Origin of the sequence: Sphingobacterium sp. UBA5996 (assembly GCF_002429765.1) — a bacterium.
GTDB lineage: Bacteria > Bacteroidota > Bacteroidia > Sphingobacteriales > Sphingobacteriaceae > Sphingobacterium.
In genome coordinates, this window is the sequence record NZ_DJAS01000032.1 from 57,672 (window position 1) to 115,342 (window position 57,671).

At 39.7% G+C, this 57,671-nt stretch carries 56 protein-coding genes and 1 tRNA gene (1 of these 57 only partly in view); 34 read left to right on the forward strand and 23 right to left on the reverse strand.

The features are described from left to right. Positions 1 to 148 precede the first annotated feature (148 nt). From B3E00_RS21480 to B3E00_RS21495, 4 genes are all read left to right on the forward strand, one after another. Positions 149 to 1,102 (forward strand): helix-turn-helix transcriptional regulator, encoded by a 954-nt coding sequence (locus B3E00_RS21480; protein ID WP_293940033.1) that lies wholly within the window; start codon positions 149 to 151, stop codon positions 1,100 to 1,102. Between the two features lie 960 nt (positions 1,103 to 2,062). Beyond that, positions 2,063 to 2,251 carry a hypothetical protein gene (locus B3E00_RS21485; RefSeq protein ID WP_293940035.1) on the forward strand — a complete coding sequence of 63 codons (189 nt, stop codon included), beginning with the start codon at positions 2,063 to 2,065 and terminating at the stop codon, positions 2,249 to 2,251. Positions 2,252 to 2,296: 45 nt separating this feature from the next. After that, on the forward strand, positions 2,297 to 4,222 hold the full coding sequence (locus tag B3E00_RS21490) for a hypothetical protein (protein WP_293940037.1): 1,926 nt from the start codon (positions 2,297 to 2,299) through the stop codon (positions 4,220 to 4,222). Positions 4,223 to 4,324: 102 nt separating this feature from the next. Further along, positions 4,325 to 4,834, forward strand: a complete 510-nt coding sequence (locus B3E00_RS21495) for a hypothetical protein (protein ID WP_293940039.1) — start codon at positions 4,325 to 4,327, stop codon at positions 4,832 to 4,834. 245 nt (positions 4,835 to 5,079) lie between these two features. On the opposite strand, the gene B3E00_RS21500 is transcribed toward B3E00_RS21495, so the two are convergent. Then, positions 5,080 to 5,400, reverse strand: coding sequence for an Arm DNA-binding domain-containing protein (locus B3E00_RS21500; RefSeq protein WP_293940041.1), 321 nt, complete (start codon positions 5,398 to 5,400; stop codon positions 5,080 to 5,082). A 321-nt stretch (positions 5,401 to 5,721) separates the two neighbouring features. Beyond that, positions 5,722 to 5,809, reverse strand: a tRNA-Ser gene (locus tag B3E00_RS21505). 144 nt (positions 5,810 to 5,953) lie between these two features. On the opposite strand from B3E00_RS21505, the gene B3E00_RS21510 reads away from it, so the two are divergent. Further along, on the forward strand, positions 5,954 to 6,424 hold the full coding sequence (locus tag B3E00_RS21510; protein WP_293940043.1) for a GreA/GreB family elongation factor: 471 nt from the start codon (positions 5,954 to 5,956) through the stop codon (positions 6,422 to 6,424). A 73-nt stretch (positions 6,425 to 6,497) separates the two neighbouring features. Further along, a complete protein-coding gene (locus B3E00_RS21515; protein WP_293940045.1) occupies positions 6,498 to 7,010 on the forward strand; it encodes a BON domain-containing protein in 513 nt (170 codons plus the stop codon). 73 nt (positions 7,011 to 7,083) lie between these two features. Here B3E00_RS21515 and B3E00_RS21520 read toward each other — a convergent pair whose 3' ends face one another. The 6 genes from B3E00_RS21520 to B3E00_RS21545 form a co-directional block, all read right to left on the reverse strand. Then, positions 7,084 to 7,809, reverse strand: coding sequence for a tRNA threonylcarbamoyladenosine dehydratase (locus B3E00_RS21520; protein WP_293886414.1), 726 nt, complete (start codon positions 7,807 to 7,809; stop codon positions 7,084 to 7,086). Between the two features lie 75 nt (positions 7,810 to 7,884). Then, a complete protein-coding gene (locus B3E00_RS21525) occupies positions 7,885 to 8,550 on the reverse strand; it encodes a TatD family hydrolase (RefSeq protein ID WP_293940047.1) in 666 nt (221 codons plus the stop codon). Between the two features lie 61 nt (positions 8,551 to 8,611). Then, positions 8,612 to 9,898, reverse strand: coding sequence for an anthranilate synthase component I family protein (locus B3E00_RS21530; protein WP_293940049.1), 1,287 nt, complete (start codon positions 9,896 to 9,898; stop codon positions 8,612 to 8,614). Positions 9,899 to 9,901: 3 nt separating this feature from the next. Next, complete coding sequence (locus tag B3E00_RS21535) at positions 9,902 to 11,179, reverse strand: adenylosuccinate synthase (RefSeq protein ID WP_209580692.1); 1,278 nt, start codon at positions 11,177 to 11,179, stop codon at positions 9,902 to 9,904. 127 nt (positions 11,180 to 11,306) lie between these two features. Further along, a complete protein-coding gene (locus tag B3E00_RS21540) occupies positions 11,307 to 11,798 on the reverse strand; it encodes a Fur family transcriptional regulator (protein ID WP_209580691.1) in 492 nt (163 codons plus the stop codon). A gap of 108 nt (positions 11,799 to 11,906) precedes the next feature. Further along, complete coding sequence (locus B3E00_RS21545) at positions 11,907 to 14,126, reverse strand: RelA/SpoT family protein (RefSeq protein ID WP_209580690.1); 2,220 nt, start codon at positions 14,124 to 14,126, stop codon at positions 11,907 to 11,909. Between the two features lie 151 nt (positions 14,127 to 14,277). Between B3E00_RS21545 and B3E00_RS21550 the strand changes: the two genes are divergently transcribed. The 3 genes from B3E00_RS21550 to bshB1 all read left to right on the forward strand — a co-directional run bounded on the left by B3E00_RS21550 (position 14,278) and on the right by bshB1 (position 16,277). Next, complete coding sequence (locus B3E00_RS21550) at positions 14,278 to 14,910, forward strand: DUF4294 domain-containing protein (protein ID WP_209580688.1); 633 nt, start codon at positions 14,278 to 14,280, stop codon at positions 14,908 to 14,910. Positions 14,911 to 14,929: 19 nt separating this feature from the next. Next, positions 14,930 to 15,421 carry a glutathione peroxidase gene (locus B3E00_RS21555; protein ID WP_209580686.1) on the forward strand — a complete coding sequence of 164 codons (492 nt, stop codon included), beginning with the start codon at positions 14,930 to 14,932 and terminating at the stop codon, positions 15,419 to 15,421. 124 nt (positions 15,422 to 15,545) lie between these two features. Next, complete coding sequence (bshB1, locus tag B3E00_RS21560) at positions 15,546 to 16,277, forward strand: bacillithiol biosynthesis deacetylase BshB1 (protein ID WP_209580684.1); 732 nt, start codon at positions 15,546 to 15,548, stop codon at positions 16,275 to 16,277. 105 nt (positions 16,278 to 16,382) lie between these two features. On the opposite strand, the gene B3E00_RS21565 is transcribed toward bshB1, so the two are convergent. Genes B3E00_RS21565 through B3E00_RS21580 form a run of 4 tightly spaced genes read right to left on the reverse strand, consistent with a single transcriptional unit; the run spans position 16,383 to position 19,860 of the window. Further along, positions 16,383 to 17,192, reverse strand: a complete 810-nt coding sequence (locus tag B3E00_RS21565) for a phosphate ABC transporter ATP-binding protein (RefSeq protein WP_209580682.1) — start codon at positions 17,190 to 17,192, stop codon at positions 16,383 to 16,385. Further along, positions 17,150 to 18,001, reverse strand: coding sequence for a PstA family ABC transporter permease (locus tag B3E00_RS21570; RefSeq protein ID WP_209580680.1), 852 nt, complete (start codon positions 17,999 to 18,001; stop codon positions 17,150 to 17,152). Before B3E00_RS21570 ends, B3E00_RS21565 begins: the two co-directional genes overlap by 43 nt. Beyond that, positions 17,994 to 18,890, reverse strand: coding sequence for a phosphate ABC transporter permease subunit PstC (gene pstC / locus B3E00_RS21575; protein WP_293940052.1), 897 nt, complete (start codon positions 18,888 to 18,890; stop codon positions 17,994 to 17,996). The genes B3E00_RS21570 and pstC overlap by 8 nt, the downstream gene beginning before the upstream one ends. Position 18,891: 1 nt before the next feature. Continuing rightward, the gene (locus tag B3E00_RS21580; RefSeq protein ID WP_209580676.1) at positions 18,892 to 19,860 is read right to left on the reverse strand and encodes a PstS family phosphate ABC transporter substrate-binding protein; all 969 of its coding nucleotides are present in this window, start codon (positions 19,858 to 19,860) and stop codon (positions 18,892 to 18,894) included. Positions 19,861 to 20,008: 148 nt separating this feature from the next. On the opposite strand from B3E00_RS21580, the gene B3E00_RS21585 reads away from it, so the two are divergent. The 9 genes from B3E00_RS21585 (at position 20,009) to B3E00_RS21625 (ending at position 28,863) form a co-directional block, all read left to right on the forward strand. After that, positions 20,009 to 22,114, forward strand: a complete 2,106-nt coding sequence (locus B3E00_RS21585) for a HEPN domain-containing protein (RefSeq protein WP_293940056.1) — start codon at positions 20,009 to 20,011, stop codon at positions 22,112 to 22,114. A gap of 12 nt (positions 22,115 to 22,126) precedes the next feature. Next, positions 22,127 to 22,885: a uroporphyrinogen-III C-methyltransferase gene (gene cobA / locus B3E00_RS21590; protein WP_209580673.1), complete on the forward strand. Its 759-nt coding sequence runs from the start codon at positions 22,127 to 22,129 to the stop codon at positions 22,883 to 22,885. Between the two features lie 2 nt (positions 22,886 to 22,887). Next, positions 22,888 to 23,466 (forward strand): precorrin-2 dehydrogenase/sirohydrochlorin ferrochelatase family protein, encoded by a 579-nt coding sequence (locus B3E00_RS21595; protein WP_209580672.1) that lies wholly within the window; start codon positions 22,888 to 22,890, stop codon positions 23,464 to 23,466. Further along, positions 23,456 to 24,157 (forward strand): phosphoadenylyl-sulfate reductase, encoded by a 702-nt coding sequence (locus tag B3E00_RS21600; protein ID WP_209580671.1) that lies wholly within the window; start codon positions 23,456 to 23,458, stop codon positions 24,155 to 24,157. The genes B3E00_RS21595 and B3E00_RS21600 overlap by 11 nt, the downstream gene beginning before the upstream one ends. 54 nt (positions 24,158 to 24,211) lie before the next feature. Beyond that, positions 24,212 to 25,102, forward strand: coding sequence for a sulfate adenylyltransferase subunit CysD (gene cysD / locus B3E00_RS21605; RefSeq protein ID WP_209580670.1), 891 nt, complete (start codon positions 24,212 to 24,214; stop codon positions 25,100 to 25,102). Between the two features lie 35 nt (positions 25,103 to 25,137). Then, entirely contained in the window at positions 25,138 to 26,382 is a 1,245-nt protein-coding gene (locus tag B3E00_RS21610; RefSeq protein WP_293940059.1) for a sulfate adenylyltransferase subunit 1, read from the forward strand. Between the two features lie 456 nt (positions 26,383 to 26,838). Beyond that, positions 26,839 to 28,170, forward strand: a complete 1,332-nt coding sequence (gene gdhA / locus B3E00_RS21615) for an NADP-specific glutamate dehydrogenase (protein WP_293940061.1) — start codon at positions 26,839 to 26,841, stop codon at positions 28,168 to 28,170. Positions 28,171 to 28,271: 101 nt separating this feature from the next. Further along, positions 28,272 to 28,517: a hypothetical protein gene (locus tag B3E00_RS21620; RefSeq protein WP_209580661.1), complete on the forward strand. Its 246-nt coding sequence runs from the start codon at positions 28,272 to 28,274 to the stop codon at positions 28,515 to 28,517. Between the two features lie 10 nt (positions 28,518 to 28,527). Then, positions 28,528 to 28,863 carry a hypothetical protein gene (locus tag B3E00_RS21625; protein WP_293940063.1) on the forward strand — a complete coding sequence of 112 codons (336 nt, stop codon included), beginning with the start codon at positions 28,528 to 28,530 and terminating at the stop codon, positions 28,861 to 28,863. Positions 28,864 to 28,978: 115 nt separating this feature from the next. Here the strand turns inward: B3E00_RS21625 and B3E00_RS21630 are convergent, their stop codons facing one another. Together B3E00_RS21630 and B3E00_RS21635 are read right to left on the reverse strand one after the other, a co-directional pair. Further along, on the reverse strand, positions 28,979 to 31,351 hold the full coding sequence (locus B3E00_RS21630; protein WP_293940112.1) for an endonuclease MutS2: 2,373 nt from the start codon (positions 31,349 to 31,351) through the stop codon (positions 28,979 to 28,981). Between the two features lie 22 nt (positions 31,352 to 31,373). Beyond that, positions 31,374 to 32,120: a DUF4296 domain-containing protein gene (locus B3E00_RS21635; protein WP_293940065.1), complete on the reverse strand. Its 747-nt coding sequence runs from the start codon at positions 32,118 to 32,120 to the stop codon at positions 31,374 to 31,376. A gap of 73 nt (positions 32,121 to 32,193) precedes the next feature. Between B3E00_RS21635 and B3E00_RS21640 the strand changes: the two genes are divergently transcribed. The 10 genes from B3E00_RS21640 (at position 32,194) to B3E00_RS21685 (ending at position 40,133) form a co-directional block, all read left to right on the forward strand. Continuing rightward, positions 32,194 to 32,886 (forward strand): YggS family pyridoxal phosphate-dependent enzyme, encoded by a 693-nt coding sequence (locus B3E00_RS21640; protein ID WP_293940067.1) that lies wholly within the window; start codon positions 32,194 to 32,196, stop codon positions 32,884 to 32,886. Further along, positions 32,879 to 33,331, forward strand: a complete 453-nt coding sequence (locus B3E00_RS21645; protein ID WP_293940069.1) for a GNAT family N-acetyltransferase — start codon at positions 32,879 to 32,881, stop codon at positions 33,329 to 33,331. The genes B3E00_RS21640 and B3E00_RS21645 overlap by 8 nt, the downstream gene beginning before the upstream one ends. A gap of 3 nt (positions 33,332 to 33,334) precedes the next feature. After that, positions 33,335 to 34,144 (forward strand): DUF3298 and DUF4163 domain-containing protein, encoded by an 810-nt coding sequence (locus B3E00_RS21650; protein WP_293940071.1) that lies wholly within the window; start codon positions 33,335 to 33,337, stop codon positions 34,142 to 34,144. 23 nt (positions 34,145 to 34,167) lie between these two features. Next, positions 34,168 to 35,430, forward strand: a complete 1,263-nt coding sequence (locus B3E00_RS21655) for an aspartate kinase (RefSeq protein WP_293940073.1) — start codon at positions 34,168 to 34,170, stop codon at positions 35,428 to 35,430. Continuing rightward, positions 35,431 to 36,618: a THUMP-like domain-containing protein gene (locus tag B3E00_RS21660; protein WP_293940075.1), complete on the forward strand. Its 1,188-nt coding sequence runs from the start codon at positions 35,431 to 35,433 to the stop codon at positions 36,616 to 36,618. A gap of 46 nt (positions 36,619 to 36,664) precedes the next feature. Further along, complete coding sequence (locus B3E00_RS21665; protein ID WP_293940077.1) at positions 36,665 to 37,654, forward strand: LLM class flavin-dependent oxidoreductase; 990 nt, start codon at positions 36,665 to 36,667, stop codon at positions 37,652 to 37,654. Positions 37,655 to 37,711: 57 nt separating this feature from the next. Then, positions 37,712 to 38,524 carry a hypothetical protein gene (locus B3E00_RS21670; RefSeq protein ID WP_293940079.1) on the forward strand — a complete coding sequence of 271 codons (813 nt, stop codon included), beginning with the start codon at positions 37,712 to 37,714 and terminating at the stop codon, positions 38,522 to 38,524. 11 nt (positions 38,525 to 38,535) lie between these two features. Further along, entirely contained in the window at positions 38,536 to 39,192 is a 657-nt protein-coding gene (locus B3E00_RS21675) for a DUF1345 domain-containing protein (RefSeq protein ID WP_293940081.1), read from the forward strand. 43 nt (positions 39,193 to 39,235) lie between these two features. Further along, positions 39,236 to 39,622, forward strand: coding sequence for a hypothetical protein (locus B3E00_RS21680; RefSeq protein WP_293940083.1), 387 nt, complete (start codon positions 39,236 to 39,238; stop codon positions 39,620 to 39,622). Positions 39,623 to 39,713: 91 nt separating this feature from the next. Then, positions 39,714 to 40,133 carry a c-type cytochrome gene (locus B3E00_RS21685; RefSeq protein WP_293940085.1) on the forward strand — a complete coding sequence of 140 codons (420 nt, stop codon included), beginning with the start codon at positions 39,714 to 39,716 and terminating at the stop codon, positions 40,131 to 40,133. Between the two features lie 111 nt (positions 40,134 to 40,244). On the opposite strand, the gene B3E00_RS21690 is transcribed toward B3E00_RS21685, so the two are convergent. The 6 genes from B3E00_RS21690 to B3E00_RS21715 form a co-directional block, all read right to left on the reverse strand. Beyond that, positions 40,245 to 40,421 carry a hypothetical protein gene (locus B3E00_RS21690; RefSeq protein WP_293886393.1) on the reverse strand — a complete coding sequence of 59 codons (177 nt, stop codon included), beginning with the start codon at positions 40,419 to 40,421 and terminating at the stop codon, positions 40,245 to 40,247. Then, positions 40,405 to 40,659 (reverse strand): hypothetical protein, encoded by a 255-nt coding sequence (locus B3E00_RS21695; RefSeq protein ID WP_293940087.1) that lies wholly within the window; start codon positions 40,657 to 40,659, stop codon positions 40,405 to 40,407. The genes B3E00_RS21690 and B3E00_RS21695 overlap by 17 nt, the downstream gene beginning before the upstream one ends. A gap of 214 nt (positions 40,660 to 40,873) precedes the next feature. After that, positions 40,874 to 41,278 carry a DUF5675 family protein gene (locus tag B3E00_RS21700; RefSeq protein ID WP_293940089.1) on the reverse strand — a complete coding sequence of 135 codons (405 nt, stop codon included), beginning with the start codon at positions 41,276 to 41,278 and terminating at the stop codon, positions 40,874 to 40,876. 1 nt (position 41,279) lies between these two features. Further along, a complete protein-coding gene (locus B3E00_RS21705; protein WP_209580633.1) occupies positions 41,280 to 41,924 on the reverse strand; it encodes a DUF6266 family protein in 645 nt (214 codons plus the stop codon). Positions 41,925 to 42,425: 501 nt separating this feature from the next. Continuing rightward, positions 42,426 to 42,734 (reverse strand): helix-turn-helix transcriptional regulator, encoded by a 309-nt coding sequence (locus tag B3E00_RS21710; RefSeq protein ID WP_293940091.1) that lies wholly within the window; start codon positions 42,732 to 42,734, stop codon positions 42,426 to 42,428. Positions 42,735 to 42,834: 100 nt separating this feature from the next. Further along, positions 42,835 to 44,025, reverse strand: a complete 1,191-nt coding sequence (locus B3E00_RS21715; protein ID WP_293940093.1) for a hypothetical protein — start codon at positions 44,023 to 44,025, stop codon at positions 42,835 to 42,837. Between the two features lie 193 nt (positions 44,026 to 44,218). On the opposite strand from B3E00_RS21715, the gene B3E00_RS21720 reads away from it, so the two are divergent. From B3E00_RS21720 to B3E00_RS21730, 3 genes are all read left to right on the forward strand, one after another. After that, positions 44,219 to 44,620 (forward strand): hypothetical protein, encoded by a 402-nt coding sequence (locus B3E00_RS21720; protein WP_293883531.1) that lies wholly within the window; start codon positions 44,219 to 44,221, stop codon positions 44,618 to 44,620. A gap of 51 nt (positions 44,621 to 44,671) precedes the next feature. After that, positions 44,672 to 45,682, forward strand: coding sequence for an AraC family transcriptional regulator (locus B3E00_RS21725; RefSeq protein WP_293940095.1), 1,011 nt, complete (start codon positions 44,672 to 44,674; stop codon positions 45,680 to 45,682). 493 nt (positions 45,683 to 46,175) lie between these two features. Continuing rightward, a complete protein-coding gene (locus B3E00_RS21730; RefSeq protein ID WP_159727089.1) occupies positions 46,176 to 46,400 on the forward strand; it encodes a hypothetical protein in 225 nt (74 codons plus the stop codon). Between the two features lie 69 nt (positions 46,401 to 46,469). Here B3E00_RS21730 and B3E00_RS21735 read toward each other — a convergent pair whose 3' ends face one another. The 3 genes from B3E00_RS21735 to B3E00_RS21745 all read right to left on the reverse strand — a co-directional run bounded on the left by B3E00_RS21735 (position 46,470) and on the right by B3E00_RS21745 (position 52,680). Beyond that, complete coding sequence (locus B3E00_RS21735; protein WP_293940099.1) at positions 46,470 to 47,681, reverse strand: TlpA family protein disulfide reductase; 1,212 nt, start codon at positions 47,679 to 47,681, stop codon at positions 46,470 to 46,472. 68 nt (positions 47,682 to 47,749) lie between these two features. Further along, on the reverse strand, positions 47,750 to 49,099 hold the full coding sequence (locus B3E00_RS21740; protein ID WP_293940100.1) for a RagB/SusD family nutrient uptake outer membrane protein: 1,350 nt from the start codon (positions 49,097 to 49,099) through the stop codon (positions 47,750 to 47,752). A 71-nt stretch (positions 49,100 to 49,170) separates the two neighbouring features. Further along, a complete protein-coding gene (locus B3E00_RS21745; protein ID WP_293940102.1) occupies positions 49,171 to 52,680 on the reverse strand; it encodes a SusC/RagA family TonB-linked outer membrane protein in 3,510 nt (1,169 codons plus the stop codon). A gap of 1,147 nt (positions 52,681 to 53,827) precedes the next feature. Between B3E00_RS21745 and B3E00_RS21750 the strand changes: the two genes are divergently transcribed. From B3E00_RS21750 to B3E00_RS21760, 3 genes are all read left to right on the forward strand, one after another. Beyond that, positions 53,828 to 54,358, forward strand: a complete 531-nt coding sequence (locus B3E00_RS21750; RefSeq protein ID WP_293940104.1) for a helix-turn-helix domain-containing protein — start codon at positions 53,828 to 53,830, stop codon at positions 54,356 to 54,358. 36 nt (positions 54,359 to 54,394) lie between these two features. Next, positions 54,395 to 54,919, forward strand: coding sequence for a YDG/SRA domain-containing protein (locus B3E00_RS21755; protein ID WP_293940114.1), 525 nt, complete (start codon positions 54,395 to 54,397; stop codon positions 54,917 to 54,919). Positions 54,920 to 55,299: 380 nt separating this feature from the next. Further along, positions 55,300 to 57,671, forward strand: partial view of an NACHT domain-containing protein gene (locus B3E00_RS21760; RefSeq protein ID WP_293940106.1) — the 5' portion only. It continues 1,750 nt past the right edge of the window; 2,372 of the gene's 4,122 nt are visible here — the first part of the coding sequence; the start codon lies at positions 55,300 to 55,302; its stop codon lies off the right edge, out of view.

The window sequence follows — 57,671 nt, forward strand, 5'->3', positions numbered from 1 at the left end:
ATTACTGTAATTGCTGACTAAAGTTTTATTGCGTTTTTTGCAAAGAAGTGATTTTTAAAATATGATTATTTTTTCAAATCATTTCGAGATAGAAAATTGAAATAGAACTATTTATTCAAATATTTTGTAACCTATATTTCTACTAATAATGAGCATTAAACAATTTTGGAATTATATTTCCAATAAGCATCTAGTAGGTGATATGGAAATGTCCGATCTTTTGAGGGCAAAGAAATTGAACCAGTATGCCTTCTTGACTCCCATTTTATTTTTTTTCAATGGCATCAGAGATCTATTTTATGGGATTTTGACTAATTTTTATGTTTTTACAATTTCTGGTACAATTCTCTTGATGTTATTCTTTTTTACAAGATTAAGATTTAAAGATTATTTTTTGTTTGCCATATTAATTATATTTTGTGGCATTATATTTTTGTTATCTTCGTCCTTGGGTTTTGATAATGGTATATCTTTATATTATTTAAGTATATTATTGGCTGCAACATTCTTGTTTAATAATCGTAAGAATCATAAATACAGTATCTTTATTTATATATTGGTTTTGATACTGTTTTATATCGAAAATGTTAACGATTTTCAAATTTTTAATTTTCTTCAACAAGACACATTAGTCACATCATCGAAGGAATTGCGAATACACACATTTATTCAAGTATCACTTTTCATCGTTTTTAATGGTTATTTTATTTCGATTGAAAATAATACTATCGCCGAATTATGTGAGCAAAAGCTCTGGTCTGATAAAATCATTGCTAATTTGAATGAATTAGTAAACGAATCAGATCAAGGTGCTGTTATAGAGGATGTTGTTCGGCTTGCTGTTTCGAATGATATTGCTTTTTTGCCACATTTCAAGCAGGTATTCCCTTCATTTTATGACAATCTAATTAGCGTAAATCCTGATTTGACAGTGGACGAATTTAAGTTTTGTGCATTTTTGAAACTTGGATTTACAACAAAGGATATTGCAAATTGTAATAATCTTGCAGTAAGAAGTGTTCAGACTAGAAAAAATCGATTGAGGAAATCTTTTAATTTGTCGTCTCAGGAAGATCTATATAACTGGATCGATAAGTTTTAGCCTTTGTTATTATTTTTTATCATATACATTTCCGACTTAATTTTACTGAAGATTCTTGGTAACTCACTGTCTCGTCCCGATAAAACTTTACAGATGGTCTAATTCGGCTCTTACTTTACAATTTTTGTGGGTGAATTTATATAATGGATTTAATTGTTTTTTTGTAAACTTTTGCATTTTTTTCTACAGTTTGTCCAATACTTGATTACTGGTAGATCTCTGATATGTGTTACCGCGGGTGTTAGAAATTCACAACTCATATGCGGACGGAAAAGATTGTATGAATGACTGTATACTTTTAGTAACCTCCAATAAAGTTTCACTCCATTAAGAAAATACTCTTTTGAGTTTAAATTCTGTTTTTAATATACCATTAATTCGCTCTGGAATAGGATTCTCATAAGCCAGGCCATTCTCGGTCATACTAATCTTTACAACCGCTTTTTCAATCTTAGTCTATAGACGAAGTAACAGTACTGTACTTCCTAATCCGAATGATGGATCAGAGTATTGGGGGCCCGTTTTTCCTTAAGTGTCATTTGCAGAGCTTTAACTGCCCCCTTAACCAGTCAGCTGGGGATGAAGGCAATAGCCCATAATTTTTCTAGAGTAAGCATCACTGATTTGACTTTTCTTTGATCAGAATAAACACAGTAATAGTACTAAGGTATATGTGTAGTTGTTTAGCGACACTTTTTTTTAAGAAAAAAAGTGTCGCTTTATTTTATTTGATCTAGCGCCAAACTAACATCTATTTATTTGCCTTAAACTATTGATAAATAGCGGTTTAATTTTGAGGTATCTATGTTGTATGTTTTAATGGTAGCCTTGTAGTAGATGAATCTTTCTTTCTAATGAGTTTTATTCTGTCTTTTGTCTCAGCAAAATTATTTTTTGATTAATTAGTGTTTTGTTTAGGACGAATAATTTACACGATTGAAAATTTAAAAATTGAAAAGAATGAATGAATTAAAAATTACAAGAGAAAAGTATGAACCGCCCCGTGTCACAAGTATGGCACTTGAAATGGAGTATAGTATCGCTTCTGCGTCTGTTACAGTAACACCAGGAAGTGGATCTAACTCAAATCCATTAATTACGGAAGAAGTGACGGAAACGAATCATCAAGATTGGAACTTTTTAGATTAGAAGATGAAACACGCATATTTAAATATGAAGATAAGGGCATCGAGGATGTTTCAAATTTGTTTAATTATTGGTATCGGAATAATGACTTTCACCTCCTGTTCAAAGGATCAAACTGCTAATGGAGAGGCAATTGGGCCAAGTAAGGTCGTGATTACAATCGGTGGCGTAAGTGATGCGGATGTTATTGCAAATAAAGCAAAAGCATCATTTGCTAGTTTCGGGGGGACAAAAATTAGAAATACTGGTGAAGCTGTTGTAAGTAACAAAAGGCTAAAAATTGGTGAATTTGACATTGAAGTTGTTTCATCAGAGGGCTCTGATATTTCTTTTGGCACAGGGCAACCATCGAATACCGTGCTTTCCAAAAGTTCCACTTATGCTTCAATCAATAAAAAAGCTGCGGATACTCCAATGAATAACGGGATTAAATATTGGTTGATCATGTATAATAGGGAAGCAAAGAAATATGAGTATTCTCTTCAAGGAGTGGCAGGCACGGTTATGACGTTAGATGTGATCAAAAATCAGGATTATGATTGGTGGGCATATTCTTATGACAGTGAGGATAATATTCCAGCATTTAGTACAAGTAATCCAAAAATACCAACAAAATCGAATAGGCCTTTACTGTATGCGAAAGGTACGTTTAAAGCAACATCAGCGGGTAACAACCAGCTGCCTATTATTTTTAAACATCAACTGCAGCAGATCAAAACCGAGGTTAGCACCCGTGGTTTGTTTGGTGATATTACAGTAATGACAGCAAGTTTTGCACAAAATGACTATATCAAAACCGGAATGTTTGATGTTTTTGGTGGCGCCTTGACTGGAAGTTTAACTACTGTTCCAGTTACCACTTTAGATTTTACAAATGTAGATCCTGGTTCAACTCGTTTTAAAAGTGCCCGTTATTATACGGCTGATCTATCGCTGTCAAGTTATAAGATTGACTTTACAGAGCTGCAGATTAAATTAATCAATGGCCAAAGCATCAACTTGACATCTACGATGCCAAACGGAGGGAAAATTCAGTTTGATTTTAATTCCCCAGCTGCAGGAAAAATATTATTGGGAAGTTTGGATATGTGGAAGGTATTTCCAAAGAAGACGATATTGCACGCTGGAGGAAGTTTAGCCTATGGTTATGCCGCTGATGCAAAAGCGTCCTTTAACTTTCTAAATAACCCCGGGAATTTTGGATTAAGCAGTAACTATTTCCGTATTGACGGTTTCGCACACAAATACATCAGCGTCAGTCCAAACTTACTTAGAAATGCTTTGTCTGATCCGGCACAGTATCCTGATGTGGTAATTTGTGCAATGTTTAGTGGATATAACACTGCGGATTATGATGCATTATTGAAATATATAAATAGAGGTGGTGTAGTGTTCTTTATGACTGAAACGTCCACCCCTTATGTTACTGATTTTATGAAAAAATTGTTAGACCCAAATAATGCTGCTTCTGCAATCTCAATTGCTGGATATGATAGTGGGGGCGCGATTTATCCAATTATTAATGCAACGGATGTCGATGTATTAACATGGCCGTTTGGTGATATAAGAAATAAGAATTGGGGACAAGATGCTTCTCAAACTCTTTATATTAAAAATATTCCTAATGGTGTAGTTGAGACATATTCGTCTAATACGAGTAATTATGCAGTTCAGACCGGAACATCCATGTTTCGTCATAAAACTCGAAATGTGTTTTATGTTGGTGATACAGGTTTTTTAGCTAATGAGTTACAGAGGGGAATCTATAATAGTTTCACAATTGAACCATTCGCGACAAATAACAATGACTTTCCAATATTAAAGCCAATATATGGTAGCGCTGCCGCATATAATTCGCCGGCATACCCCAAGACATATGGTAGTTGGGCTGTAGCAAATTCTATTTTATTTGGAAACGCATTTGCTGTTCTCCTAGCCCAATCTCATTATATGGGGGTTGATCGAACTCCTTAAAATCTAAAATAGCAGCTTTATGGGAATCAATTTCTAGTTTTTTGATTCCCATAAAAATTGTTCCCTAATTTTTATGGGAATTGACGTTTAATTTATAAAAAAATGAACAATCTTAATATCAGAAGAGTAACAATACTTTCTCTTTGCCTTCTTGGAAGTTTTAACGCTATCCAGGCTCAGTCGTTGGCTACAAAGCAAGACACTTCAATTACTTTAGATACAGATAAGTACAGAGTTGGTACAAATCGTTTCGGTGATAATTTCTTTATCAATGTAGGAGCGGGAGCTCAAATTTATTTAGGTGACCATGATAAACAAATGAAATTTACGGAGCGTTTGACCCCATTTTATTCATTTAATTTAGGTAAATGGTTTAGTCCTGGTATTGGGGCTCGCGTTGGCGTAAGTGGTTTTAAAGTGAAAGGATTAACCCAATATTTTGAACCATCTCACTCAACAGGTGTGCGTTATGATGGAAAACCTTGGGATGGTATTGGCTTGAATATCAAGAATTTAAATACTATCATGTCTATTGGGACGTACTTTTTAACTTATCAAATCTATTCTGTGGGTACAAGGAGGATCGATTTTATACGATCAGCCCTTATATAGGGATTGGATGGATGACTGGTAGCAATCAACCGAAACAAAGAGAAGTTTTCAGAAGTAAAGACTTTATTTTCAAGCCTGCGAAGTTCATCGCTGCTTAAATATCATCCCGATTATATTTCAACTTTATAAATTTCGTTACATGTCTTTTAGCAATCTGGAACGATCATACGTACCAATAGCATACTCTCCGGTATCTACCAAAGCGAGTATTTCAGCATTATGTGCAGTAAACTCCTCAAGCACTTTTACTCGTGAGACGTTTTTCCCCGTACAAAATCAATGAGCTTCTGAGCAGTAATGGTCTGGTCATTATTGATGAGTTCTGTGCGATAGTTAGAAATACGATTGGATAAAGAATCCAAAAAGTAATTCAGTGATTTTGCATCTTCCTTACTTCCAGAAGCCCGTTCTGATTTTTGATTCCAACGGGCAACATCCCATTTTCGTCTTGTCGAAATCTCTTTTGGAATACCATCAACGGTAATTCTCAAATACACTACTCTAATACTTTCTTTTTTCTCAGGTGTTTTCAAAAAGAACATTTCACCAAAACTGTTTTCAAGCATAATCCAAATTTTATTAAGTTAAAGTTCGAAATATGTTGCTCTTCGGTCAAGTCGTTAAAGAGGTTTACATGTTGATATACAGTATTTTAAACTGCATTTTGTGGCAGTTTTTTTTGACTTGTGAAACTGCCACAAATCTGCCACAAAAATTAGGAGTGTTTTTAAAAATTTTGCGATTTCCAGCTGAAAAAAAAAGCCTGCAATTTTTAAAAATTACAGGCTTTAAAGCTTTTTAGACCATTTGAAAGGTATAATCTTTCAAATCTTGCGGAGAGTGAGGGACTTATTTTCCATGCCTCAAACTGCGTTTTTACGTCTCAGCGGAAAGGGAGGGATTCGAACCCTCGATACAGTCATCCCGTATACAGTCTTTCCAGGACTGCTCATTCGACCACTCTGACACCTTTCCGTGTTTCAGTGCACAAATGTAGCAATTTTTTAAGTTATTGCAACTTTATTTGTACTATTTACCGTTCACTTTATTATATGCTATTGACAGTAAGCGTATTGTTTTTATTTTTTTTGGAATAAAACTTATTGCTTAATTTTCGGGATGACAAATAATTATTTCGACACCAAACACGAGCTCCTCGAAATAGCGCTAAAACGTACTAACGATCGGATTTCAATGATAGCATCTGCTTTGGAAACAGCAAGAGACTCGAGCACCGATGACACTAAAAGTAGCGCTGGTGACAAATATGAAACTTCACGCGAAATGATTCAGCAGGATATCAATCGTTACCAAAAGCAACTTCTGGAAGCTAATAAAGACTTACAACAACTACTCAACATACAACCTGTAATCCGTAATGAAACACCCATTGCTCGAGCAGGATCGCTCGTTCAAACTGATGTAGGCTTTTACTTTATTGCAACAAGTATTGGAGCGGTGAAAGTAGGGGATAGTACGATCTTCATCATCTCGCCGTTATCGCCCATCGGACAGCTACTTATCGGAAAGAAAATAGGAGATAGTTTTGTATTTAACGCTGTCAACCAAAAAGTGAATGCAATTTATTAGGTAGTTAAAAGCTTAAAAATTAAACAATAGTGCGCTTCATCTGTTCTTATAAAGTACAGATATGACGAATGACATGAAATTAAATAAATTATTTTTTACCCTATCAGTAGGAGCTTTATCCTTAATTCACGCTTGTAGATCGCCCGAATCGGACGAAAAACTCAAATCAACAATCCAAGCGGCCTTAGAAAATACGCCTGGTATCGAAGTGAATGTTGAAGAAGGAAATGTTACGCTGGATGGACAGATTGGTTCTGATTCGCTTAAGCAGCATATAGAAGACAAAACGAAAATGGCAGGTGGGGAAAATATAAAATCCATTCATAACAATATCATGGTAAACCTCCCTGAACCTGAAGATGCGCGTGAAAAATATCATGAAATTATTGGTGGAGCGGTTGATTCTACCTTGACGAGGGATGTCAACCTGGTTCTGGAAGATTTTCCTACTATTACCGCTCAGGTTAAGGAGGGAATTATCGTAGCAACTGGGAATCTTGAAAAATCAAAAATAGATACGCTTAGGAAAAGATTAGAACATATCAAGCCTAAAGGTATTGATATGAAAGGGGTTATTAGCCGCTAATATCTTATAAAGGAAGCCAACCAAATTTGAGGGATAGCTTCCTTTACTTCATATGTCTATTTATACAACCAAGTTACACATTTTCGATCAAATCTCGTATAGCAACTGATGCTATCGCCCCACCAAACGCTGCAGGTAGATAAGACATTGTTCCATAAGCTGATTTTTTAAAATTACTCCCATCAGTATACAGCAAAGAATCCTTATTTGGCAATTCGGTTGAAAAGGCTACTTTAACACCGTCCCGAATACCGTGTTTCCGCAATTTCTTACGAATGTGATGCGCCAGTTTACAGTTATACGATTTACCAATATCGTCAATTTTGATCTTTGTGGGATCCACTTTTCCTCCTGCACCCATTGAACTCACAAAAGGTATATTGGCCTCCAACGCTCTTCGAATGAAAAATAGTTTAGGTGTAATACTATCAATAGCTTCTACGCAGTAGTCCGGAGACAATTCCAATAATGCAGGTATCTTTTCTGGAATGATAAAATCCTGTATTACCGTCAAGTCTAACTCGGGATTTATCGCTAACAATCGTTGACGCATAATCTCAGCTTTCGCCTCGCCATGATTGGTCGCCAAGGCTGGTAGTTGTCTATTACGGTTGGACGGATCTACTGTATCTCCATCGATGATGGTCATTTTCCCCACACCTGCCCGGCATATAAATTCTGCTGCAAATGACCCCACACCGCCTAATCCCAATACCATCACATGCGAATTTGCTAATTTTTCAATCGCCGCTCGACCAATTAATGCTTCGGTACGTGACAGCCAACTTAAATCTTTCATTTATTTAATTCAATTTTTTATTTCATGATGAAGCCCGCGTATTTCATTCAATAGGAATAAACAACATATGCTGGCTCATTTATTAAATACTTTCTTATAATTCTGATATATAATGCATTTTAGCTCTTCCACTGCTATCGATCTCACCTGAGCTACGTAGCAATAAAGGGCATTAATTTCTATCATCGTATTTGTATCTGTCTCTAGAAACAGATGACAGAGTGAAATATGTTGTAAAAGCTCATCCTGACTTCCATTCAGACAGTGTTGGCCAATGGATAAATAATAACCTTTGCGTATTAATTGTTGACCCAAAATCCAATTTTTACGATATCCATGAAAAATGACAGGTTCTTTAAAATCTAATCTTTTCAGGCTGCTTACGATCTCCTCAAAAGCGCGCACACAATGAATGATTAGCGGCTTCTGATATTTTTGGGCTAAGCAAACCTGTTTATCAAAGATAGACTGCTGATCAGTGAGGGGAATTTCTATCGTTTTGTCTATACCGCATTCACCTATAGCTAAAACTTGCTTTCGTTCTAATGCGTTGGCCATTAGTCCTAAATCGTGTTCAGTATTCCCATTGATATACCATGGGTGCAAACCTACTGAACAATCGACCTCAGTAACGAGCTCTGAATGGTTCAGCGCAACATTCTTTATAGAACGAACTTCGAGCTCGCTGACCGGATAATTCCGATGCGTATGTAAATCGATATAGGGAATCTGTGAAGCCAACGGAACAAAGGTCGAAAAAATACTTGAAGCAAAAAATATTCTCTACAAAATTAGTATAGTTTTAGTCGTCCAAGCTAGTCCCCAACGCTTTCAGGACGGCGGAAGCTTTCAAAAGACACTCTTGATACTCGTGTTCGGCATCTGCCTGATTAGTAACCGCTCCTCCAGTATGAAAAGAAAGGTACCTTTTTTGTTTATTGTAAAGTAATGAACGGATAACGACGTTAAAATCAAATTCATCATGTACAGTATCAAAATAACCAATAGATCCAGCATAGATACCACGCTTCCGGGCTTCAAGCTGATCGCAAATCTGCATTGCAGCAATTTTAGGAGCACCGGTCATTGAACCTGCAGGAAAAGTATTTCTAATGACGTCCACATTGGCAACATGTGGTGCCTGAACGCAGGTAATGGTCGAAATCATTTGATGCACCTGTTTAAATGACTGGATCTCAAAAAGGCGGGTAGCTTCAACAGTTCCGGGTAAAGCGCTACGCGTTAAATCATTACGAACCAAGTCTACAATCATCACATTTTCTGCAATTTCTTTTTTTGATCTCAACATGTCAGCAATAATTTCTTGGTCTTCTATTGCATTCGTTCCCCTTTTCGCAGTACCTTTAATAGGTTGAGAAATCAATTTTCCTCGTTGTTTCGCTAAAAATCGTTCGGGGGAAGCGCTCATGATAAAATGATGCCCTAACTTGAAAAATGAACTAAATGGAGTAGGTGATATGGAATTCAAACGATGATAGACTTCAAAGGGAGAAACATCAGCATTTTCAGCAAAAAATTCCTGACAAAGGTTTACTTCATAGATGTCTCCACGCTGAATATGTGCCTGTACATTTTCAAAAGCTTCGGTATATTCACTTTTTGTCCAGCGCGATTGCACATGCACAGCAATTGGCAACGCCTCAGGGATCTGAGTATCGGAAATAGCCTGATAAATTGCAACAGGATCTTCAGCTTCAATATGCACCTGATCACCAGTCCATCGAATCGTAATTGCCGGCACAAAAAAATAAGCTTCCGGAAACTCGAGCTCATCCTTTCCCGTAGTTTGCAATTCTTCGATCTCATTCTTAAGATCATAGGAAAGAAATCCAGGTATAAATTCAGATCGATGTAATTTCAAAAAAGCATCGAGCCCGTCAAATACATTTTGATTTGCGCGGAACGAATGCAATGCCTTGACAGCCATTACCTGTTCAAATTTGCCCCATTGATCGGACATCCCATTACTATTAAAGAAAGAAATTTCATCAAATTGCCCCGACCAGTGTAGGGCTTTTTGATGAAATTTGTCTTTAGAATCGAGAAGAGCAAAACTTTCGATCCGCATAGTTTATTTCGATAAAGCTAATGTTTGTTTACGATCAGGGCCTACCGATAGGATTGTAATAGGCACTTCAAGAGCTTTCTCTAAATAAGAAATATAATTTTTTAATGCTTCAGGTATTTCCTGTTCAGATGTAATACCGGTCAAATCTTGTTTCCAGCCGTCAATTTCTTCCAAAATAGGCTCCGCTTGATGTGTGATAATTTCATAAGGCATATAATCAATCACTTCACCGTTATATTTGTAGTGCGTACAGGCGTAGATTTTATCGAAAGTATCTAATACATCAGCCTTCATCATAATCAAGTCTGTAACGCCATTCAACATAATCGCATACTTCAAAGCAGGAATATCAATCCAACCAGTACGACGGGCACGGCCTGTAGTCGCTCCAAATTCATGCCCCAGTTGACGTAATTTCTCACCAGTCTCATCATGAAGTTCAGTAGGGAAGGGACCGCCACCCACACGAGTAGCATAGGCTTTAAAGATACCGTATACTTTACCAATTTTATTTGGCGCAATACCAAGTCCTGTACAAGCTCCTGCTGTAGTGGTGTTAGAGGAAGTAACAAAAGGGTAAGAACCGAAATCAACATCCAAAAGTGTGCCTTGCGCTCCCTCAGCCAACACGCGTTTACCTTCTTTCAAATATTGATTCACCAAATGTTCTGAATCCACATGTGGAATTGACTTAATGAATTCGATAGCATCTAAAAATGCTTTCTCTTTCTCACTAAAATCTGGTATATCACCATAATGTGAAAGAATATTAAGATGTTTTTCTTTCAACTTCTGGTAACGCTCCTGAAAATCTGGAAGCGTTGTATCACCTACACGTAAACCGTTTCTACCGGTTTTATCCATATAAGTTGGCCCAATACCTTTTAACGTAGATCCAATTTTACCTGCACCCATATTTGATTCTGAGGCAGCATCCAATAATTGGTGTGTCGGCAGAATAAGGTGTGCTTTGCGCGCTAAAACCAAATTGCCTTTACCCACCGGATCAAAACCAGCTGTCTTTAGATTGTCTAACTCTCTTTTTAAGATAATCGGATCGATAACGACACCATTACCTATAAGATTTAGTGTACCTTCATTGAAGATACCAGATGGAATTGTGTTGAGTACGAATTTCTTGTTATCGAATTCCAACGTGTGTCCGGCGTTAGGGCCGCCTTGGAAACGAGCGATCAAATCGTATTTAGGACAAAATACGTCTACGATTTTACCTTTACCCTCGTCACCCCATTGTAAGCCCAAAAGCACATCAACTTGCATAGCTTTTAAAGTATAGTAATTAAATGTTATTAATAAAAATAGACTCTATTTAAAAATAAAATGTTCAGGAATTTTTCTCCTGAACATTCCTGAACAAATGTACTATTATATTTAAGAAAATATAAGATTAATTTGAAATAGCTGTGTGCACTACAGCCTCTTCTTTTTTGTTCTTAAGTTGACAGTCTTGACACACGCCATACAAATTGAGCGAGTGGTGCTTAATGTCAAATTTTAAAAGATCTCCCATCAGACTCTGAATTTGGTTGATACGGGGATCACAAAACTCAACAACCTTATTGCACTCAATGCAGATCACGTGATCGTGCTGTTTGAAACCATAAGATTTTTCAAATTGCGCCATGTTCCGGCCAAACTGGTGCTTTGTAACCAGATCGCAAGATACCAAAAGTTCTAGGGTATTATAAACTGTAGCACGACTGACACGGTATTTTTTGTTCTTCATATGGATATATAAAGACTCTACATCAAAATGGTCGGTACGTGAATAAATCTCTTCCAAGATCGCATAGCGCTCTGGTGTTTTTCTTAGATTTTTATTTTCTAAGTAGGCCTCGAAGATTTTTTTTACAGTTGCAAAATTTTCAGCTTGATTCATAGTAAAAATATTCTTGTACAAATTTACCAATTAGGATTGATATTTCCGCTATTAAAAATAGGGGCAAGGTAGGCGCTTAAAAGCGATTTTGAATCCAAATGCTAAAGACTAGCTTTCCGATTCATACCGATTAACACCTGTTATTCCTCTAACTTGCTTTAAATTTCTCATTAAACTTTCAAGTTGAGCAGTATCATTCACATACACCATAATATTACCATCAAAAATACCATCATTACTTGAAATCGACAATGATCGGATATTGACCGTAAATTCTTGGGAAATCACAGTTGTTAGTTTATTTACCAATCCAACATCATCGATACCAACAATATGCAAACCAGTCAAAAATGCAGAATCCTTTGTGGAGGCCCATCGCGCTTTTAAAATTCTGTACCCATAATTTGCCATCAATTTTGAAGCATTTGGACAGCTCGTACGGTGAATCTTTATTCCGTCATTAACCGTTAAAAATCCAAAGATATCATCACCGGGGATAGGGTTGCAACACGGAGCTAAAGTATAATCGACTTTCTGCATATCATCACCAATCAAAATCGTATCGAACTCCTTCTTATTGATCTTTTCGACTAATCCGCCGATATGTGCGTTAAATTGATTTCCAGAAGAGCTATTTATATTGACTTCAACGGCCTTTTCATGCGCAACATACTCTCGTAATTGCCTCATATCGACTATTCCCTTGGCAACATTGTAGAACAGATCTTGTGAACTGGGATACTTGAGAAAATTGGCAATTTTGTTAATATTGTCCGTGTTATACGTCACTTTGAGTGATTTTAACTTTCGTTCCAATATCTCTTTTCCATCTTCCGCAACTCTTCTCTTTTCTTCTTTTAATGAAGACCTAATTTTGGATTTGGCTTTTGCAGTTACGACAAAATTTAACCAATCCTCCTTAGGAGATTGCTTGCTCGATGTAATAATCTCGACCTGATCCCCATTTTGTAGAATATGACTCAAAGGAACCAGCTTGTGGTTTACTTTAGCTCCAATACAGCTTGCCCCAATATCTGAGTGAATTTCAAATGCAAAATCTAAAGCCGTGGCATTGTTGGGCAGTTGTATCAATGTTCCTTTCGGAGTGAAGATAAAAATCTCATCCGAGAACAGATTCATTTTAAAATCATCCACAAAATCCATTGCATTCTGATCTGGACTGCTTAATACATCGCGTACCTTTTTGATCCATTGATCCAAACCGGAATCAGAATTTGATTCTTTGTACTTCCAATGTGCCGCAAACCCCTTTTCGGCAATTTCATTCATTCGTTTAGTACGAATCTGAACTTCCACCCACTGCCCTCGAGGCCCCATTACTGTGGTATGCAATGACTCATAACCATTTCCTTTCGGCGAGGAAATCCAATCCCTAAGCCGGTCGGGATTAGGACGATACAAATCGGTGACGATCGAGTAGACCTTCCAGCACTCCGTCTTTTCCTTCTCATCTACAGCATCGATAACAATACGTATGGCAAACAGGTCATAAACTTCTTCAAAAGGAATCGATTTTTTCCGCATCTTATTCCATATGGAATGAATTGATTTGGGGCGGCCAAATACCGAAGCTTTGATTCCTTGTTCCTCCAATATCTCTTTGATGGGATCGATAAAATCACCTATAAACCGCTCACGCTCCGCTTTTTTCTCATTGAGTTTTCGTGCGATAAATTTATAAGTATCCGGATCGGTATATTTCATCGAGAGATCTTCCAACTCAGATTTTATTGCGTAAAGTCCCAAACGATGGGCTAATGGCGCATAAAGGTAACTCGTTTCCGAAGCAATTTTCAGCTGCTTATCCCGAGCCATAAATTCCATCGTGCGCATATTGTGCAGCCTATCCGCTAATTTGATAAGAATGACACGAACATCGTCTGCAAGCGTGAGCAGCATTTTTCTAAAATTCTCCGCCTGCATGGAACTATTTGGATCAAAAATTCCCGAAATTTTAGTCAGTCCATCGATAATCCGACGAACTTTTTTACCAAACATTTCTTCAATTTCATCCAATGTTACATTGGTATCTTCAACTACATCGTGGAGCAACGCGCATACTATAGATGTTGTCCCTAAACCAATCTCTTCGGCAGCAATCTGGGCAACAGCAATTGGGTGATAGATATAAGGCTCTCCTGATTTGCGTCGCATTTCCTTATGGCTATCCAATGCTAAGTCAAATGCCTTCCGGATCTCCTGCTTGTCCCCACGCTGTAAAGTAGGTTTACAAGCGCGTAACAATGCTCGGTAACGTTTCCTTATCTCTTTGTTTTCTGCTTCAATATCAATCACATAATCTTTCATAAACGTTACTGGTAAATGATGTTTTTTGAGTAAATTTGTGTAATTTAGTTAATGTATTCTTGAACACTATTTTCAAGCTAACTTATTTTGTAATAAATCTACCAAAATATTATAGCATTGACAAATTAAAAAGCGTTATATAATTGCCCAGATGAAGACAATTTTGTTTTGTTTACTTTTTCTAACAGGGCCTTTGTCCAGCAGGGCACAGTCTCAGTCGCTTACGCTGCCTCTTTATGGAGAAGGAGCTCAGGAGACCGTAAACAGCTATCTGACAACAACATTGCCAAATGGAGAAGTGCTACCGTGGTTTCCTATCCCCACTGTCACCGTTGTAGCCAAAAGAACCTGGTCGAGTGAAGAAGCGCGCAGAGAATATCTTCGCTTTAGAAGAAATGTCCTAAAGGTTCTGCCTTATGCGATATATGCGCAAAAAAGATATGATCAACTGGATAGAGAACTTGCGTTGACGGCGGACAAAAAAGAACAAAAAGCCCTAGTGGAGAAATGTGAAAACGATGTCAAACAGATGTTTGATAGAGAAATCAAAAATATGACGGTTTCTCAAGGCAAAATACTCATTAAGTTGATCGATCGCTATACCGGACATACAGGCTACGAAATGGTAAAAGAAATGAAGGGCGGGCTTTCCGCATTTTTCTACCAAGGAGTTGCAAAAATATTTGGGCACAACTTAAAGTCGACTTATGACCCTAAAGAAGACTTTGCCATTGAAAATATTATTAGGGAATTCGAAAAGTCGAGAACACAGCCTGTTATGTGAACACTTAAACGAAAACCAGATGAAAACAGTATACGACTTCGATGCACTCCAGTTTAACGGTAAAAAAAGATCGCTAGCAGATTTTGAAGGGAAAGTACTGCTCATCGTCAATACCGCTAGTCAATGTCTATTGACCAGACAGTTTAAATCGCTCGAAAAACTCTATCAAAAGTACAAAGATCAAGGCTTCGAGATCCTGGCATTTCCAGCAAATAATTTTCGGAATCAGGAACCATTAACTGGTGGCACGCTAGAAACATTCTGCAGAATCAATCAACAGGTGAGTTTCCCTGTCTTTAAACGAAGCCATGTTATTGGTGAATATACATCCCCCCTGTACAGTTTTCTTTCCAATAAAGAGCAAAACGGAAATATCAACAGTAAACCTTTGTGGAATTTTCACAAATACCTGATAAATAGGAAAGGAGAAGTCATAGACTTCTATTATCCAATTACTTCGCCATTATCAAGTAAAATTTGCCGCAATATTGAACGTCTTTTACAAGAGTAATCTTTAAACTGCTTACCTTTGCAGCTGCTTCCTATAGCATATTCTAATTGCCAAGACCACTCATCGGTTAAACGGAATGATTTACTATAAGAAGGGAAGTTAAATTAAATAGAGGATTATTTATATGCTAAAATTAGATCTACTTGTCATTGCTGTCCATCCGGATGATGCTGAACTAGGCGCTGGGGGTGTGATGGCAAAATATGTTGCTGAAGGAAAAAAAGTAGGAATTGTCGACTTGACTCAAGGGGAGCTTGGTACGCGCGGCACAGCAGAGACCCGATCTCAGGAGGCAAAAGATGCCGCAGAAATTTTAGGATTAACCGTTAGAGAGAATCTTGGACTGAGAGATGGTTTTTTTGAAAATGCCGAAATGGAAAAAATGGCGGTTATAAAAGTTATCCGGAAATATCAGCCGGAAATCGTCATTACAAACGCCATTACTGATCGCCACCCAGACCATGGAAGAGCTGGGCAAATGGTCAATGAAGCCTGTTTTCTCGCGGGCTTAAGGAGGGTGGAAACTCTCGACCAGGACAATATTATTCAAGAAGCTTACCGCCCCCGATTGGTACTCCAATTTGTACAGGACTACTATATCAAACCTGATGTTGTCATTGATATAACGGATTATTATCCTATTAAAGAAAAATCTGTACTCGCCTATAAAACTCAATTTTATACCGGAGAAAATGTGAACCCGGATGAACCGCAGACCTATATTTCCAATCCCGATTTCATGGAATCAACAGCTGCGAGGGCACGCGAATTTGGACGCTATATCCAGGCGAAATATGCCGAAGGATTTACATCAAAGAAAATATTGGGTGTAGATGATCTTTTTCAGCTAAAATAAGGATTTATAGTTAAACTGATACTGTGGCAAAATAAGATGCGGGATCATTCATCTTTTAATTAGAACGATCCCGCATCATTCATCCTGCTAATATATTCGCTACATTTAGGATATAAATCCTTTCACGTACTGTTTTGTAATTTCATTTTGCGGATTCAGTAAAACCTGTTCTGTTGGACCAAACTCAAGAACTTCACCATCATAGACAAAAAGTATATAATCTGATACCCGCCGCGCCTGCCGAAGGATGTGCGTCACCAAGACGATGGTATAATCTTTCTTCAGTTCAATCAACAACTCCTCAATTTTAGCAGTCGACAATGGATCCAAAGCAGATGTGGATTCATCCCCAAGGATAATTTCAGGTTCCACAGCTAATCCTCTCGCCAAACAGAGCCTTTGCTGCTGACCGATAGACAATCCGCTAGCGGAGTGACTTAAACGATCCTTTACCTCGTCCCATAAAGCAACATTACGCAATTGAGTTTCGACAATCTTATCCAGCTCTTTCTTACTTCGGGTACCATGTATTCGTGGACCATAGGCGACATTATCGTAAATGGACATTGGCAATGGATAAGGCTTCTGTGAAAGCAACCCCATCTTCTTCCTGATATGTGTTACTTCGGCATTCTTACCATAGATATCCTCGCCGTTAACCAGAACGGAGCCTGTTATTTCAACCCCCTTAGTATCGTCTACCAACCTATTTAGTGTTTTTAAAAGCGTTGTTTTCCCACATCCCGATGGCCCAATAATGGAAGTTACACTATTGTTTGGCAATGCAAGGTTGATATTTTTCAGTATATGACGTCCGTCAATATACACGTTAAGATCCTTTATTTCAATATGCGGATCTATCAAGGGATTTACTATCGGCGATTCTTTTGTTTCGATTGAAGGATATGAGTGCATACTACAATAATTAAGATAATGATTGTTAAAACTAAAGCTGAGGCATACGCCCGACCCTGTACCTCGGGGATAGGGCTACTTAACTGAAAAAATATAGATAAAGGTAATGTTGCCGCCGGCTCATCGATATATTTAGGGAGATTATCGCTAAAACCAGTAGTCAATAAAACTCCCGCCACGTCACCAATGGCACGACCAAAGGCTAGTAAAACAGCTGTAAGTAGGCCTGTACGAACACTTCTCAGCATCACCTTAGCCAATTCCCAGCGGGTGGTACCCAATGAAAGGGTAACGTTTTTCAGGTCTTCTGGAATGGTCTTGATCAACTCGTCCACAGTACGTACCACAATTGGAATAGTCAGTAGCGTTACTGTAATAATACCCCCCAATAGGGAAGCCCGAATACCCAAATAGACCATAATTCCGAAACCTACAGCACCATAGACAATTGAAGGGACGCCATACAATACATCGAACAATAATTTCGAAAACTGTGTTATTTTGGAGTTCGTTCCCAAATAGATATTCAGATATAACGAAATCGGAATCCCGATCAGCGCAGACAGCGCAGTTGAAACACCAGCCAAGTACAGCGAACCCAAGATAGCATTCAAAATACCACCTTCCTTTCCGATGTAAAACCCACCTTTAGGCAACTGACTGACCATTTCCCAATTGAGATAGGGAAGTCCCTTATACAATATCGTGCCGACTATAAAAAACAGCGAAGCTGTTACCGTTATACCCGAAAGATGCATAAAAACTTTCGCTACTTTTTCGCTCAGTAACCGTCTTCTGGTATTATCCATGCTGACCTCCTTCCAGTCGTCTTAATATGAGACGGGAACTTAAATTAAAAATAAATATGATCACAAATAAAAGCAGTGCTGAGAACATCAGAGCTGACTCATAAAGTGGGATTGACATCATCTCTCCGAAATTATTGGCAATTAACGCAGGGATAGGATACCCCGCATCAAATATCGAAGTCGGCACCTTTGCAACATTTCCACAGACCATTAATACCGCTATCGTTTCACCAAAAGCTCTGGATGTAGACAAAACGATGGCAGCAACAATGCCCGGTCTAGCTTTTTTGAGTATAACGTGTTTGATGGTGTCCCATTTCGTTGCTCCCAAAGATAGTGAGGCAGCCTTCAGATCATAAGGAATGGTTTGAAGAACTTCCACCATAATGGAGATCATGATAGGGAAGATCATCACAGCCAATACAATGCCCCCAGCAAGCACTGAATATCCAGAGGTCACAACACCAAAAACCGATGCAATGTACAGCTGAATCAGCGGCACGATAAACAACACACCCCACACCCCATAAAGCACAGGTGGAATTGCAGCTAAGATATTGACCAATGGAAGCATCATGTTTTTCAACGCATCAGACGCATACTCTGTTAGGTACACAGCAGTTAATATGCACAACGGGATTGCAATTACTAGCGAGATCAAAGTAACAGCAAGCGTACCGGCTATAAATGGCAAAAAGCCAAAAGACCCTTTCATTGGTGACCACAGCTTACCCGCTAACAGCTGAAAAATATCACTGTATTTAAATAAAGGAATTGATTTGACCGTCAAACCAACCGCTATAATTACCACAACTGAGAGTGATATTAGCAACAGGAGTAAAGTGGTCCGCTTAACGAGGATATCTTTTACGAGGCGAGTATTTAGCATGCTATAACTTATTAAGTTCTTCTTTTACCAGTGTTTCATTTAGTGGAACATAACCATTTTCAAGCAGCTGCGACTGTGCATTTTTCTGAAGCACAAAAGAAATAAACTCCTTCAAAAGAAGGGATTCGGTCTTGTTTCGCGTTACAAAGGTTAACTCCCTTGAAGGGGGAGCCGGATATTTGCCCGTGGCTACGGCCTCTGTTAATTCAGGTAGTGTACCATAAAACTGTTCATTTTCATCGATACGTCCATTTTCATCAATATCTAAAGGAACAACAGCTATACGGTCAAAAACCTTGTTAGTTTTAAGGTTGTAGACATAATTAATATTATTGAAACCGATACCATGTATATCGTCTTTAATCGCTTGAGCAATCCCAGGATCACCAAAAATTCCTATTCCTTGCAGATCCTCTTGCTTATTTCCCAAAAATTTAGCCCAGGTTTCAGCTGCCCCCGCAGCATCTGATCGTACATACACATGGATAGGATCCGCCGTAAAACGTGGATCAATTTCTTTCCACGTCTTGAACTTTTTATTCACAAAAATGTTCAACAGTTCTTCACGGCTCAAACCACGCCTCAAGATAGCAGGATAATTAGGGTTTGCTGGATTGATTGTACATATGACAGCATCTTTTGCCACAATAATTGGAACAGCTCCTTTTTTTACTTCCTGCTCATGCAGATCTCTCGACACCATCCCAATATCAACCATTCCAGTAAGGACATCGGCAATGCCCTTGCCGGCGCCACCGGCAGAAATATTAAATCGAACATTCGGATGTATTTTTTTAAAATCTTCGCTCCATACTACAGCCAAGGGATATAGCGCAAAAGCCCCTGATAGCGAAATATTACCTTCAAAACCATGCTCTCTCGTATATCCATTCTTCACTTCAGGCGCACAGGAAGTCAATTTCAATATGATTAAAACGCTTAAAACAAGTACAATAAAACACTTTCTCATCGTTACACCTAATAGTCTACAGGTTTTGTATATTAAATTTTATAGGGCAAATATATATTAATTTGGTAGATATTATAGAATATTAAAAAAATATTTTTACATTTGACACCAAGAAAAGAATACCAAATCAATAGATTTTATTAGTTTTATGCAAAGCTTTCGTACAGAATTAGAAAACCCAGTCGTGGAAAAGGAGATTATCGAACTTGAGAAAAAAATTCGATTGTTCCACGAAGGCAAGATAGCAGACGAGAAATTTAGATCGTTGCGTTTAGCTCGGGGGGTATATGGACAACGACAACCTGGAGTACAAATGGTTCGTATAAAACTCCCATTTGGAAAAGTTACGTTCAAGCAATTGCTTAAAATTGCAGCAATATCAGATGAATATGCAAGCAGCAATTTGCACCTTACAACACGCCAAGATATACAGATACATTATGTAAGTCTAGATCGCACTCCTGAGCTTTGGGCAAAGTTAGCTGAAGATGACATAACATTACGGGAAGCATGTGGAAATACCGTGCGCAATGTCACGGCTTCGCCAAGTTCGGGCATCGATCCTAAAGAACCTTTTGATGTTTCACCGTATGCTCAGGCAACTTTTGAATATTTTTTGCGCAATCCCGTATGTGCGGAAATGGGCCGGAAATTCAAAATGTCATTTTCTGCGAGTGATGAAGATAGCGCGTTTTCCTATATTCATGACCTTGGTTTTATTCCAAAATTAAAATTTGTTGATGGTATTGAAACGCGTGGTTTCAAAGTGCTGTTGGGGGGCGGACTGGGTTCTCAGCCTTTCTTGGCATCCATGACAAATGAATTCCTACCGGAAGATGAACTTATCCCTTATATAGAAGCCACGCTTCGTGTCTTTGATCGTTATGGTGAAAGAAATAACCGTAATAAAGCCCGTTTCAAATACCTTATTCAGAAATTGGGCTTAGAAGAAGTGCTCAATTTAATTGAAGCTGAAAAAATTGCAACAAAGGTAAAAACCTACCCAATCGACCGAAATAAGATTGAGCAACCTGCAGCACCAAATGACGAGCAATTGTCATCCCTCGACCTGGATAGCGATTTAAATTATCAGGTTTGGAAAAACACCAATACCTTCGAACAGAAACAGAAAGGATACTACGGGGTGTATGTCCGCGTTTCCACTGGCGACATTGGTACGGATAAAGCCAGGGCATTCGTCGCGGGACTTAAAGATTTAATTGCAGACGATATCCGCATCACACAAAACCAAAGCTTATTATTAAAATATGCGACGGCAAAATCCCTACCTCATATCTATCAATTGCTTCAATCCTTAGATCTTGCCCAGGCAGGTTATGACAGTACAGCAGACGTAACGACATGTCCAGGTACCGACACCTGTAACCTTGGTATCTCGAATAGTACGGAAATGGCACGCGTGATCGAGTCCTACATTGCAGAGTTTCATCAGGATTTCGTCTTTAATCGGGATCTAAAAATAAAGATTTCAGGCTGTATGAATTCCTGCGGACAACATGGTCTAGCGCATATTGGGTTCCATGGGAGTTCGGTAAAGGCGGAAGGTAAGGTGGTACCGGCTGCACAGGTGATGCTAGGAGGCGGCACCATCGGTAATGGTGAAGGTCGAGTTGCCGAACGTATCATAAAAGTACCCACTAAGCGCGTATTACATGTAGTTGAGTGGGTGCTAAATGATTACAAGAAAAATGCGGATGAAAACGAAAACTTTCACGCCTATTATGACAGACAAGGCAAAAATTACTTCTACAATCTCCTGAAACCGCTATCGGATCTTACCAACCTAGCTGCAGATGAATTTGTAGACTGGGGCCACGAAGAAACGTTCCAGACGGCTATCGGTGTAGGGGAGTGTGCGGGGGTCGTCATTGATTTGGTTGCTACCTTAATTTATGAGGCTGAAGAGAAATTGCAGTGGGCAAATGAAACATTTAAAGAGTCAAAATTCTCTGATGCGATTTACCACGCTTACAACGCCTTTGTACAGGCTGCTAAGGCGCTGTTGTTGGATAAAGGAATCAGTGCCAGTACCCAAAACACGGTCATCAACGAATTCCAAATTCACTTTGTGGAAACAGGCGAATACAGTTTCGATAAAACTTTTCCAGAATTGGTACTACAGATCAGTAAAAATGAACCGAGCGACCACTTTGCAACAGGATACCTAAAAGAAGCTACAAAGTTTATCAATGAGGTTTATCAACGTAAAAATTTAACACCGATACTGGTATAGGGAGGGAATAGAATGTCAATAAAAGCAAAAGTAACTTTAGTGGGAGCTGGACCAGGCGATCCGGAATTGATCAGCCTGAAAGGAATCAAAGCCATACAAAAAGCTGATGTCATCTTATATGATGCGTTGGTAAATGATGAATTGCTGGACTATGCACAAACAGCATGTATCAAAATATATGTTGGAAAACGTGCTGAACAACTATCAACCTCTCAGGATGAAATAAATCGTCTATTGGTAGATTATGCGTTAAATTATGGACATGTTGTCCGCTTAAAAGGTGGCGATCCCTTTGTTTTCGGTCGTGGCGGGGAAGAAATTGACTATGTCCAGCAATTTGGTATTGAAACAGCAGTGATCCCCGGGATCTCATCTGCCATTGGACTAACTGGATTGCAGCAACTTCCGCTGACTTACCGTGGAATTAGTGAAAGCTTCTGGGTCATAACGGGCTCAAAGTCAGACGGCTCATTGTCATCGGATCTTTATTTGGCCGCGGAATCCAAAGCTACGGTAGTCATTTTGATGGGGTATGGTAAACTGGCTGAAATCGTAGCCATTTACCGCGAAAGAAATCTACATAACTTACCTATCGCACTGATTCAAAACGGTTCGTTACCGAATGAAAAGGTTGTACTTGGCACGATAGACAATATTCTTGATGAATCGGTAGAGAAAAGAGTAGGAGTTCCTGCCATCATCGTAATCGGTGATGTTGTCGCTAAACACCGTTCATTTCATGAAATTAAAGAAAAAGCATTAGCATTGTAGTCATGAACCAACTCTTTCCCATATTCGTTAAACTTAATCAGATCCACACCCTGCTTGTCGGGGGAGGAAAAGTTGCACTGGAGAAATTTGAAGCTTTGGCATCCAATGACAAAACATTGAATCTGACCATTGTAGCTATGGAAATTATACCAGAATTTGCGGAGTTATTAAAAAAGTATCCGCAGATTGATCTACACGTCCGCCCGTTCGCCTCAGATGATATGATGAACAAACAGCTGGTCATTGCAGCAACCAACAATATGGAACTCAATGATCAACTCCGAAGTTTAACATCCGAACAGAATATATTGTTCAATGCAGCAGACAAACCTGAATTGTGTGATTTCTATCTCGGATCTATTGTAAAAAAAGGAAATCTGAAAATCGCCATTTCCACAAACGGGAAGTCACCAACGATAGCTAAGCGCCTCAAAGAGTTGCTAAATGACCTGTTACCGGAGGAAATAGACGAAACATTGTCACTCATGAGCACTTATCGGGATCAGCTCAAAGGGGACTTCGAATTTAAAGTAAAGAAGTTGAACGAGCATACAAAAGATATATTACGCCATGAACGTTAAGGAACTTAAAGAAATTATTGGAGATAAAAAAGGAGTGGAGCTCCTGCAGACCGTGACTTCGTTGTTTCCTAATGAAGTCATTTTCTCAACCTCGTTCGGCATAGAGGATCAGATCATCACGGAATGGATCGGTAAAAATAATCTGGATATTCAACTATTTACATTGGATACCGGCCGACTGTTTAAGGAAACCTATTCGTTATGGAGCCGTACACTGGAGCGTTATCCATTGCAGATTAAAACGTACAGTCCTAATAACACGTTATTGGAAGATTTTATCAGCAAGAAGGGGCCAAATTCATTTTATGAATCGGTAGAAAACCGCAAAGAGTGTTGTAGAATCAGAAAAATTGAGCCGCTGCAACGTGCAATCAGCGGAAAGAAAGTTTGGATAACAGGGATACGTTCGGACCAGTCTACCAATAGACATGACATGGACTTTATCGAATACGATGAGGTAAACCAAATTATCAAAATACATCCTTTGTTTGACTGGACTTTTGAAGAGGTAAAAAAGTACTGTAAGGAACACTATATCCCATACAATGTATTACACGACAAAGGTTTTCCGAGTATTGGTTGTCAGCCCTGTACCCGAGCGATACAAGAGGGAGAAGATTTCCGTGCCGGCCGATGGTGGTGGGAAGATCAAAGTAAAAAAGAATGCGGTTTGCACGCTGTTAAATCTTAACAAAACTACAGTTAAACCCAAATTCATTAATTTAAATTTTATTATTTTCAGAGAATGGACTATTTAGATCATTTAGAAGCGGAAGCAATATATATATTAAGGGAGGTAGCTGGCCAATTTGAAAAGCCTGCACTCTTATTTTCGGGTGGTAAAGACTCGATTACGCTTGTCCACCTAGCAAAAAAAGCGTTCAGACCAGGTAAATTTCCATTTCCATTGGTTCATATCGATACAGGGCACAATTTTCCCGAAACCATTACTTTCAGAGATTCATTGATTGAAGACATCGGGGAGAAGCTCATTGTCGGCTATGTTCAGGATAGTATAGACCAAGGAAAAGTGGTTGAGCAGACAGGTAAAAATGCAAGCCGTAACGCTTTGCAGACTGTAACGTTACTCGATACGATTTCGAAGCATGGTTTTGATGCTTGCATCGGAGGGGCACGTAGAGATGAAGAGAAAGCGCGTGCTAAAGAACGTATCTTTTCTGTACGGGACGAGTTTGGCCAGTGGGATCCCAAAAGACAGCGACCCGAACTATGGAGCATTTTCAACGGCAAGATAAACAAAGGTGAAAATGTACGTGTTTTCCCAATTTCCAACTGGACCGAATTGGATGTTTGGAATTATATTAAGCGTGAGCAAATTGCCTTGCCATCTATCTATTTCAGTCATGAGCGGGAAGTCATTACGCGTAATGGGCAGTTGATGGCAGCGGCTCCATTTCTCAATATTGACGCCGATGAAATTATTCAGCGGAAATCTGTACGTTTCAGAACGGTTGGCGACATGACCTGTACTGCTGCAGTGGATTCAACCGCTACAGAACTGGACGATATTATCGCTGAGATCAAAGCATCAACCGTGAGTGAACGTGGAGCCCGTATGGATGATAAAGTATCTGAAGCTGCTATGGAAGAGCGTAAAAAACAAGGATACTTTTAACCCTATTTCAAATCAAATACCTGAGATTGACAACAATGAATATATTGAAATTTATTACAGCCGGTTCTGTAGATGATGGTAAAAGCACCCTAATCGGCCGATTATTATACGATACCAACTCGATTCTGGACGACCAACTGGAAGCGATACAACGTGCGAACCGCAAAAATGATGACGGTACGGTAGATCTGGCTATATTAACGGATGGACTTAAAGCCGAACGTGAGCAAGGAATTACCATTGATGTTGCTTATAAATACTTTCAAACAGATCACAGAAAGTATATTATAGCAGATGCTCCAGGACATATTCAATATACCAGGAATATGGTCACAGGCGCATCCAACTCAGATTTGATCATCATCTTGATCGACGCGAGAAAGGGTGTAATTGAACAGACAAAACGCCATTCTTTTATTGCTAAATTACTTGCAATGAAGCAAGTACTTGTCTGTGTCAATAAGATGGACATGGTTGATTACAGTGCGGCAATCTATGAGCAGATCAAAAGCGACTATTTGGCGTTGGCGGTAAACCTCGGGCTTAAAGATGTTGATTTTATACCAGTTTCAGCATTGAAGGGTGATAATATTGTCCATAAGTCTGAACGGATGCCTTGGTATATAGGTGAATCGCTGTTGAATTACCTCGAACACGTGGAAATACATGAAAATGAGGCCGCAAATTGGCGATTTCCTGTCCAGTGGGTTGTACGTCCGCAAACCGATGATTTACATGACTATAGGGGATATGCGGGACGGGTATTAGGAGAGGGATTAACGATTGGAGATCAAGTCATTGTTTATCCAGCAGAAACATATAGCACGGTTAAAGCGATTGAATTCAATGGACAGCAGCTTCAACGGGCTGAAAATGGCCAGTCGGTCATTATCCATCTCAGTGATGATGTAGACATCAGCCGTGGTGATACCATAGCAAGTGTTGAAAATCCACCAAAGTTCGAACGCAATATCCAGGCAAATGTGTGTTGGTTTGACAACAAACCTTTGGATACGGATCAAATTTACCTCGTTCAAAGTCACAGCAAATTAACCAAGGTTAAGATCGTAGATGTGTTATACAAATTTGATATCAATACCCAGGAAAAAATATATCATGACCCGATCAAACTAAATGATATTGGTCGAATAGCCATTAAATCTGCTGAGAATCTGGTATTTGATTTACAACAGGAAAATGCCGCAAATTCTCAAGCCATTGTTATTGATCCACGCACAAATTTAACAGTCGGCGCATTGATGATCCAAGCTGTAGACTAACAAAGACGATTAATCGTAAATATTCAACCTAAATATTTATTAAGGAACTCAGACCATGTTTGGGTTCCTTTTATTACAACCAACATCCCAGTATTCGGCTTATTATTAAAACCTGCTGATTTACATAAATACTATGGAATCGATACAGAAGGAGCATATCCAAAACTTCTATTTAACATAATATAAATTATAAACAAAACTATACTAGAAAAGGGTATAGGTTTTACACTAAAACAGAATCATATCCGCTTGTTACCAATAAAGATCGAACAAAATACGGCTAATACATTAATGCACACACATTTCAGCAATAAATAATCGGTTTTAAATGATAAATATAAAGTATGAAATTTCATTAAAATAGATTATTATTTGTAAATAATTAACAAATATTGGTTGTTCGTTAAAAAATACATAAATTAGTGCCAGCCAAAGGGAAATTTTACTAATTAAAACATGTCAAAAAATTATAACGACTTTATCTCCATCGTTGAGAAACGAAATCCAAATGAACCAGAATTCTTACAAGCTGTAAAAGAAGTTACCGAGGACCTATTTCCTTATATTACAGAAAACCATCCCGAGTTTTTCGAACAAAAGATTCTCGAAAGACTTACTGAACCAGAGCGTATCATATCTTTCCGGGTAACTTGGTTGGACGATAACCATGAAGTACAGGTAAATCGCGGATACCGTGTTCAAATGAACAGTGCTATTGGTCCTTATAAGGGCGGTCTTCGCTTCGCTCCTTCCGTGAACCAAAGCATCCTTAAATTTCTTGCTTTTGAACAGGTATTTAAAAATAGTTTGACCGGGTTGCCAATTGGCGGCGGCAAAGGCGGCTCCGATTTTGATCCCAAAGGAAAATCGGATAATGAGATCATGCGTTTTTGTCAGAGTTTCATGACCGAGCTTTATCGTCATATTGGCGCTGACACGGATGTTCCTGCCGGAGATATTGGTGTTGGAGGACGCGAAATAGGCTATTTATTCGGTCAATTTAAGCGCTTGCAAAATAACTTTACTGGAGTTCTTACCGGTAAAGGTGAGTTGTGGGGCGGTTCTTATATACGTCCAGAAGCCACAGGTTATGGCTTATTGTATTTTGTTGACTGTATTTTCAAACATCAGGGAAAATCATTGAAAGGTAAAGTAGCCACTGTTTCTGGTGCAGGCAACGTAGCATTCTACGCGGTTGAAAAAGCATTGCAGCTTGGGGCTAAAGTGATTACAGTATCAAACAGTTTAGGAACATTGTATGATCCGGATGGTTTCGATGCCGAAAAAATGGCCTTTGGAGCTACATTAGGAAGAAGTTTGGATCAATATCCATCCAAATACCCGAATGCTCAGTTCTTCCCAGGCCAAAAGCCTTGGCAATTTAAATGCGATATTGCATTACCGTGTGCAACGCAAAATGAATTGGACGAATCCGATGCTAAAATGCTAGTGGCAAATGGTTGTATCTGTGTAGCCGAAGGGGCTAATATGCCTTCCACAGCTGAAGCTATTAAAGTATTTCTAGATGCAAAAATCAGTTTCGCCCCAGGTAAGGCAGCGAATGCCGGTGGAGTTGCTGTCAGCGGCTTGGAAATGTCTCAAAACTCCATCCGTACACAATGGTGTACCGAAGAGGTCGACAATCGCTTAAAAACCATAATGGAGAGTATTCACGAAACCTGTTTAAAATATGGTAAGGAAAGTGAATTTGTAAATTACTTAAAAGGTGCCAATATTGGTGGCTTTATCAAGGTTGCAAATGCCATGAAAGCCCAAGGTATCGTCTAGAAAGCCTTTTTCTAATCATATCATAATCCCGAGCGCTCAAATGCATTGCATTTGGGCGTTTTTTTATACTTTTATACCAAATTTAAAAACAAGACATTTACATGAGACTAATAGCTGAACTCCCCCATCCTGATTGCAAGATTTCAATATTTGGCATGAACCAAAAATTTATTATTAAGTTTGAACAGGGGAATTTGGAGCAATCCTATAAAATTGCTGAAGTGGATATTATTGGTGGTGTAAACGGCGTATTTGATTTACTCGATGAAGAATTTATGAAAACTGTAATTAATCAATTCGCCTTGATGCGCCAGTCTTTTAACAACGCTTATAGCCGATACGAATAACAGCTAATTTATGTTGAATTATATCTATTTTATTGCATTTTGGACCTGCCAGATTATTTCGTCCATCCTATTTAAACTCGGTGGAATTCATCCAAAATATAAATGGACAACATTGATTGTCGGAAATATTATTCTGCTTTCTGCAAGCTGGTTCCTGGTACAATTATTCAAAAATGTATCTCAGCCAATTGTTATAGCCCTATGCTCTGGTGGCACATTCTTGACCGTGCAATTAGCCATGGCACTGTATTTTAAAAGTCCGCTGACCTGGATGCAGGTACTGGGTATGTTTGTCATTATCTCCGGTATGGTGCTGATAACCTTTGGTGGTAAAGAAACGATGTAAGCTCAATTTACAGGACGAAAGCTAACGTTCAACACCAGCTAAACGACCATAAATTTTAAAAATTTAAACGAAAATTGGAGCTCTAATAACCTTTTGAGCTCCAGTTCATTTTTGTCTACAAATAAGCGTAGGTGATACCATCACCACCACGGTCTTGATGTTCGTCCTCAAAACGACTAACATGACTATATTTACGTAAATAATCACGGATAAATTTGCGTAAAATCCCGTCACCCTTTCCATGAATGATCTTTAGCGACGGATAACCGATCATCACCGCCCTATCCAGCACACGCTCCAACTCATGAAGCGCATCCTCCGTTCGCATACCCCTTAGATCAATTTCAGGTTTAAAGTCCGCCACCGAACCCGCAGATGTTGACCTTGATAAACTTTTTGCAGATTTTTTCCCTTCCCTTCCCTCTAGCTTAATTACATTCTTCCGTTTTTGAACGGTACGCAGTTCCCCCATAGCCAGAATAAGATTATTATTTTTAGCAATTTCTACCACCTGTGCCTCGGCGCCATTATCCAAAATTTGTACCCAATCCCCGATCGCTAATGCTGCAGACTCCACAACGCGCTCTTTAATTGCAGGTTTTGTGACCTGTTGTTCTTTCGGTAGGACTGCCTGAAGAGCTTGATCTAGGTTGCTCCGCAATTCACGGGTTTTTTCTTTATCGGCTTTGGCAGATTTAATTTGAGCAACCGTATTCTCAATGAGTTTATTCGAATTCTTTATAATCTGCTGCGCTTCTTCTTTAGCCTTTTTCAGAATGACTCTTTTATTTTCTTCTAGATAGGTTTGTAGTTCCAGGTATTCTGATTTGAGGGTCTCAAGTTCCTTCTCCCGCTTATTGATCGCAACTTTGGTATCAAACACCTCTTTCTTCTCTCTTTCGAGATCAATCAAAAGGTTGTCTACTTTCTTTTGCTCCACACCAATTTTACCTTTCGCAGACGCCAATATTTCCTTACCCAAGCCAATTTTTTGAGCAATTTCAAATGCATAGGAACTCCCCGGTTTGCCGATCTGAAGAATATACATTGGCTTCATTTCTCGATTGTCAAATAACATCGAAGCATTCTCTAAACCGGGCGAATTGCTCGCAAATACTTTGAGATTAGAATAGTGCGTCGTCACTACGCCTCTAATCTGCTTTTTGTTGAGCGATTCCAATACTGCTTCAGCGATAGGTCCACCAAACAAAGGATCCGTACCAGTTCCAAACTCATCGATCAAAACCAGGGTACGGCCGTTGGCAAATTCCGTAAAATATTTCATCTTCGACAGATGCGCACTATAGGTACTTAAATCACTCTCTATCGATTGATCATCACCAATATCTGCAAATATCTGTTTAAAAACGCCAATTTTCGTCGTTGGGTCCGCAGGAATTAATAACCCAGATTGCACCATGATCTGCAATAGGCCTACTGTTTTCATGCAGACAGATTTACCCCCTGCATTTGGTCCCGAAACAACAATAACACGCTGGACATTGTCAATTTGTATATTCAGCGGCACAACAGTATGATGGTGATTCAATAATAAAAGTGGATGCCTAGCATTGACCAAATTAATCTCCACTTCTTTGGACAATTCAGGCATTTCAGCCTCAATGTCCAAAGCAAAAAGTGCTTTTGCACGTACAAAATCTACTTTTGTCAGTAGTCCATGATAAGAAAGCAACAACGGAAGGTGCGGACGAACTTTATCGGTCAGTTCCACTAGGATACGAATAACTTCTCGTCGGCGTTCAAATTCTAAATCTCTAATTTTATTATTCAACTGAAAGACTTCTTCAGGCTCTATATAAGCAGTTTGACCTGTAGCAGATTCATCATGGATCAGACCTTTAAGCTTCCTTTTATTCTCGGCTAAGATGGGAATACAAAGCCTTCCATCGCGTATGGTAAGATTACCATCGGCGGTCCATCCACTATCCTGCGCACTTTTAAAGATACTGTTGATGCGCTTTAAAGCTTCTTGCTCAGCCTTTTGAATCTGTTGAGTGATCTCCAATAGCAATCGCGAAGCATTATTTTTGAGCTTTCCGCGTTCGTCGATCACCATTTCGATATCGCGGATGATGCCTTTCTCTATCGGTAAATGTTCAAAGAGAATCTCAAGATTGGGATAAAGCCCCTCACGTTCATTAAAATAACGAATGATAGCGTAGACAGTCTTTAACGAAAGTAATACTTTAAAGAACTCCTCTTCAAGCAAAAAAGCTCCCTCTACCCGAGCTTTTTCGATAATGGACCGAAGTGGAAAAAAATTCTCGACAGGGAATGCACTGTCATTCACCAAAAGATCTTTAAACTCACTGGTCTGTCGTAAAAATCGATCAATCTGATCAAAACGGGTCTGTGGCTGAATTTTATCTACCAGATCCCTACCCGATTCGCTCAAGCATTTTTGTCTTATTTTATCTTTTATCTCGGAAAATCCGAGCTTATCTATTGCATTTATTGGATATACCATTGAAGTCATATTCGTTGAATGATTAAAGTTTCACCGGAGGCTTCATTTGCCTCGGCGGGCTGAGAACTGGTCCTCTGTACAGTTCAGTAGTCGGTAACTGCCGAAGTGGAACCTCCTTCGGTGTTCTTATAGTATCCTTACCCGAGATACGCCCTACATCCGAAGTTGTATCAACTGGTGTAGTGGAATTACCTACAGATAGTTGATTCATAAGATAACCATCTACGCTGATACCGGTTCTCATTTGGAAATAGCGATTAAAAGACGAAGCGGCTTCTCTGAAACTCAATTTTGTCTTATTTGGAATATAATGAATAAGTGCGTCAATTCTTTCCTGATAAGCTTGTTGCGCACGCATAACCCGATTGGTACTATCCTGAATACGTACATTAACAATCGAGTCTCTGCTACGGATAGAATCTTGTTTTTTCCTATCAATGTCTGCATAAAACTTATTTTCTTTCGTTAGATTTTCTTCCACTTTTTTATAAATAGCAGACATGACTTCTGCATCCTTTCCATAATAGTCCAGATTTTTTTTAAAAGAAACGGAATCCAAACCATATTTATCGAAGGTAACTTGGTACAAAGGCAATATGACTTTGCGCGCGCTGTCAATAGGCAAAATATTGAGGTATGAATCTGTCAATTGAATTTCGGTCAGTGCATCCACAAACTCACTTTCGGAGATAATATCTTTGCCCCCTGTACGTACACAGGCAGCAAATAAAAAAATGACTGCAAGTAGATTCAGTATTAATCGTAGCATTTCGTAGTTTTGTACAAATTTACAAAAAGCACCGACATTTGGCACTTTTTACATCATCAAAACTATATTGGAAATGAGTATTGCTAGTAATTTAGAAGCGTTAAGATTGGAAACTGAAGCTGTCGGCGTACAACTCGTCGCTGTATCGAAGACAAAATCCAATTCAGATATCATGGAAGCCTATGAGGCAGGGCAACGTATCTTTGGCGAAAACCACGTTCAAGAGTTAGTTGAGAAAGCGGAGCTTTTACCCAAAGATATTCAATGGCATATGATCGGCCATCTTCAGACAAATAAGGTCAAATATATTGCTCCTTTCATCAGTCTAATTGCATCTGTTGATTCGCTAAAATTACTTAAGGAAATTAACAAACATGCCCAAAAATCAAAACGCATCATAGACTGTCTTTTACAAGTTTATATTGCTGAGGAAGACACCAAGTTTGGTTTTGATCATGCTGAACTCATCGAACTGCTCCGCGACGATGAATTTCTCGAATTGAAGAACATCCGTATTTGCGGTTTGATGGGAATAGCCTCAAATACCGATAACCAGAAAGTAATAAAAGCTGAATTCTATGAGCTCAAAATGTTGTTTGATGGGGTAAAAGCAAGTTTTTACAGAAAAGATGAACATTTCAGCATTCTTTCCATGGGTATGTCCTCCGACTATAAATTGGCTATAGGCGAAGGTTCGACGATGGTACGTGTAGGAAGTACAATCTTTGGAAAAAGAGTAATCAAACACTTTAAAAACAATGACTAAACCAATTATAAGAGAAGCTATTAGGTCTGACTGCCCACGGATGCTCGAATTGATTCATGAGCTGGCCATCTTCGAAAAAGCACCCGATGAGGTGACGGTCTCACTTTCGGAATTTGAGGATGCAGGATTTGGAAAATCTCCTGTTTGGGGGGCATTTGTCGCAGAAGTAGAAGGCGAAATTGTCGGAATTTCATTATATTATACCAGATATTCAACCTGGAAAGGCCGAAGACTCTATTTGGAAGATCTAATCGTGACAGAAAATATGCGTGGATCAGGAATTGGAAAACTACTTTTTGATAAGACGCTGGCCTATGGCAAACAGTGCGGTTATCATGGCATGGTATGGCAGGTCTTAGACTGGAATGAACCAGCCATTAAGTTTTATGAGAAATATAAAGCGGACTTTGATGCGGGATGGCTCAATGTATCCATTACTTATTAAATAATGGAGATAATCATTTCAATGCGGTTTCATTTTTCCTTAAAAATATTAGTTATCAGCTATCTGTTTTACGCTTGCAATGGCCAAAGTGCACCTGCTGATGTTGTTCAATTTGCAGATACACTCTCTTATAGTAAAAAAAGTATAGACGAGCATAGCAATTATTTTCTAAAGGAAGAAAATCGACTGGATACGACGTATTTTCGCGCAAAATACCCGGTTTTTGATGACGATAAGATCAATGATCTCATTACCAATATCGTTCACCTCGAAGGCGATACCAGTATGCAGGAGGCTGCCCATCGTTTTATTAATGCTTACAATGAATATGTGGAGGATAATAACGGCAGATCTACGGCAACCTGGAACCGGCAGCTACAGGTCGATGTGATCGCCAATACGCCAGTTTTTCTGGGTATTAGAACCCAACAAGAAGAGTATACGGGCGGTGCGCATGGTGACCACTTTACCCTTTATTCAAATTTCGATAGACAGTCAAACAAACAGATTGTGATTGATGACATTATTCAATCACAGCATAAAGATGAGTTTGTCAAAATCGCTGAGCAATGTTTCCGTACAAAGGAAGGGTTAAGTAGCGATGAACTATTAAATGGAAAGTATTTTTTTGAAGACGGTAAGTTTTCGCTCGCAGCTAATTTTACGTTCGAAAAAGACGACATCCTATTTCATTACAATGTTTATGAAATCAAATCCTATGCTGCAGGGATGACTGAATTGCGCATTCCCTACGCTGCTTTCAGTCATTTGATTTCAGACAAAGGATTACAGTATATTCATAGTATTAAATAGCAATCAACTAAACTAATAAATAAATGCAGGTTTTTAAATTTGGAGGTGCATCCGTCAAGGATGCTGAAAGTGTCAGAAACTCAGCACGGATTATCTCAAAATACAAAGGCGACGCCTTGCTCGTTGTCATATCCGCTATGGGAAAGATGACCAACCTTCTCGAAAGATTGACCAAAGAATATGTTAATAATACGGGCAACCCACACCAAACACTGGATGAGGCCAAACAATTTCACTTTCATATCCTTCAAGAATTATTTCCTGAGGGTGAACACCCGATATTTGATGAAGTTGCAAACTGTTTTGTCGAGATCGAGTGGATTTTAGAGGAGGAGCCTCAAGATTCATACGACTATCTTTTCGATCAAATTGTATCGATGGGTGAAATTATCTCCACAAAAATCGTTGCGGCCTATGTGGCTTCGATTGGTGAAAAAGTAAAATGGCTCGATGCACGTGATTATATATTCACGGACAATACCTATCGTGAGGCTGTCGTAGACTGGAACAAAACGGAAGAAAAAATTCGCGCAGAGCTCCCCGCTATTCTCGACGAATACATTGTCATCACACAAGGATTTTTGGGCTCTACTTCGGAAAATTTCACAACCACCTTAGGCCGTGAAGGGTCTGACTATTCTGCAGCAATATTTGCATCCTGTTTAAATGCCGAAAACGTAACGATCTGGAAAGATGTACCGGGGGTACTCAATGCCGATCCCAAATGGTTTGAAAAGACTGAACTCATTACTGAATTATCTTATACCGATGCGATAGAACTTACCTATTATGGTGCAACGGTCATCCATCCGAAAACCATCAAGCCCTTACAGAATAAGAAAATTGCATTGAATGTACGCTCTTTTGTCGATCCTGACTCGCCAGGAACAATGATCAGGAGTACGAATCAGACTTTGCCCGTTCCGTCTTTCATCTTTAAGGTGAACCAGATTTTCATTTCAATCTCGCCAAGGGATTTTTCATTTATCGTGGAAGATAATTTAAGGGACATTTTCAATCTATTCCATGAGCACCGTATCAAAATAAATATGATGCATAATACAGCCATCAATTTCACCGTTTCGGTAGACGATACAGGAAAAAATGTGGTAGACTTAATTAACGAGCTCGAGCAGCGCTTCAAAGTCAAATATGAATCTGGACTTGAACTGATTACTATTCGCTATTACAACCAGGAGACCATTGATCGAGTTCTGGTTGATAAGGAAGTGATAAGCGAACTAAAAGACACCTATACTTGCCAGCTTCTCGTAAAGAAAATATAAATGAATACACTGATCCTTCAAGAGGAGATTCAGCAGTTTCTGGATAGAAACGCACAGGAGTCTCCTGCTAAAATTGCACTTAAAAAATCTCCTTTTGAAGGAATATCACCGTCCGAGCTTGCTACACAGCTGGATGGCAAGCAACGGACAAGTACAAAAATCCCCTTGTGGGCCAAAACGCCGGGAATCTACTTTCCCCCGAAGCTCAACTTGGAGCAATGTTCCTCGGAGAAAACGGCACTATTTAAAAGTACACTGATTAACAAGGGAACACATTTAGTGGATGCCACCAGCGGTTTTGGTGTAGATAGCTTTTACTTCTCAAGACAGGCGGCCAAAGTTACTGCCTGTGAAGTAAATCCTGAATTAGCAGCCATCTCAAAACATAATGCGGCTGTATTAAAGGCCGATAATCTTGACGTCATTGCCGCTAACGGTGTGGATTACATCCTCAATGACGCAACCAAACGATTCGACTACATCTACCTGGATCCATCTCGAAGAGTTCAAAACAAAAAAGTGTTTCTATTGGATGAATGTGAACCTAATTTAGTCCAATTGCAGGATGACTTTTTCCAGCACACGGATAACATTATCAGCAAACTTGCACCACTACTGGACATCACTTCCGCATTGCATCAACTGCGGTATGTCAAAGATGTGTATGTGTTGTCGCTGCAGAATGACTGCAAAGAACTTATTTTCGTGCAAGAAAAAGGATATGAGGGTGAAGCTGCCATTCATGCTGTGCGGCTATTCCATGAGCAACAACAGGTCGTATCTTTTACCTATGACAGTGAGCGCGCTGTGGTTAATGAATACAGTGAACCACTTTCCTATTTGTATGAGCCAGATGTTGCACTTTCCAAGGCAGGTGCCTTTAAAACCATTGGACAGCTATTTGATGTCAAAAAATTACATAAAAACACGCACCTCTACACTTCAGATAAACAGATCGAAAATTTTCCGGGCAAAGTATTTGTGATAAAGCAAATGGAGTCCTTCAGTGATTTCAAAAAAAATAAACTGTCAATTCAATCAGGGATTATTGCCAAAAATTTTCCACTCAAAACAGAAGAAATCAAGAAGAAATTCAAAATCAGGGATGGAGGAAATTCTTTCCTATTCTTTACGACAACCTTAAATGATCAATTTAGTGTCATACATACACAACGAATTATAGAATAGACATTTTCATTACAATTGTCGAAAATCTTCTGCGTAATTTTAATGTATGGATAAAATAGCGTTATCAGCATTGGATTTGGCTCCTATAAAAAAAGGAGAAAATACAGCGAGCGCCTTAGCTCGTACGGTCAAAATTGCCCAACATATAGAACAACTGGATTTTAAAAGGATTTGGGTTGCGGAGCATCACAACATGGAATATATCGCCAGTTCCGCGACATCCCTTTTGATACAACATATTGCATCAAACACAAACCGTATTCGTGTAGGATCTGGCGGAATAATGTTGCCAAATCATGCCCCCTTGGTTATTGCAGAGCAGTTTGGAACTTTAGAAACCTTATTTCCGGGCCGTATTGACCTCGGTTTAGGACGTGCTCCAGGTACGGACCAACTAACGGCAATGGCTTTACGCAGAAATAATCTAAATACCGCCTTTCAATTTCCTCAAGAAGTGAAAGATTTGCAACGTTACTTTAGCGCAGACAACTTCGATGCAAAAGTACGTGCCTTTCCGGGAGAAGGTTTGGAGATACCCCTGTACATTTTGGGATCAAGTACCGACAGTGCCTATTTGGCGGCAAGCTTAGGTCTTCCATATGCTTTTGCGACACATTTTGCACCAGCTCAATTTGCTTCGGCAAGTATGATCTATCATCAAAATTTCATCCCCTCTGAGGTGCTGGAAAAACCTTACTTTATGTCTTGCGTCAATGTTATCGCCGCAGATAGCAACGAAGAAGCCGAATTTTTAGCAACCAGTTTCTTCAATCTCTTTGCTGGCATCGTAACCAATACAAGAAGACCATTATCAGAACCCACTCCGGAAGTAATTTACAAAGGTATACCGGCAATAGAGCAAGCTGTTAAAAGTATGGCTTCATGTGCGTTCATTGGTGACAAAGCCAACATACGTCCACAAATAGAGAAATTTGTAAAAGATCATCAAGTAGATGAAATTATCGCTACTTCCTATATTTTCGACGACGAAAAATGCCTCAAGTCATTTTCCTTGTTAAAAGAAGCACTCGCTTAAAAAATCGCTCGATTTATATACGGTGAATTTTATATATTTAAACTAAATTCACCGTATATGAATATCTATAATGCCTTTGCACTTCTAATGGGATTGTTTTCCCTCCAAGCATGCACGAATCCCACTTCTCAACAGGTCGGTGGAAAATCCGACACGGTCAAGGTCACTGACACATTGTCCCAAGTCGTTGTGGACAGCAGTACAGTTGACAAGCCCACCATAACAGATCCAAAGAAGGGACAGATTTTGCTCGTGCGTAGCTACCGAGTTTGGGAAAAGCGAGATCCTACAGCTGTTTTAAATAAAGATTGGTACGACCTTTATGAAGAAAATGGCAAATATTACCTGGAAAAAGTTGATTATGAAATAAAAGACGGTTATGACGAGTGTGCTGGCGTTCCAATTCGAAGCATTGAATCACGCAGAAACTCATTGCTATTCCTAAAGTTGGAAGGACTCCAAGCCGGTGCATTAGAAAATTTAAAAGTTACCCATTCCGAAATATGGCCTCAGGAATCGGTCGAATATGCGTTTAAAAATCAAAAAGTTACCCTGAGAGGATTTGGAACAATTAAATCCACCGAGGTGCAGACCGATGACAAAGGTCACGAGAAATTATTCCATGAGGTGACCAATTACAAACTAAGCTACATTTCAAACAAAGAAAACAAAGAAATGACCCTATTTCATATCGATCAATTTGATGATGTATTTATGTCCACACTTTTTGTTGGGGATATCGACCGGGATGGTGTTCTGGATTTTATCTTTTCTAATCCGAGTCACTATGAGGAGCAAGCAATGCTGCTATTCTTGTCCAATCATGGCAATGCACTCACTTTTGAAGCTGATGCACAATTTGATTGTTAAAGCTGGGTAACATGGCTAGAATCAACGTCTACTTACATCAAATGAAATCCATTGATCGCGCATTGCTTTCAGTGGGCATGTTTTTACTGATCTACTTTATTTCTCCAATCCAATCCCTTCCGCTATTAAACCTGCTGCTATGCTGGCTGGGGTTCTGTGTATCTTACATCGCCATATCCTGGTTTACATTTTATACCATGTCGATTGGAACAATGGCAAAGAAGGCGCAAAAAGAAGATGGAAGCCGACTTTTTGTCTCCTTATTCATCATTTTGGTTACTATAGGTTGCTTTGTTTCTGTGCTGATGATCATTATATCCAGCAAGGACAAACAGCTGAAGGATGCGTATATTATCGTCATTTGCATCCTAGCCATGATGGCTTCATGGATATTGGTTCATACCATCTATACTTTTCATTATGCACGTCTATATTACGAAAATAGGTCCGATGGTGATGGCTTAGAGTTTCCCGGTGACGACAAGCCTGATTATCTGGATTTTGCGTACTTTTCATTCGTGATGGGATGCACCTTTCAAGTATCCGACGTGGGGATATCTTCAAAAAAGATCCGCAGGGTAGCACTTTTTCACGGTCTCCTCTCCTTCGCTTTAAATACATTTGTTGTTGCATTAACAATAAATATCATTTCTGGATTAATCAATTGAGTTTTCGATCAAAAAGTCTTAATTTAGAGCAAAAATTACACACATGAAGTTTTTCAACGCCTTACTCACGCTTTGTATCATCATTATTCTAGTAGCTTCGTGTGCGAAAAATCAAGATTCAGGTAGCGCTACTGCAGCAGCAGCTGGCAGTTTTATTGGGCGTATCCAATACCAGGATAATTCATTGGAAGTAGATCGGGATAATCGGCTTATTCGTGTTTTAAAAGAAAGCGGCGATACCTATAAAGTCGAGTTCTTCACAGGTATCCCTAATATCACTTCCCTTCGATTGAATCAAGAAAACGATACTACTTGGGTATCCGCTGACACGACTGGATTAAAGAATGTCAAAATTGAAGGAAAACGATTAACGATCAATTATCAGGCAAATAGCCAAAGTTGGGTTGTTGAAAATGCAGTCCGTAACTAATAATCAATCTAAATTGTCATATTAATTTCATTTTCTATTTGAAAATTATTGCTTTCTCCCTATATTTAGTCAAGCATAAAGGAAGAGAGAAATGAAACAATTCAATAAATTAGGTGCGATTGCATCCGTGTTGGCTATTGCGCTTGCGTTGAGTGCATTTAGTTTCCAACAGGAAAAACCAAAGGAAGAGCCCAAACCAACCAATCTAAAAGTTCTCCCAAAAAATATTTCCCATGACGAATTGATTTCTACCATGAAGGAATTTAACGTTGCCTTGGGCGTAAAGTGCGGTTTCTGTCATGCACCATCCAAGGAAGATCCTAAGAAATTGGATTTTGCCAGTGATGAGAACCACAAAAAGGATATTGGACGGGCGATGATCAAGATGACCCAAAAGATCAACAAAAAGTATTTTAACCGCAGTTGGGATAATTCTCCAGCCAAAGCAATATCCTGTAAAACCTGTCATGGCGGAAAAGAAGAACCCGAGATGGTCTTAGCGAAAAACTAATCAAACCACATATTCATGTAACACCATAGTACTTGTATTATGGTGTTTTCTTTTGTTTTGGACCTTCGTCTTACGACAAAGGCGCACAATACCGTGCGCCTTAATTACCAGTCACCTTTTCTGCTTGTTGCGCCATCTGCCCAGCAGCCTACTCGTGGCAAAACTGACCAAAGTACCCAGTGCCGCTGTCAGGGCTGTTTGCAACACATCCCCCAAGGAAATGCTGGCCCAGATGGAACAGAGGGTACCGCCTATGGCCGAGATACGGATATTATTCACTTTCATCATCCGCGCTCCTTTCACCCGTAGTTTTGGCCGTATCGTTTGCTACATTCAAATCAGCTTCCGATGGCGGTTTTCCGTCACTTACCTCCGGTTGGGGTTCAGCTTCATCCAATACCGTTTCCACGATCCCCAACCCCAGGGCCAGGTATTTCAATACGTTGCCGACCTTTCCCGGAAGTTTAACAGGAGCCGCCAGCACCAGCTGCAGCACCTGTCCTATTTTGTTAAAGATTTTTTTCATACTTTTTGCATTTTCAGTATCCCTACCACCAATACACCTTTCGTTAAGCTAAGGAGATCATGGAATTGAAAGCCTTGCGTTCCGACTGCCTATCGCTGACGCGAGATGACGATAGCATAAATCATTGTCCGAGCATAGCGAGTTTGATTTATGCCGTCAGCTTGCTAAGAAGATGGCACAAAAGAAAGCAATTGATTATTCCAGCCCTTCATGTTTAACGAATACTCAAATACACTTCATCCCCCATATCCCACAGGCTATACACCAGCGCTTTGAGCTTTCCCAAGGCCTTGCCGCTATAATCCCCTGTACCCTCGCCTGTTAACGTCGTTACCGGCGCAATGCAGCCCTGCAATTCCCGGAGCGCATTGTTGGCCGCATGGATCAGTATTGCTTCGCGGCCGAGCACCATCGGAATGCCAATCTGCTCGCCATGTTTGGGGTAGCGCCGTTTCTCCAACTTATATCGACCAATTGGAATACAGCTAATCCGTGGTGTATTATTTCTATCAGGCAGCTCGATTGTATGGCATATCTCTTCGCCTTGATAGCTGATGGTACCATTGGTTCCCCGTGCTCCATACTTTCGTAGGAGCAGCAGGGTGTGTTTAACAGCCATATTAGCTAATGGATAGTTTACCCAGATAAACACTCGGAGAAGTCTTGATACCATCCTGATGACCGGTAAATACCCAGCCTTCCAGCGTGTCACCGGAGTAGCTGGTAGGTAGCTTGAAACTCATACTTGCTTCTTCGCGAGTCGCAGACTCCAGGATACTAAAGAAATTCTTGCTGCTGTTGTACATGAGCAGAATAACAGAATCGCCGGCGAACGCGTTAAGTTTGTTGAACTGCGGCTCCCATGTCAACATGATCTCCTGCGGAAAAGCTTCTGACCATTCCGCAGCCATCAACGTTGCCAATGAGCCCTTGGAAATAACGATCTTTGCATAATCTATTTCAAATGCAGGGTAAGTACCTGTGACGCCACCATAATTCAGGAGATATTGTAGCGCCTTGTTGTAGCCTGTTGCTTTACTCTGCAATTTGTCCGAATAGCCCAGGTTGAGTAGATCCTTGATCGGCGAAAGAAAAGCTACCGCGGTTGCAAATCTTGCCCGCTGTGCGATCTGTCCTTCACTCGCTTTTTTGCTTGTAATCTTGGAGAGTGAGCGGACATAATCCACACCTCGCCAACTGCTTCCTATTACACTTCCTACTTTCCCAGAGTAAGCTCCGTGTATACCTTTTAAAAATCTTGCCATGATTATACATGTTTAAATAATAAATAATTACGACTGTCATGAGCAGTCTTTGTTTTGCTAGCAAGAGCTAAATTAGCATGACTTTTTTCAGTAGAAGGATAAATGCAGGGATTGATAGTACACGGGTGGCCATGCTGTCATTGCCTGTCAACTTTAACAGATAGGCAGCCCCTCGGCAGTCCTTTGAGTCGTTAAGGGATTGTATTCGGGACATCTTCGGAAAAGATTGCAGACAGCTTCGACACCGCTTCGGCTGCTGTTCGGGTATTGTTCGGGTATTGTTCGGGTGCTGTTCGACTGGGAGTCGAAGCCGACTCGAAGCGTTGTCGAAGCCCACCCGAAGGAGCGTCGAAGATGTCCCGTAGCTGTGTCGAAGCAAAGTCGAAGGATAGCCATAGCGTCGCCGAACAGTTGCCGAAGCGTAGCAACTTGAAAGAGCTTGCGTTCGCTTGCTCCCAGAAAATAAAAAAGAAGCCTTTTGGCTCCTTTTTTTACAACGTGCTAAATCCGCCCCTTGCGCCTACTTTCTTCCAGTTGCTGATGTAAATCTGACAAGTAATAATAGTGCCGCTTGCCCAGCTTCCTCGGCCTAAGCTTTCCCTCGCGGACCAGCCGGTAATACTTCGATTCAGAGATACCCAATTTGTCGAGCACATCAGCGATATCAAGCATATGATCCAGTTCGGAAGGTATCTCCGCTGTGTCCGTAGATACTTTATCCATTTCTTCCGTTATATGGGTCAATATCGCTTTCACTAAGGAGGTTATGACCTCCAAAAGGTCACATATGCGATTCATTAAATTTAACATAACCATGCAATTAAACATGCTGGTCGCCGAAACGAGTCACTTTGCACAATTGGCACTGTGCAGCGGCTCCATCACCACAGCGTTAGACAATACTTCTGTTTTAAGCCAGATTAAATTCCTCTTCCAATTTGCTTTCATCTAGCGTATCTATTATTCCCCAAAAATTATTGATGTTGTTGCGCAGCTCACGCGAGGGCGTGACCATTATTTTGAGCTTATCCTCCGGCAACAATCGATGTAGTTTCTCCTTGATCTCAGCGGTAAGTTCCAACATGGTGGGCCGATTTACGGGCACGCGAAAATAGAGCATATTGACATACACTCTCGCCCGTATTTTAACCAACCATGGATTATCACGCAGTGCTTTAGTGGTCACCTCTATCCGACACAACTTTCCGTCATGCAGATAGACATCTGCCGTACGTTGTTGTTTATAGATGATCACCGCGTGCAGGCATTTTATCTTGGTTCCGTCTGTCGGTTCTTTATCCTCCCATTTACGCAAAAAGTAGACCATCAGTGCTAGCCGATCCCGATCGCGCTTCCACAAACTGAACAGTGTAGCCTGGGATTCTGATTTTGTCACAGCTGGGAGATCGATTGCTGTGGTGTGGACATTGTGCCCGGATAGCTGCCTTTGGCTCTTAACCAGCTGCTCGGTCACATGTTCAAGAGAATCTCTATTTTCACCAGTTTCGGATGCACCTGCTACTAAAAGTGGCGCGGGATCTTGATCGAGCTGCGGCCTGGCCCCAGAAGGTTTCTGAATCGCCGTCTGAACAAAGGATTGCCAATTGAGCAATACCCATTTTGGAAAGCGATTTACCAACAGTATATAGGCGGTCATTATGGGAAAGAAAAACCAAAAATCAGTGGTCAGATACCATCGCGAAAGCAAGATCAATCCCGGCCTGTGCGGTAACAATACTTCCAGTACGACGCCGTGGATAGCCAGGACAACACCGGATGCGCAGAGCAGATAGATTATAAAATTCAGCTTGGTATTCGTACTGAACCGCTGCCTAACCACCAAGGCTGCATGTATGTAGCTGATCAGCATAGCGTAGACCAGCAACAGCAAGACCGTGCCGATCCATACCGCCATAAAACGCTTGCTCTGGATACGGCCGAGCATCTCGCTGCCGGCAGAACCCACATTGATGATCAAAGCAAGGATAATGCAAAAGAAAAAATGAAGTGGATAATAGCCTATTTGGCTCCACCGGGCAATAACAGTTTTTAATAAATACGGAAATAATCTTCTACTTTTATTTAAATTCTCCGATCGCATAAGGAATACAAATTCGTATGGTAATTGGTTAAAAAAAACACTTACCTCAAACTTACAAAATTTCTTTAAAATAACACTAATTTACCAGAGAAACATTCCGTCAAAATATACCGAATCCTGTCATATCCAACCAAAGAATTTGTTTTCTATGGTTTTAGCTGATTTATTTGTGGTTTTACGTAACAGCAAAAATATGAAAAGAACATTTGACCAAGCAGGTGTAAACGACCTGCAGCTAAAAGTATTGACCCTTCCTTATGCCGAGCGTCTTCCTATCATCAACTCCGTCATGAGCGATTTTGTCGGCTTTATGCATGCCTATTTTGAGCTACGCCCCAGCCAGATCCAATATCTGAATACCATGTCGCTTGCACTCAAAACCGAACTTAGCATCGGGATTGCCGACAGCTGGAACAACAGCCTAGCCGTTGACTTCCAAAAGAACAGCAGCTCGGTCGATGAAGAAAAAGACACACCAAAGGACATCATCCTTTCACGATACAATTCATCCAGTGACCTACCTGTTGCGAACAGATTGTTGCCGACAGGTTATTTTTCTATCCGCATTGTTTATCGGCATACCGCAGGCAGCTAATCCACGTTTCTCCGAAACAGACGTGGCCTATTCCCCAAAAATACCAGCGCTATGCGGACCCCATCATTCAGGTTGATAGAAGAAGCAATGGATTTTGTGAGCAAGAGTACGCTCACAAAATCCTTTCAACAGCGGTTGCCCGGTAGCCGGACCAGACTGCTATGCCATCCACAAATTTGTCTGTTTGAGGAGTATCTGCAGACCGGCAATTTGGAGAGCTATTGCTATCAGTTTGAAGTGCATAGCCCAACAACAATCCGTTTTGAGATATGCAGTCCGCAGACCCATCTGCTCTACCATCTCGCAGGGCGTGCGCCGATCCATTACAGCCAGCCACAGGTCAAAGACACCTTTATTTTCCGCCCGCGGCATGGTGCGTTTCTCTATGTCCCCGAAACTGAAATTACAGTAAAATTTGAACCCGGAACATATCACATTCAAGGGTTTACACTACCTTTGAATCTTCTTCATATCGGCGGGGTTCCTGGCTTTGAGTATCTCTCTAGCGTGATCGCAGCGCATAAAGGCAGACTTGCACAGTACCGAGTCAGCCTGGACTTTGCCGCTATGGAGCAGACCCGACAGTTATTTGCCGAGCTCACGAGGGAACTCAGCAAGAAGCCGTTGATACCCAAAAGTATTATCCTTCACACAATTCAGGATCTGCTCCTTCTGAGCAAAAATAAGCTACTCAAAGCGCAGGGTCTCTTGAGCCACCAAGACCATTTGGCTCTACAGGCCCGAGCGTTGATCAGCAAGCGGATCTCAGAAACGGAAGAACGGATTTTGATCGGAGATATTGCTGCTACACTGCACGTTGCAAAAGATCAACTCAACAGATACCATATGCAGCGCTATGGCGAGACGCTATTGCATTTTCGCAACCAGGTATTGGCCGACAAGGCAAAGCATCTGTTGGATCGAAAAATGCCTGTACAGCTCGTTTCGGACTTTTGTGGCTTTGGTCAGATTTCTAGTTTTACCCGGTTTTTTAAAAATGAGACCGGGTTATCTCCGACAGGCTATCAACAGCTCCACTTTAATCCCAAAAAGCGGAGGTAGGTTTAGATTCACGGATTTTGTCAAATCCTGATGCGCTTTATGTCAAATTAGGCGCAGCGTCGGTCACTATCTTTGAATTATGAACCATATACCCATAGGACTGGGTGAATTTATAAACAAAGAAGTATGATCAAGCAAGAGCGTATACAGCGTACACAACGAGTCAGGGTAAATTCGCTAAATGAACAACCATTCGCCGCGGATATGGGCGCCCCACGTCGGCAATGGCCTTCGCAACTGGTGCAACGAAAATATGCTGGCTTGGCGAAGATGAAACTTTTGCTTTCAGTGACCTGCTGCTGTGCTGGTCCTGTACGTGACAGGCACGGCCGCAGGTTTACCACATTCCCGTGTGGCGGTACGATACAGCATTTACGTGAAAAGGGCTGGCCTCATGCGGCGTTTCGGTCAGCCCGGCAGAATCTGTGAAACCGGATACATCCTGGATGTAGCTGATTAATAAACAAGATTTGACAAATTAAAATTTTGCACTATGGCATGGTTTCAATTAAATGCAGGAGGTAATCCGACAAATCCGTCGCATTACAGCAGTGTGGCAACACCTTCCTGCAGTGGATCAACTAAGATTTGTGCTGTAAACGCTACTGACAACGGTAGTGGACAGCCAGACCTTACAGATTCATTAAAAAATGAAATGATTGTGGCGCTTCAAAATAATAGTACTTCCTCAAACGTCAGATTGAGAAGTACTCCGTAAGGATGTAATGCACCATAGATTAAAGCGGGGGAAATAATCCCCCGTTTCTGCTTTAACATATACATAGATTTATTTCTTTGAGACTACCAGCACTTCCATCTCTCGCTCGCCTTCTACAAACTTTAACCCTTGCCCCTGCATCTGTTGATTGAGTTCTTCCAAGTTTGTAAAATCGCCTAACTTAATCCGATTTTTTTTATTCACTTCATCATAGACCGGCGGAAATAAGCCACTATAGTCTACTAAAAACGTCAGTACGCCAGTCCCCTCCAAACCTTGCCGAATATCATTCGGATCGACGACAGCGCGGGGGCCTGTATTGTCCTCCTGAAGAATCAAACAAGGTATTATCCGTTTTTCAAAGCGAACATCCAAACCCAAGAAAAGATTTAAATCATTGATTACCGCATACGTTAGGGCGATACTATCCATCGGTATCGAACTTTTCCGCTCGTAGCAAATTCCATATTGCGTAAGCCATTTTTGAATCCCGCCCGTATTTTCGGGGTAATCCAATACATCCTTATTTACGTTATCCCAGATGATACGATTATTTCCCAAGAGGTACTGTGGCTTTTTGATCCGGCTCAACAGGGCCTTATAAGTCCGTAAGATACCATTGTTGGAAAGTGTGATTTTCGTTGTACCAGCACCTGTCTTCGTTTCCTGAATACCTTCCCATTGTGGCCAGTCTTCTGAATAGCCTTTCAGTAGAACCGAAGCAATCCCATCGCTGGCATCGTTTCTCACATCAGAAATTTGCATATAATCATCTTTCAGCGAAGCCTTTATATGGTCTTCACGCAGAAGTTCGTTTACTCCTTCTATCGTTATAAAATCACTAAAGGTGACAGCACGGACGATACCATTCTTTACGACAGCTACATGGGGAACTCCAGCATGCGGAAATAGCGCTTTAAGCTGTTTGTCATTTACTATCGTGGGCAGGATGGCATCCTTTTCTTTCAGAAACTTGTTGTTCTGGTAGAATTTTTCAATAGTTGCCCTGTCCTGCCAGGTCACCATATAAATTTGCACTTCAGCTCCCAGCTTCTTTTGTATTGCTTTGAGCTTGGGCATACTTTCGATACAACTGACACAATAGGTATCGAAGAAATCATAGATTACAACTGCCGGGTTTTTACTCAGCTCCATCTTGTTGTCGATCAACTCAACTTTATTTAGCTTGGGCATTTTATCATTTATCTTTAAGCCCCTACTCTGTCCAAATGCATTGTTTAAATGCAATAAGACCATTATGGAAAACAAAACTACTTTCATTATATTCTTCTTATTATCACTTGATTTATAAAATTTAAAAAACTCACTATTAAATATATAATACCCGTTTAATCTCGAGCATTCTGCTTCATATCAGACTCTTGGATGGCTACTTGAGGAATTAGTATTGCATATTTTTTACTATTAGGCTTCAGCATATATGACTTGTCATCTATCATTCTTGTCAGTGTCTGCGCAGAGTTTTCCTCTTGATTGAGCCTTTTAAGATCTGCCCAGCGCAGCCCTCTAAAAATTAGCTCTTTCCGCCGCTCTAGCAGCACCTCTTTTAACAGGGCGGTGGCATCGGTACTTTCGAAACGGTTTATACTGGCCGCCTTGTAGCGAAGCGATCGGAAAGTATTTAGGTCCTCGGTTGCCGCCTCAAGTTTGCCGAGGCGTGCGGCAGCTTCTGCCCTTGTCAGATACATCTCGGCCGTTGTGAGGCCCACGAATATTCCCGAAAGTGAGTTATCGTACGAACCTTTAAATACCATACCATTGCCCGTCTGCCTGAAAAAAAGACCACGTCTCAGATCATTAGTTGCATAGCTCCTAAAGAGCGCCGTATCTACAAGTGCATAGCTCTGGCCCAAGGCGTAGCTGGAAGAACTCGTCGCCGAAAAAAGCACCTCAGCATTGAATCTTGAAAACGGCAGGGTGGCATTGGCATTGAGCATATTATAGTCTAGCAGTGCGGGCTGCAGGGCTAGCGCAGAATCTGCATATTGAAATGCGCGCTCATTATCTTGCATGCCCAAATAAAGTCTGGCTAAGCCAGCGTAGGCTGCCGCCCTACGGGGTAAACCTTTATTTTCAGCCTGTGCAGGCAAATCATGCGCTGCAATTGTATAATCTTTTATGATCTGTAGGCAGGTTTCATTGAGCGAAGCCCTTACCGAGCGCTCATCCAGGTTTGGCGAAAGCTTTATCGGCAAGCCGAGGGCTTCGTTCGCTGTTTTCTTATCGTAAGGCGCAGTAAATACGTTCATTAATTGATGCATGGCAAAAGCCCTAAAGAAAAGTGCATTTGCATTACATACCTTCCATCGATCACCTGAACGATCTGTGATTTCTGCCAACACCGATAAAACCTGATTTGCCTGGTAAATAGCTTTGTAGGGGCCCTGCCATTGGTTGGTCGACACAATCGGTTCATCTGACCAAATATATACGTTACGTTCGTCAATATCAGCGATCCCTTTCCAGGAGGAAGACGTCAAATAATAATTGTCGGCGGCGACTTCACCATAAGTAGGATACTTAGTATTCATGGTACTGTAATCATTGAGCAGTAGCTCACAGTCCTCCAATGTTTTGGGGATCACCATTTTTGCATCAGGCTTTAAATCCAAATAGTTGTTACAGCTGGATAGCAGTAAAAAGGAAGAAGCCATCAATTTAAATAATTTCTTAAACATATTCATTTAATTATTTATTTTACAACATGTTATGAATGGGAAAACAATATTCAATCTACGATTTTTTGCCCCTAAAACTTTAAGTTAACACCGATTGAAACGGCCAAGGGGTCAGGGCTACTCCTGCCAAATTCAGGATCTATTCCCAGCTTATTGGCACGCCATAGTGTAGCTATATTTGCCATATACGCATACACTGACGCACTTTTATATTTTAGTCGTTGCAGCGATGGAAAATGATAGGTCAGCTGAATATCCCTCAATTTGATGATCCCTGCATTTTCTACGAGTGGCGAAGATGCTTCGTAAAAGTAATCTGCATAATAATTTGCAGGGTAAGCAAATACAGGCACATCTGTAAAAACCTCGTCGCCTGGCTTTTGCCATCGCTTTGCATAGTCCGCATGACCTACCCGATCTGAGATCAGTCTGGTATTATTCAATGTGCTGCGCATAAATACATGCCCAAGCTGAAACGCAATATTGAAAGAGCATTCTACCGGCCCCCAGCTCAAATTATTACGCAAAGAACCAAAGTAAACAGGCATTGCGGTACCATGATTATCCAGGTCAAATACCGTCGTACTGTTAAAGATCTCGCTATAATCTTTCGAAATCTCCCCATTGACATAACCTCTGGCTTCCCCAGTCTCCGGATCGAGACCTGCCCATTTATAGGCATAAACCGTATACAAGTCGGCCCCCTCTACGGGCGTCATCAAATTGCCAAACGCGCCACCAATATAATTTGAAGCGGTAGGATTGGCTATGTACGACTTAGCGACTTTAGTACGGTTGTAGGCGAATACAAGATTAGAAGACCATTGCCAATTGTTCTTTTTGATATTGACTGAATTGATCGACAGATCTACCCCTTTGCCATGCAGATCGGCACTATTGACCACGAGACTGTTAAAACCAGATGTCGGGTCTATGCGGGAAGAGGCGATCAGATCTTTCGGTCTTTTATCATAATACTCTATTGCTCCGCTCAGCCGATTATTGAAAAAAGCAAAGTCAAGCCCTAGGTTCAATGTTCCTACCCTTTCCCAGCGAAGGCTGGGATTAGGAGGAGACTGCATAGTTGCATAAGGCTGACCTGTGATAAAATGTGGCGTTGTCTGAATATTGATGATCGGATAAGCCGAAGTATTATTATTCACATTGCCATTATAGCCATAAGTAGCGCGCAGTTTCAGATAGTCGCTAGCAGATAAACCCATAAACGATTCTTTCGAAATCACCCATCCCAGACCGACAGACCAGAAAGGCTGCCCTTTACTATTCGACTTTACGCCAAAGAGGTTTGAACCGTCCTTTCTAAAACTACCCGAGAATACATACCGATCCAAATACGTGTAGGCGAGGTTGCTGTAATACGAGCGATACCGATTGGTCAGTTTAGTAAGCACATTATAGTCCGGAATGGTCAATTCGCCAGCCATCCCATTCAGATAAGGATAATTGTGCGTATAATCGACATTGACATACGCATAAGTCTCCGGGTCAAACCCATAATAGGCATTGGAAGAGGTACGTTCGACATTCTGCCTAACCTCTACTCCTGCGATCATATTCAGCCGATGCCGATCAGCAAGGCTCCGATCAAAAGAAAGCAGCGCCCTACCCTGATGCGCCTGGCCTAAATGATTGAAAGGCTGATAGAAATCACCTACGGGCACCGCAAAGTTTACCCTTTCATTATCCCACGAAGCATAATAATTGATCATCTCTCGCATGCCGATGCTGTTTTTACTTCTGTAGGTTTCTTCAAGGCCATTATTATTCCGATAGCTGTAGTAAAGCGATGCCCTTAGTCCAGCGATAATCTCATAATTTAGATTAAAGTCAAGTACCGCCTCCTTGTTCATTCGCCGGTTATACGTTTCATTCAATTCAGCCAGTGGCCTATAATTCCAGTCCAGGAGTCTGCCACCAGCCACTGTATCACGAAATATTGGATTCATACCTACAGTCTCCACTTGTAGGGGATTACCATTTTGATCTGCAAGCTGCATATATGGATAGTTGCCGAAGCCATTACCCAAGCTATTATATTCTAGCGGTGCATCACTTTTTTGGTTTCTATTCTCCACATACTGAACCGCGATTTGCATATCCATCTTTTTGGATGGACGATACAAGTGGCTACTTCTTAGCGAAATACGGTCATTGCCGTAAGTCACCACTCCACCTTTGTTTTTGTCAAAACCTATTGAAAATAAAGAGGCTACTTTACTACTTCCCCCACTGAGTTGGACGTTATATTGCTGCTTTATCGCATTTCGATAGATGTATTTATCAAAATCGTCTCGCATGTCGATACCGCGCAGGTGATCGATCTGTGTTGTAGCTTCCTGTTCCGTAAGATCTCCTTGCCGCTGTTTCCGAAGGATCTGCACCACAGGGCTAAAGTTGTTCCAGATATCATTAAACATCCAGTCATAGTAACCCTGATCGAAAAGAGTTTTTTCTACGTCGATAAAATCCGAAGAATTCATCTGCGGTTGATAGTAGAGGTCAGGTTTGGCAGCTACCGTCAGATTGGTATTCAAAGACAGCTCAAAAGGACGTTCGAGCACGCCTTTCTTAGAGGTGATGACGATAACGCCATTTCCAGACTGTGCACCCCAGATTGAAGCTGCTGCAGCATCTTTGAGCACGGTGATATTCTCGATATCATTCGGGTTGATATTATTAAAGTCACCCTGATAAGGCATCCCATCGAGCACGATCAAGGGCCAACGATTGGGGCCGATTGTGCTATTCCCACGGATATAAATATTTGGATAATTACCACGCCCGGCTGCAAATGTCTTGACGGAAGTAATACTTGGCACCACATCCTCCAGCCTACTGATAAAATCAGTCGACACCTTGCGGTTGAGCAGCTTGTTGTCCACAAACTCAAAACTTCCCGTCGCCCGCTCCTTCGGAATCTTTTGGTATCCGGTAGAGACCACCTCCACCTCTTCCAATTGATTCTCTAGTGGTATCAATTTCACTTTCAATGATACTCCAGCTACATAAGGCAGTTCTAAACGACTGAAACCCATATGGGAAAATGAAACAGTGCCTTTCGGATTGGAGACTTGTAGCGAAAAGGAACCGTCATTTTTAGACGAGGTCCTACCCTTTTCACCATCTACTCGAATGGAAACCCCTCGGATGGGTTTTCCATCGATGGTGGATACTACAGTACCATTTACAGATAACAACCCTTCCGCCCCGCTGTCCTCGCGGGGCGTCTGAGCTGATAAATTAAACATATGAAACAAACAAGCCAGCATAAGTAGGGCTTGTTTGTTCTTCAATTCCTTTAAAAAACAAATAATGACATTGAAAACTAAAAAGTATAGGTTCAATGAAAACTGTATCATTCCCTTTACGCTCTTTGGCATCAGCACAGGGGTACATGCCGACATTATTTGCCTCAAGCTATATACTATACAATTGAAGAGGTACTTTATATCCCATGCATTTTGTACTTTTTTTAAATTATTTTTTACGGCATCCTTTATCGCTGCCAGATATGCTACCTTATCCAATAAGGTAGACATGCAGTTTGACCTGTATTTCATCTACTTATTGTTAAAGGTTAGTTTATGGTATTCTGGATCGTACTGATGTCGTATTTAGTCCAAAACTCTATGATCTTTTTGACAGGATCATAAGCTGGTTCGTGAACTTGATATATAGCTAGTTCGAGCGCTAGCACATTTGAATATTTTTGGTTCATTTTATAGGTTCAATAAAGATGACTTCAGCCCTGCCCTAGCTTTCGAAGAGGGCATAGTTTTCCCCTTTGCATTTTTATGCATTAAAAAAGGATTGTCATTTGCAGTAATATTTTAAACACTGCATGTCCAACAAGAAAAAATTAACAGTTCCGCAAAGCGCCCTCAGATTGGTTACAAGTCATCATTAGGGGCTATTATGGCGCTTCCTCTCGGAAAGAAATAAAAACCCAACCTATTTAGTATAGAATAACAATACAAAATTATAGTATTTATTTTTGTTGTTTAGAAATAAAAGTGCTACATTTAAGGTGTTAGAAGTCTCGTAAGAGCAATTTTATTAATTAGCTAAAATTAAGGGTGTAGTGTATGTTAAATATACAGATCGGGAAAACCTAGTCTAAGGGCCTTTCTAGTTTATACCTGATTCGGCACATTCTATTTTGCGGATGCTGCTATCCCCTATTTTGGTTTATACTGTTTTTAACCGATTATTCTGGAGCCCGAATAATCTTGCTTATTAAAATTGAATTTGAAAACCGGGTGCTAACCTCCTTGAGGTAAGCCTGATGTTTTTGGCGGTCCTTGAATCGTTTTGTCATAATCCATTTGGTTATAAAAACGATGTTAACTCTTAAAGCCTGGAAACACCCTAAGATATCAAAAGGGTGAGTCCTAAAGCTTTCAATCAATGGCACCGCCAGGAGCCTCTTCATCTCATACACGATGAGTTGAATTTTCCATCGAAAGACTTACATAGAGCTCACCCTCTTGAAAAATATATATCAAAGATATAAATAATTCAAAGATGGGCGAACTCCGAGTCTACTCGCTGGATTAAAACTGGCGGTTTTTTGAGCAGAGTGACATCGTTGAGATTGAGGAAATATCTCAATCTAATAGTCGCTTATGTTTCTAAAACAAAGGTAATAAAGAATTTCAATAAATGCAAAAGATACATTAATTAATTATAAAATATCATCATAAAAAAATGAGTAACGAGAAGAGATCTGAAAGGATAAAGTCTCCTGAATATAGAGTTTTTATCGGTAAGAATTTAAGGAGCCGCAGAATAGATGATGGATACACCCTTAATGATATTAAGGAAATGACTGGAATACCAATTAATACTTTAATAAGTATTGAAAAGGGCGATGTGACAAACATTGATTACTATGTAGAATATGCCAAATCAGTTAACTATCAGCTAGCTACTTTGAAACAAGCTAATATCAAATTGGAACCTATAAATAAACTTTCGAATGAAAGTCTTAAAAGGATTAGATTGACTAAAGAAATTCGTAAGCATATAATTCTAACCAAATTTATATCAAAAGGCTCAACTACAATCGAAATTATTGACGAATTGATTAGAAAAAAGGCTATTAAAAAGGATGAAGTTACTTCTACAGAAATTTCAGGTGTCATGAGAAACTTAGCTGCAGATAATATTATCGAAGTCGTGAGCAAAACTGGAAACAAAAACACTTACATTTTAAAAGAACCGGGAGATTCACAATAAATCTTTAAGGCAACTAGACCTATAATTTTTGGAGAGATTCCAAATATACAAGAAGAACATTGGTTTGAAGGACGAAATAAAATGATGCCTACAAGCTTTCATCGTAACTGTGGAGCCGGTATTGATGGGAATGGTACTCCGGGCACAGCAGCAATTGTTTTATCTGGCGGATACGAGGATGATGAAGACAATGGTGAAGAAATCATCTATACTGGTGCTGGTGGAAATGATCCGAATACGGGTAAGCAAGTCAAAGACCAATCATGGAAAACCTCTGGTAACGCTGGCCTACTAAAAAGCCTGGATGAAGGACTTCCGGTTAGGGTGATTAAGGGGTATACTCATAAACCTGCTTACTCTTCTGAAAAAGTATGTACCTATGGTGGATTATACAGTGTCGTCGATGCTTGGGAAGAAATTGGAAAAAGTGGCTTTAAAATCTGTCGATTCAAACTTCTATATATCGGGAATAGTGAACTCAAAAAGACAGCTGAAAGAGTTGAGCTTAAAATCTCTAACGACGCTACAAGCGAAAAACAGGATCTATCGTTAGGATTATAAGAGATACAAAAATAGCACATGACATTAAAAAACTTTATGATTTTAAATGTCTAGGTATGTAAGTTTTCTGTGCCTACCAAAACAGGTCATTACGTGTCTATTTGGCAGTATCAAGACATAGATTGGCGAGATGACAAAGTATATCTATTATTTTTCTTAGCGGATATTATTAGGATATCAATTTTTATGATTTCTATTTATTACAAATTGTTATGCAACCTTTTTGAACGGATTTAGAATTACAATGAATCAAAATGAATGCATTGATTCTAGTTAATTTTAAAGTCGAACTACGAAGAAAAAAAATATATTTGTTTTTTTTAGCAAATATAAAGTCTTAATTAAAAAAGGTACTTTAGCATATTATAAATAATTAACTAATGATTCCACAAAAATTAAGTCAGTTGCAGTTATTTAAAAGTAATACTGACGCAATAGCCACTAATCGTGGTTTTTACTATCAATACCTATCGACCGTAGATATTTGGCTTACAAACTTTATTAAAAATAACAACCACCAAATATTTTGTGAAAGAGAGGAGGACATCTTAGAGGTTAACATAGAAAAGGAACTTTATAAATTTCGTCAAATCAAATGCTACGCTCAGGGTTTTGGATTAAATAGTCCTGAAATTAAAGAAAGCCTTTTAAATTTCTTTAAACTTTTTTTGAAATACAAAATCAAAAATGAAAGTGTTTTTATTTTCCAAACAAATGCAATTTTCAAGCCGAGAGCAGGCCAGTCACTTAAAAAATGGTATTTAGCACAAAAAGTTGGAAATTATTCAATAGAAGACTACTTATCGGAAACCCGAGATATTCTCAGCAAACTTGTAAATGACAGATTAAAGGAACGTTTAAAAAAAGTAATAGATCTAAATGAAAAAGTTAAATTAAAACAATCGGCAAATGACATTAATAGCTTGATAGCGTCTGATAATTTTGAAACATTCCTCAAGTTGGTTCGTTGGGAATTTGTGGAAGAAACTAATACATCCAAGGCACTATCAGATTTAATACGAGTAATAATATCGAAATTAGAGCCGTTGTTAAAACAACATGTTATTAATATAAATCAATTTTTATCATTTTTGCTTCAAACAGTGATCGAGCGCTCGACTGAAATAAATCCATCGAACCGCCTGCTTGATAATGTCTTGTTCGATAAAATCCTGAATGATGATACATTAGAACAAAAACTCAAAGCTTCTCTACGTCCTGAAATCTTAGCCATGATCCAAAATGACATTCTTATTTTGAATAAGCTAGATAATATTCATGATGATTTAACGCATATAAACGATAAAGTCACATTATTGACTAAACAAATAACAACCGACGCAAATATAAATCCAAATAGCTTATCCAAACTCAAACAAAATTCTAAATCTTGGTTCTCAGCTCTTGGTCATAAATTGGAAACACATGAAAGTCAAAATGAAAATTCTTTTTCCTATATTATAAACATCCCTAGACGTAGAGGCTATGAAAGAATTTTAATTATGGGGGTTGACGAAATTGTGGAACTTAGACACCTTTCCGTTTTAAAAAATAGAGTAGACCAAGAACGTTATGATGAAGCTTGGTTAATCACATTTGGTAGGATTAGTTCTGCTGCGAAAAATGCATGTTCTAAAGGTGAATTTTCCCAAATATTTGTTTACCACTTTGATGAATTGATCGATCAGGATGTTGATTTTACACAATATTTTGAATGGTTAGAAAAAGAAGTAAAACAAAAGAATATTGATCAGTTTTATGTGCCTCTTTTCGCTACCCAAAAGGAGATTGATCAAGATAATAGAAAAATTATTGCCACTAATACCTATTTAGTTGACGACCATGTAGATCAATGGATAGACGATCCTGTTAAGAAACATATTTCAGTGCTTGGTGAGTTTGGTACTGGAAAGACATGGTTTACATTACATTATGCTTCAGTTAAACTAAAAGAATATTTAAAATCAAAGCGTTCAGGTCTCAAGCGGTCAAGAATACCGATTTTCATACCTCTTCGTGATTATGCGAAGGCCGCAAGTATAGAGTCCTTATTATCTGAATTTTTCTTCAGAAAACACAATAGCCCAATACCGACTTATGAGGCATTTCTTGAATTAAACAGGCTAGGAAAGCTTCTAATAATTTTTGATGGGTTCGACGAAATGGCTGATAAAATAGACGCTCAAAAAATGGTTAATAATTTTTGGGAGCTTGCTAAAGTCGTTACAGATAACTCAAAAGTTATTCTAACGTGTAGAAATGAGCATTTTCCGGAAGCAAAAAGTGGAAGAGAACTTTTAAGCGCAGAACTTAAGGCTTCAACACATGATTTGTTAGTAAAAGCACCGCAATTTGAAGTTTTAGAATTAGAAAAACTTAATGACCAGCAAATTTCAACTTTATTAGCATTTCATACAAATACTCATACAATAAACAAAATATTAAAAAATAAGACCCTCATCGACCTTGCTAGAAGACCTATTATGATTGATCTTATCTTGACTTCATTGGCAGATATTGAAAATGATAAGCCTGTAGACATTGCTCGAATATATTTATATGCAATTAAAAATAAATTGGATAAAGATATGCGAGAGCTCCGAACTTTTACTTCTATCAGCGACAAAATTTATTTTCTATGTGAAATTTCTTGGGAAATGCTCAATACTAACAACATGAGTATGAACTATAGACTATTTCCGGATCATTTACGAGCTATTTTCGGCGAAGCGGTTCAAGAACGAAAAGAGAT

Bases quoted from the DNA above. Each gene is read 5' to 3' on its own strand.
- B3E00_RS21480 (WP_293940033.1), top strand. From the start codon at position 149: ATGAGCATTAAACAATTTTGGAATTATATTTCCAATAAGCATCTAGTA.
- B3E00_RS21485 (WP_293940035.1), top strand. From the start codon at position 2,063: ATGAATGAATTAAAAATTACAAGAGAAAAGTATGAACCGCCCCGTGTC.
- B3E00_RS21490 (WP_293940037.1), top strand. From the start codon at position 2,297: ATGTTTCAAATTTGTTTAATTATTGGTATCGGAATAATGACTTTCACC.
- B3E00_RS21495 (WP_293940039.1), top strand. From the start codon at position 4,325: ATGAACAATCTTAATATCAGAAGAGTAACAATACTTTCTCTTTGCCTT.
- B3E00_RS21500 (WP_293940041.1), bottom strand. From the start codon at position 5,400: ATGCTTGAAAACAGTTTTGGTGAAATGTTCTTTTTGAAAACACCTGAG.
- B3E00_RS21510 (WP_293940043.1), top strand. From the start codon at position 5,954: ATGACAAATAATTATTTCGACACCAAACACGAGCTCCTCGAAATAGCG.
- B3E00_RS21515 (WP_293940045.1), top strand. From the start codon at position 6,498: ATGAAATTAAATAAATTATTTTTTACCCTATCAGTAGGAGCTTTATCC.
- B3E00_RS21520 (WP_293886414.1), bottom strand. From the start codon at position 7,809: ATGAAAGATTTAAGTTGGCTGTCACGTACCGAAGCATTAATTGGTCGA.
- B3E00_RS21530 (WP_293940049.1), bottom strand. From the start codon at position 9,898: ATGCGGATCGAAAGTTTTGCTCTTCTCGATTCTAAAGACAAATTTCAT.
- B3E00_RS21535 (WP_209580692.1), bottom strand. From the start codon at position 11,179: ATGCAAGTTGATGTGCTTTTGGGCTTACAATGGGGTGACGAGGGTAAA.
- B3E00_RS21540 (WP_209580691.1), bottom strand. From the start codon at position 11,798: ATGAATCAAGCTGAAAATTTTGCAACTGTAAAAAAAATCTTCGAGGCC.
- B3E00_RS21545 (WP_209580690.1), bottom strand. From the start codon at position 14,126: ATGAAAGATTATGTGATTGATATTGAAGCAGAAAACAAAGAGATAAGG.
- B3E00_RS21550 (WP_209580688.1), top strand. From the start codon at position 14,278: ATGAAGACAATTTTGTTTTGTTTACTTTTTCTAACAGGGCCTTTGTCC.
- B3E00_RS21555 (WP_209580686.1), top strand. From the start codon at position 14,930: ATGAAAACAGTATACGACTTCGATGCACTCCAGTTTAACGGTAAAAAA.
- bshB1 (WP_209580684.1), top strand. From the start codon at position 15,546: ATGCTAAAATTAGATCTACTTGTCATTGCTGTCCATCCGGATGATGCT.
- B3E00_RS21565 (WP_209580682.1), bottom strand. From the start codon at position 17,192: ATGCACTCATATCCTTCAATCGAAACAAAAGAATCGCCGATAGTAAAT.
- B3E00_RS21570 (WP_209580680.1), bottom strand. From the start codon at position 18,001: ATGGATAATACCAGAAGACGGTTACTGAGCGAAAAAGTAGCGAAAGTT.
- pstC (WP_293940052.1), bottom strand. From the start codon at position 18,890: ATGCTAAATACTCGCCTCGTAAAAGATATCCTCGTTAAGCGGACCACT.
- B3E00_RS21580 (WP_209580676.1), bottom strand. From the start codon at position 19,860: ATGAGAAAGTGTTTTATTGTACTTGTTTTAAGCGTTTTAATCATATTG.
- B3E00_RS21585 (WP_293940056.1), top strand. From the start codon at position 20,009: ATGCAAAGCTTTCGTACAGAATTAGAAAACCCAGTCGTGGAAAAGGAG.
- cobA (WP_209580673.1), top strand. From the start codon at position 22,127: ATGTCAATAAAAGCAAAAGTAACTTTAGTGGGAGCTGGACCAGGCGAT.
- B3E00_RS21595 (WP_209580672.1), top strand. From the start codon at position 22,888: ATGAACCAACTCTTTCCCATATTCGTTAAACTTAATCAGATCCACACC.
- B3E00_RS21600 (WP_209580671.1), top strand. From the start codon at position 23,456: ATGAACGTTAAGGAACTTAAAGAAATTATTGGAGATAAAAAAGGAGTG.
- cysD (WP_209580670.1), top strand. From the start codon at position 24,212: ATGGACTATTTAGATCATTTAGAAGCGGAAGCAATATATATATTAAGG.
- B3E00_RS21610 (WP_293940059.1), top strand. From the start codon at position 25,138: ATGAATATATTGAAATTTATTACAGCCGGTTCTGTAGATGATGGTAAA.
- gdhA (WP_293940061.1), top strand. From the start codon at position 26,839: ATGTCAAAAAATTATAACGACTTTATCTCCATCGTTGAGAAACGAAAT.
- B3E00_RS21620 (WP_209580661.1), top strand. From the start codon at position 28,272: ATGAGACTAATAGCTGAACTCCCCCATCCTGATTGCAAGATTTCAATA.
- B3E00_RS21625 (WP_293940063.1), top strand. From the start codon at position 28,528: ATGTTGAATTATATCTATTTTATTGCATTTTGGACCTGCCAGATTATT.
- B3E00_RS21630 (WP_293940112.1), bottom strand. From the start codon at position 31,351: ATGGTATATCCAATAAATGCAATAGATAAGCTCGGATTTTCCGAGATA.
- B3E00_RS21635 (WP_293940065.1), bottom strand. From the start codon at position 32,120: ATGCTACGATTAATACTGAATCTACTTGCAGTCATTTTTTTATTTGCT.
- B3E00_RS21640 (WP_293940067.1), top strand. From the start codon at position 32,194: ATGAGTATTGCTAGTAATTTAGAAGCGTTAAGATTGGAAACTGAAGCT.
- B3E00_RS21645 (WP_293940069.1), top strand. From the start codon at position 32,879: ATGACTAAACCAATTATAAGAGAAGCTATTAGGTCTGACTGCCCACGG.
- B3E00_RS21650 (WP_293940071.1), top strand. From the start codon at position 33,335: ATGGAGATAATCATTTCAATGCGGTTTCATTTTTCCTTAAAAATATTA.
- B3E00_RS21655 (WP_293940073.1), top strand. From the start codon at position 34,168: ATGCAGGTTTTTAAATTTGGAGGTGCATCCGTCAAGGATGCTGAAAGT.
- B3E00_RS21660 (WP_293940075.1), top strand. From the start codon at position 35,431: ATGAATACACTGATCCTTCAAGAGGAGATTCAGCAGTTTCTGGATAGA.
- B3E00_RS21665 (WP_293940077.1), top strand. From the start codon at position 36,665: ATGGATAAAATAGCGTTATCAGCATTGGATTTGGCTCCTATAAAAAAA.
- B3E00_RS21670 (WP_293940079.1), top strand. From the start codon at position 37,712: ATGAATATCTATAATGCCTTTGCACTTCTAATGGGATTGTTTTCCCTC.
- B3E00_RS21675 (WP_293940081.1), top strand. From the start codon at position 38,536: ATGGCTAGAATCAACGTCTACTTACATCAAATGAAATCCATTGATCGC.
- B3E00_RS21680 (WP_293940083.1), top strand. From the start codon at position 39,236: ATGAAGTTTTTCAACGCCTTACTCACGCTTTGTATCATCATTATTCTA.
- B3E00_RS21685 (WP_293940085.1), top strand. From the start codon at position 39,714: ATGAAACAATTCAATAAATTAGGTGCGATTGCATCCGTGTTGGCTATT.
- B3E00_RS21690 (WP_293886393.1), bottom strand. From the start codon at position 40,421: ATGATGAAAGTGAATAATATCCGTATCTCGGCCATAGGCGGTACCCTC.
- B3E00_RS21695 (WP_293940087.1), bottom strand. From the start codon at position 40,659: ATGAAAAAAATCTTTAACAAAATAGGACAGGTGCTGCAGCTGGTGCTG.
- B3E00_RS21700 (WP_293940089.1), bottom strand. From the start codon at position 41,278: ATGGCTGTTAAACACACCCTGCTGCTCCTACGAAAGTATGGAGCACGG.
- B3E00_RS21705 (WP_209580633.1), bottom strand. From the start codon at position 41,924: ATGGCAAGATTTTTAAAAGGTATACACGGAGCTTACTCTGGGAAAGTA.
- B3E00_RS21710 (WP_293940091.1), bottom strand. From the start codon at position 42,734: ATGTTAAATTTAATGAATCGCATATGTGACCTTTTGGAGGTCATAACC.
- B3E00_RS21715 (WP_293940093.1), bottom strand. From the start codon at position 44,025: ATGCGATCGGAGAATTTAAATAAAAGTAGAAGATTATTTCCGTATTTA.
- B3E00_RS21720 (WP_293883531.1), top strand. From the start codon at position 44,219: ATGAAAAGAACATTTGACCAAGCAGGTGTAAACGACCTGCAGCTAAAA.
- B3E00_RS21725 (WP_293940095.1), top strand. From the start codon at position 44,672: ATGCGGACCCCATCATTCAGGTTGATAGAAGAAGCAATGGATTTTGTG.
- B3E00_RS21730 (WP_159727089.1), top strand. From the start codon at position 46,176: ATGGCATGGTTTCAATTAAATGCAGGAGGTAATCCGACAAATCCGTCG.
- B3E00_RS21735 (WP_293940099.1), bottom strand. From the start codon at position 47,681: ATGAAAGTAGTTTTGTTTTCCATAATGGTCTTATTGCATTTAAACAAT.
- B3E00_RS21740 (WP_293940100.1), bottom strand. From the start codon at position 49,099: ATGTTTAAGAAATTATTTAAATTGATGGCTTCTTCCTTTTTACTGCTA.
- B3E00_RS21745 (WP_293940102.1), bottom strand. From the start codon at position 52,680: ATGAAATACAGGTCAAACTGCATGTCTACCTTATTGGATAAGGTAGCA.
- B3E00_RS21750 (WP_293940104.1), top strand. From the start codon at position 53,828: ATGAGTAACGAGAAGAGATCTGAAAGGATAAAGTCTCCTGAATATAGA.